The 43,759-nt window shown below is 55.2% G+C and carries 29 protein-coding genes, 1 tRNA gene, 2 rRNA genes and 1 pseudogene (2 of these 33 running past the window's edge); 18 read left to right on the top strand and 15 right to left on the bottom strand.

What is annotated here, in order from left to right; genetic code table 11:
• The 3 genes from T8A63_RS16385 to T8A63_RS16375 all read left to right on the top strand — a co-directional run.
• Positions 1 to 2,531, top strand: a 23S ribosomal RNA gene (locus T8A63_RS16385); it begins 373 nt to the left of the window's first position.
• Between the two features lie 145 nt (positions 2,532 to 2,676).
• A 5S ribosomal RNA gene (gene rrf, locus T8A63_RS16380) occupies positions 2,677 to 2,791 on the top strand.
• Between the two features lie 262 nt (positions 2,792 to 3,053).
• Positions 3,054 to 3,130 (top strand) — tRNA-Met (locus T8A63_RS16375).
• Here the strand turns inward: T8A63_RS16375 and T8A63_RS16370 are convergent.
• The 4 genes from T8A63_RS16370 to T8A63_RS16355 form a co-directional block, all read right to left on the bottom strand.
• Positions 3,087 to 4,781 carry a recombinase family protein gene (locus T8A63_RS16370; protein WP_322345761.1) on the bottom strand — a complete coding sequence of 565 codons (1,695 nt, stop codon included), beginning with the start codon at positions 4,779 to 4,781 and terminating at the stop codon, positions 3,087 to 3,089. The two genes, T8A63_RS16375 and T8A63_RS16370, sit on opposite strands and share 44 nt — an antisense overlap.
• Positions 4,782 to 5,531: 750 nt before the next feature.
• On the bottom strand, positions 5,532 to 7,646 hold the full coding sequence (locus T8A63_RS16365) for an AAA family ATPase (protein ID WP_322344446.1): 2,115 nt from the start codon (positions 7,644 to 7,646) through the stop codon (positions 5,532 to 5,534).
• A gap of 83 nt (positions 7,647 to 7,729) precedes the next feature.
• Positions 7,730 to 8,677: a GIY-YIG nuclease family protein gene (locus tag T8A63_RS16360; RefSeq protein WP_322344445.1), complete on the bottom strand. Its 948-nt coding sequence runs from the start codon at positions 8,675 to 8,677 to the stop codon at positions 7,730 to 7,732.
• Between the two features lie 132 nt (positions 8,678 to 8,809).
• Positions 8,810 to 9,328, bottom strand: coding sequence for a hypothetical protein (locus T8A63_RS16355; RefSeq protein WP_322344444.1), 519 nt, complete (start codon positions 9,326 to 9,328; stop codon positions 8,810 to 8,812).
• A 113-nt stretch (positions 9,329 to 9,441) separates the two neighbouring features.
• Between T8A63_RS16355 and T8A63_RS16350 the strand changes: the two genes are divergently transcribed.
• Positions 9,442 to 9,612, top strand: coding sequence for a ribbon-helix-helix protein, CopG family (locus T8A63_RS16350; protein ID WP_322344443.1), 171 nt, complete (start codon positions 9,442 to 9,444; stop codon positions 9,610 to 9,612).
• A 586-nt stretch (positions 9,613 to 10,198) separates the two neighbouring features.
• Here T8A63_RS16350 and T8A63_RS16345 read toward each other — a convergent pair.
• A complete protein-coding gene (locus tag T8A63_RS16345; RefSeq protein ID WP_322345759.1) occupies positions 10,199 to 10,495 on the bottom strand; it encodes a transposase in 297 nt (98 codons plus the stop codon).
• 135 nt (positions 10,496 to 10,630) lie between these two features.
• Positions 10,631 to 10,963 (bottom strand): DUF6880 family protein, encoded by a 333-nt coding sequence (locus T8A63_RS16340; RefSeq protein ID WP_322344442.1) that lies wholly within the window; start codon positions 10,961 to 10,963, stop codon positions 10,631 to 10,633.
• 1,063 nt (positions 10,964 to 12,026) lie between these two features.
• Between T8A63_RS16340 and T8A63_RS16335 the strand changes: the two genes are divergently transcribed.
• The 8 genes and pseudogenes from T8A63_RS16335 to T8A63_RS16300 all read left to right on the top strand — a co-directional run.
• Positions 12,027 to 12,590: a hypothetical protein gene (locus T8A63_RS16335; protein ID WP_322344441.1), complete on the top strand. Its 564-nt coding sequence runs from the start codon at positions 12,027 to 12,029 to the stop codon at positions 12,588 to 12,590.
• Positions 12,587 to 14,209 (top strand): Eco57I restriction-modification methylase domain-containing protein, encoded by a 1,623-nt coding sequence (locus T8A63_RS16330; protein WP_322344440.1) that lies wholly within the window; start codon positions 12,587 to 12,589, stop codon positions 14,207 to 14,209. Before T8A63_RS16335 ends, T8A63_RS16330 begins: the two co-directional genes overlap by 4 nt.
• Positions 14,202 to 16,742, top strand: a complete 2,541-nt coding sequence (locus T8A63_RS16325) for a DEAD/DEAH box helicase family protein (protein WP_322344439.1) — start codon at positions 14,202 to 14,204, stop codon at positions 16,740 to 16,742. Before T8A63_RS16330 ends, T8A63_RS16325 begins: the two co-directional genes overlap by 8 nt.
• A gap of 60 nt (positions 16,743 to 16,802) precedes the next feature.
• The gene (locus T8A63_RS16320) at positions 16,803 to 20,465 is read left to right on the top strand and encodes an AAA family ATPase (protein ID WP_322344438.1); all 3,663 of its coding nucleotides are present in this window, start codon (positions 16,803 to 16,805) and stop codon (positions 20,463 to 20,465) included.
• A 330-nt stretch (positions 20,466 to 20,795) separates the two neighbouring features.
• A complete protein-coding gene (locus T8A63_RS16315; protein WP_322344437.1) occupies positions 20,796 to 21,203 on the top strand; it encodes a transposase in 408 nt (135 codons plus the stop codon).
• Positions 21,197 to 21,550, top strand: a complete 354-nt coding sequence (gene tnpB, locus T8A63_RS16310) for an IS66 family insertion sequence element accessory protein TnpB (RefSeq protein ID WP_322344436.1) — start codon at positions 21,197 to 21,199, stop codon at positions 21,548 to 21,550. The genes T8A63_RS16315 and tnpB overlap by 7 nt, the downstream gene beginning before the upstream one ends.
• A 55-nt stretch (positions 21,551 to 21,605) precedes the next feature.
• Positions 21,606 to 23,198 (top strand): IS66 family transposase, encoded by a 1,593-nt coding sequence (tnpC, locus tag T8A63_RS16305; protein WP_322344435.1) that lies wholly within the window; start codon positions 21,606 to 21,608, stop codon positions 23,196 to 23,198.
• Between the two features lie 41 nt (positions 23,199 to 23,239).
• Positions 23,240 to 24,709, top strand: a pseudogene (locus T8A63_RS16300) (NERD domain-containing protein kinase family protein); the annotation flags it as partial.
• Between the two features lie 138 nt (positions 24,710 to 24,847).
• Here the strand turns inward: T8A63_RS16300 and T8A63_RS16295 are convergent.
• Positions 24,848 to 25,891 carry an IS5 family transposase gene (locus T8A63_RS16295; RefSeq protein ID WP_174857890.1) on the bottom strand — a complete coding sequence of 348 codons (1,044 nt, stop codon included), beginning with the start codon at positions 25,889 to 25,891 and terminating at the stop codon, positions 24,848 to 24,850.
• A gap of 439 nt (positions 25,892 to 26,330) precedes the next feature.
• Positions 26,331 to 27,374, bottom strand: coding sequence for an IS5 family transposase (locus T8A63_RS16290; RefSeq protein WP_174857890.1), 1,044 nt, complete (start codon positions 27,372 to 27,374; stop codon positions 26,331 to 26,333).
• Between the two features lie 278 nt (positions 27,375 to 27,652).
• Between T8A63_RS16290 and T8A63_RS16285 the strand changes: the two genes are divergently transcribed.
• The gene (locus T8A63_RS16285; RefSeq protein WP_322344434.1) at positions 27,653 to 28,159 is read left to right on the top strand and encodes a hypothetical protein; all 507 of its coding nucleotides are present in this window, start codon (positions 27,653 to 27,655) and stop codon (positions 28,157 to 28,159) included.
• Between the two features lie 12 nt (positions 28,160 to 28,171).
• On the opposite strand, the gene T8A63_RS16280 is transcribed toward T8A63_RS16285, so the two are convergent.
• Positions 28,172 to 29,263, bottom strand: a complete 1,092-nt coding sequence (locus tag T8A63_RS16280; protein ID WP_067931132.1) for an IS630 family transposase — start codon at positions 29,261 to 29,263, stop codon at positions 28,172 to 28,174.
• A 104-nt stretch (positions 29,264 to 29,367) separates the two neighbouring features.
• Here T8A63_RS16280 and T8A63_RS16275 point away from each other — a divergent pair, with 104 nt between their 5' ends.
• Positions 29,368 to 30,015, top strand: a complete 648-nt coding sequence (locus tag T8A63_RS16275; RefSeq protein ID WP_322344433.1) for an AAA domain-containing protein — start codon at positions 29,368 to 29,370, stop codon at positions 30,013 to 30,015.
• A 12-nt stretch (positions 30,016 to 30,027) separates the two neighbouring features.
• Here T8A63_RS16275 and T8A63_RS16270 read toward each other — a convergent pair whose 3' ends face one another.
• Positions 30,028 to 31,119, bottom strand: a complete 1,092-nt coding sequence (locus tag T8A63_RS16270; protein ID WP_067931132.1) for an IS630 family transposase — start codon at positions 31,117 to 31,119, stop codon at positions 30,028 to 30,030.
• A 95-nt stretch (positions 31,120 to 31,214) separates the two neighbouring features.
• Here T8A63_RS16270 and T8A63_RS16265 point away from each other — a divergent pair, with 95 nt between their 5' ends.
• On the top strand, positions 31,215 to 32,594 hold the full coding sequence (locus tag T8A63_RS16265) for a DEAD/DEAH box helicase (protein ID WP_322344432.1): 1,380 nt from the start codon (positions 31,215 to 31,217) through the stop codon (positions 32,592 to 32,594).
• A 227-nt stretch (positions 32,595 to 32,821) separates the two neighbouring features.
• Here the strand turns inward: T8A63_RS16265 and T8A63_RS16260 are convergent, their stop codons facing one another.
• Positions 32,822 to 34,177, bottom strand: coding sequence for an IS1380-like element IS1247 family transposase (locus T8A63_RS16260; RefSeq protein ID WP_006473457.1), 1,356 nt, complete (start codon positions 34,175 to 34,177; stop codon positions 32,822 to 32,824).
• Between the two features lie 156 nt (positions 34,178 to 34,333).
• On the opposite strand from T8A63_RS16260, the gene T8A63_RS16255 reads away from it, so the two are divergent.
• Positions 34,334 to 35,353: a hypothetical protein gene (locus tag T8A63_RS16255; RefSeq protein ID WP_322344431.1), complete on the top strand. Its 1,020-nt coding sequence runs from the start codon at positions 34,334 to 34,336 to the stop codon at positions 35,351 to 35,353.
• A gap of 12 nt (positions 35,354 to 35,365) precedes the next feature.
• Here T8A63_RS16255 and T8A63_RS16250 read toward each other — a convergent pair whose 3' ends face one another.
• The 4 genes from T8A63_RS16250 to T8A63_RS16235 all read right to left on the bottom strand — a co-directional run bounded on the left by T8A63_RS16250 (position 35,366) and on the right by T8A63_RS16235 (position 41,467).
• A complete protein-coding gene (locus tag T8A63_RS16250; RefSeq protein ID WP_067931132.1) occupies positions 35,366 to 36,457 on the bottom strand; it encodes an IS630 family transposase in 1,092 nt (363 codons plus the stop codon).
• A gap of 975 nt (positions 36,458 to 37,432) precedes the next feature.
• A complete protein-coding gene (locus tag T8A63_RS16245; RefSeq protein WP_322344430.1) occupies positions 37,433 to 38,272 on the bottom strand; it encodes an IS110 family transposase in 840 nt (279 codons plus the stop codon).
• Positions 38,273 to 38,279: 7 nt separating this feature from the next.
• Positions 38,280 to 39,469 (bottom strand): IS3 family transposase gene (locus T8A63_RS16240; RefSeq protein WP_322344429.1). Its coding sequence is split into 2 segments (ribosomal slippage): positions 38,280 to 39,217 and positions 39,217 to 39,469, totalling 1,191 coding nucleotides; the frame shifts between segments, so codons are not numbered across the junction.
• A gap of 285 nt (positions 39,470 to 39,754) precedes the next feature.
• Entirely contained in the window at positions 39,755 to 41,467 is a 1,713-nt protein-coding gene (locus T8A63_RS16235) for a bifunctional sulfate adenylyltransferase/adenylylsulfate kinase (protein WP_322344428.1), read from the bottom strand.
• A gap of 643 nt (positions 41,468 to 42,110) precedes the next feature.
• Between T8A63_RS16235 and urtA the strand changes: the two genes are divergently transcribed.
• Positions 42,111 to 43,397, top strand: coding sequence for an urea ABC transporter substrate-binding protein (gene urtA, locus T8A63_RS16230; protein WP_067624380.1), 1,287 nt, complete (start codon positions 42,111 to 42,113; stop codon positions 43,395 to 43,397).
• A gap of 78 nt (positions 43,398 to 43,475) precedes the next feature.
• A protein-coding gene (gene urtB, locus T8A63_RS16225; protein ID WP_322344427.1) for an urea ABC transporter permease subunit UrtB crosses the window boundary here: on the top strand, positions 43,476 to 43,759 show its start. The gene runs 1,645 nt beyond the window's last position; the window shows 284 of its 1,929 coding nt (coding positions 1-284); its start codon is at positions 43,476 to 43,478; its stop codon lies beyond the right edge, outside the window.

The following is a 43,759-nucleotide window of genomic DNA, read 5'->3' as shown; positions in this document are numbered from 1 at the left end:
ACCAGCCGAGCCATGAGTGTGGTTAGAATGCGTTGGAATGCGCAACCAAAGTGGGTGATAGTCCCGTATAAGAAGCATGATTGGACGTATTAAGTAGGGCGGAACACGTGAAATTCTGTCTGAAGATCGGAGGACCACCTTCGAAGGCTAAGTACTCCTTACTGACCGATAGTGAACCAGTACCGTGAGGGAAAGGTGAAAAGCACCCCGACGAGGGGAGTGAAACAGTACCTGAAACCGAACGCCTACAAACAGTTGGAGGGACCTTGCGTCCTGACAGCGTACCTTTTGTATAATGGGTCATCGACTTGGTCTCACGAGCAAGCTTAAGCCGTTAGGTGTAGGCGTAGCGAAAGCGAGTCTTAATAGGGCGTTGAGTTCGTGGGATCAGACCCGAAACCGAGTGATCTAGGCATGGCCAGGTTGAAGATAAGGTAACACTTATTGGAGGACCGAACCCACATCTGTTGAAAAAGATCGGGATGAGCTGTGCCTAGGGGTGAAAGGCCAATCAAACTCGGAGATAGCTGGTTCTCTGCGAAATCTATTTAGGTAGAGCGTCGACCGAATACCCTCGGGGGTAGAGCACTGGATGGGTAATGGGGCCCCACAGGCTTACTGATCCTAACCAAACTCCGAATACCGAGGAGTACTAGTCGGCAGACACACGGCGAATGCTAACGTCCGTCGTGAAGAGGGAAACAACCCTAACCTCCAGCTAAGGCCCCTAATTCATGGCTAAGTGGGAAAGCAGGTGAGACGACCAAAACAACCAGGAGGTTGGCTTAGAAGCAGCCATCCTTTAAAGATAGCGTAACAGCTCACTGGTCTAAATAAGTTGTCTTGCGGCGAAGATGTAACGGGGCTCAAGCCATGAGCCGAAGCTGAGGATGCATTTATTGCATGGTAGCAGAGCGTAGTGTGACATAGTTCCATGTGTCCTTATCGTCCCTCGGGACGGATTGGACACAAGGAGCTTTCTGTGAAGCTGGCGCGTGAGCGATCCGGTGGAGAGATCACTAGTGAGAATGATGACATGAGTAGCGACAAAGAGTGTGAGAGACACTCTCGCCGAAAGTCCAAGGGTTCCTGCTTAAAGCTAATCTGAGCAGGGTAAGCCGACCCCTAAGGCGAGGCCGAAAGGCGTAGTCGATGGGAACCAGGTTAATATTCCTGGGCCAGATGGAAGTGACGGATCTCGAGGGTAGTTCATCCTTATCGGATTGAATGGGCTGCTTAGAGGTCCCTGGAAATAGCTCCATCGCTAGATCGTACCCTAAACCGACACAGGTGGACAGGTAGAGAATACCAAGGCGCTTGAGAGAACTATGTTGAAGGAACTCGGCAAAATACCTCCGTAAGTTCGCGAGAAGGAGGCCCGGTTCCTAGGCAACTAGGGGCTGGGGGCACAAACCAGGGGGTGGCGACTGTTTATTAAAAACACAGGGCTCTGCGAAGTCGCAAGACGACGTATAGGGTCTGACGCCTGCCCGGTGCCTGAAGGTTAAAAGGAGGGGTGAGAGCTCTGAATTGAAGCCCAGGTAAACGGCGGCCGTAACTATAACGGTCCTAAGGTAGCGAAATTCCTTGTCGGGTAAGTTCCGACCTGCACGAATGGCGTAACGACTTCCCCGCTGTCTCCAACATAGACTCAGCGAAATTGAATTACCGGTCAAGATGCCGGTTACCCGCGGTTAGACGGAAAGACCCCGTGCACCTTTACTACAGCTTCACACTGGCATTAGGCCGAACATGTGCAGGATAGGTGGTGGGCTTTGAAACCGAGACGCCAGTCTCGGTGGAGCCTCCCTTGAGATACCACCCTTGTTCTGCTTGATGTCTAACCGCGGACCGTTATCCGGTTCCGGGACCCTGTGTGGCGGGTAGTTTGACTGGGGCGGTCGCCTCCTAAATCGTAACGGAGGCGCGCGAAGGTTGGCTCAGAGCGGTCGGAAATCGCTCGTTGAGTGCAATGGCAGAAGCCAGCCTGACTGCGAGACTGACAAGTCGAGCAGAGTCGAAAGACGGCCATAGTGATCCGGTGGTCCCAAGTGGGAGGGCCATCGCTCAACGGATAAAAGGTACGCCGGGGATAACAGGCTGATACTGCCCAAGAGTCCATATCGACGGCAGTGTTTGGCACCTCGATGTCGGCTCATCTCATCCTGGGGCTGGAGCAGGTCCCAAGGGTACGGCTGTTCGCCGTTTAAAGAGGTACGTGAGCTGGGTTTAGAACGTCGTGAGACAGTTCGGTCCCTATCTTCCGTGGGTGTAGGATACTTGAGAGGAGTTGCCCCTAGTACGAGAGGACCGGGGTGAACGATCCACTGGTGGACCAGTTGTTATGCCAATAGCAGTGCTGGGTAGCTATGATCGGACAGGATAACCGCTGAAGGCATCTAAGCGGGAAGCCCCCCTCAAAACAAGGTATCCCTGAGAGCCGAGGTAGACCACCTCGTCGATAGGCCAGAGATGTAAGCGTGGTAACACGTTCAGTTGACTGGTACTAATTGCTCGATAGGCTTGATTTGATCCAGTAGAAGCAAGACTTCAACTTATCAATCAAAAGCATACACATACAATCAGTGGTACATGACTTGGACAAACAACGCTCAGCGCTGCAGTGGTGACCCCGTCGCTCTGCTGCGCAGAGCGCTTTTTCAGGAATTTATTTGGTTTGGTGATCATAGCGCGAGCAAAACACCTGGTCCCATCCCGAACCCAGCCGTTAAGTGCCGTAGCGCCGATGGTACTGCGTCTTAAGACGTGGGAGAGTAGGTCATCGCCAAACCTAATAAGTTCCTGATAAAAACAGTATCTCTCCACGATGAGAAAAATAACAAAACCGCCGTAGCTATAAAGCTGCGGCGGTTTTGTGTTTGGGGGGGGGGCGAATGGAGCGTTATCGGCACGTCTCTGTGCCCCCAAACTCACGCGCGAACTTCGGCGAAGCGAAAGTTAAGGGCGCTGCGTAAAATCTCAAGAAAAATCTAAATTCTATGTACGAATGCCCTTGCAGCCCTCGCACTATAAGTCTAAACGAAGGGCATTGGCGCGGGATGGAGCAGCCCGGTAGCTCGTCAGGCTCATAACCTGAAGGTCGTAGGTTCAAATCCTACTCCCGCAACCATAAATACTATACTTTGCATAACCTCCTGTTCACAGGAGGTTTTTTGCTGTCCGCACTTACCGGAAACTCCAAGACCCATCGACAAAATGCCCGCGAGAGCGCCGTGAACCTGTATTTGTGGCGCCATCCGCTTGCCGCCTGTCGGCACCGGCGTCACCACGATCTTTTCGATCAGGCTCCGAATCTCTTCCCTTGCTTCGCTGTTAGTATCGGGTTCGGCCAAACGCTTGATCAGCGCTTTGATGCGATCGTGGTAGGTGTCAGCCATCTTCGGGTGAATGCGCAGAGTCGCATCCGACACAGGAACCGCAGCTAGATCTGTTTCCAATTGCTTTTGGCATGCCTCAAGTTGCCCCATGCGGTCCTTGATCCGATCGGCCGGGGTGCCAGCCAGAATGGCGTTGACGAGAACATCCTGGTCTTTGATCACCTTGGCCAGCTCTTTTTCCTTTACGGCCCTATCGTCTGTTCTTGTGGCCGCAAGGCGGTTGCGTTCTGCGATATATTCTTCAGCGAAGGCCTTTACCAAAGCGGGGTCCATCAGGTGCGCCGACAGAGCCGTCAAGATTTGGTTTTCCATGTCTTTGCGCCCGATCGTGGTGCGATTGATGCAGACCGAAGTGCCTTTGTTGCGCGACGTGCTGCACCCGAACCGATCCAATGAGACGGTCGAAAATCCGCCACCGCAGCATCCGCATTTGATCAACCCACTGAACAGAAACCGTGGCTTGCGGCGCTCCCAGGCCTTCGCTTTGGTCTGTTTGATCGCCCGGCTTTGCTGTCTCTCTTTGACCGCGTCCCAGAGATCCTGCGGCACGATGCGCAGGTCGGGAACATCTGCATATTCAAACTCCGCTTCCGCATTCGGACGTGCCTGGCGTTTGCCTGTCTGGGGGTCTTTGACAAACTCTTGCCGATTCCAGATACGGCGACCGACATAAAGTTCGTTGTTCAGAATACCGATTCCACGCTTTGGATTGCCGTGGATCGTGGGTTTATCCCAAGCAGGCCCCCGCGGCCCCGGGATGGCTTCACGGTTTAGCATGTCAGCGATCTTGTTGGGTGACATGCCATCGACATAGGCTTGGAATATGCGGACAACAACAGCCGCTTGATCGGCGTTGATTGCCAGGCCGCCTCTGTTGAGCTCACCATCCTCTCGAAGGCTGCGCACGACATCATAGCCATAGGCTTTGCCGCCCGCAGATTTTCCCTTTTGGATACGCCCGCTCAGACCCCGGCGAGTCTTAGAGGCCAAATCCTTGAGGAAGAGCGCGTTCATTGTCCCTTTCAGCCCGATGTGCATTTCATTGACGGTTCCTTCGGACACTGTCTCGATCCCTACACCGACAAAAGCGAGATTTTGATAGAGATGCGCGATGTCAGCCTGATTGCGAGACAACCGATCAAGTGCTTCAGACAGAACAATATCAAACCGGCGGTCCGAAGCATCGCGCTGTAACCGCTGGATACCAGGCCGCAACATGCTGGCTCCTGATGTTGCATGGTCTTCGTAAGTGCCGACAATATCCCAGTCTTCGCGTGCGGCGCGGGTGCGGCACAGGCTGATCTGGTCATCGATCGAAGTTGCGTTCTGGAGGTCTGAGGAAAATCGGGCGTAAATGGCAACGCGGAGCTGTAGGTTCTTCATCTTATTTCTCCCTGGTGTTTGGCTTGTCATTTATCTGGTTGGCGATTTCAGCTTCATGATCCAGGCGCGCGGAATCTCGGGCCATCGCACGAACCAAAGCCAGAATTTGGCTATTGGCCTGATGGCCGGCCTGTATCGACCCCACAGCGGGATCCGAAGAAACAGCGTCGACGGGCGATGCTATAGGCACCTCCCTGTCGTTCGCATGTCTTTTCCGGTCCCGCGCCATTGGCCGAGTTCTCCCGTCCGCTCTGGCGAGCTGCCAGGAGGACTATATTGATGTGTCCAATGCCGGAAATCGGTCCGGCTTTCTGATCAATAATATAAAGCATCGGTGGGCCTCGTGGTTGGGGCAAAAAGGGCGGGGTGTCGCTTTTTTGGGGATAAACAGGGGGTTGGGAAAAATATTTCAAAAACAATGATGTAAAGTTGAAACAGAAAAATAACTATAAAAATACCAAAGCTAAAAAACCGAAAAATCCGTATTTTCTCTTCCTTTCAAAAACGAAAAAACAAAACAGATATTCCTCCTGCCTTCAAGAACCGGAAAACAACTTTCCTTCGAAACAATAAAAAACTGGAAAATGAAAAAAACAAAAACGAACATCTCAAAAATAATCAAAGCTGAGCATTTCCCTATATCGATCACCATTCTTTCTCTGATCGGTAGTCCTATTTTTACCGTGGAAGTGCGTGTTTGAAGATTGATATGCCCACCCGACCATGGGCGGTGTGGGCAAAGGCTTAAGCTTATTCGAGGTTCGAACGTTCGGAGCATGCATCTTGGCTGGCGCATCTATCCGCGGTGGCCGTCGTGGTCCTCGTAATCTCGCGCAGCCAGTGACGGATGTCTCCGGCACGTAGAGAACGCCGTTTGACAAGATCCCGTGCCAGCGCCTCCAGAACATCGCGATGCTTTGCCAGCAGGACGCCTGCACGCTGTTCGGCGCGGGTCAGGCGTTGGCGCACGCGGTCGCGGATGGCTGGTGTTTGCAGATACACGGCCTCGGGCCTAGCGTGCCAGACAAGCCCTTCGTGCCCAAGGCCCAACGTCGTCTCGAGATGGATTGCAGCACGGGTTGCCAGGGCCAGATCGGACGCTTCCTGCCCGCCCGCACCAGCCGAGACCTCCCCAAGAACCAGCTTTTCAGCGGCACGGCCTGCAAGTGAATAGATGATCTCGGCCTCGATGTCCGACAGCAGGCTTTCATGGGGCATGTTGCGGCGCTGGACCTCGCCACTTTCATTGGTGATGGTGATGCTCTCGATTTCCCCCAGCCCGAGGGCGGCCCCCGCTACGGTGTGACCGGCCTCGTGCAGGGCAATCCGCCACAGGATCCTGTCGTCGGCACCCGACGTCTCGATGCCCATCTGTTGGTGAATCATTTGGACGTTCAGCATTTTCCGGGCGTGCCGCGCGTCCGATCGTGCAGCGCGGATGGCAGCATCGATGTCGGCTGCGCTTTGTCCTACAGCGAGATGTGAAAGCGCCTGCAGCTCGCCATCCGCAATGTCCTTGCGCAAGTGGTGACGCAGAATGCCGAGGATCGCCGCGGCATCCGGCAGCGGCACATGGATTTTGATATCCATCCGACCGGCGCGGATCACGGCCGGGTCCATCCGTCCGGGACGATTGCAGGTGCCGATCACCACCACGCCTTCGTCTTTTGCGATGGCGTCCATTTCGCCAAGGAAGGCGTTGATGACCTGTGTCCTGTAGTTTGAGGCATGGCGATCACCGTCGGAGCGCGACCCAACGGCATCGATCTCGTCGATGATTAGAACGCTTGGCGCAAATTGACGGGCCTCTGCAAAGCTGTGCTTCATCGCCCCAAGCATCTCGCCAAGGTGTCCTTTGGCTTGCCAGTCGGCAAAGCTCGCATTGATGAACGTGATCCCCGCGCTGTTGGCCATGGCCCGAGCGAGGTAGGTTTTGCCGGTGCCGGGCGGACCGTAGAGCAGCAGAGAGCGGCTGATTTCGTGCCATCCGGTCTTGCCGTCTTTCCACGACAGCAGGTCCTCCACGATCCGCCGCGCGGCGGTAAGGGCAGGCGCCTCGCCCTCGAAATCCTCCAAGCGCGGGCCGGATAATTTTGCATCTGTGCGGATCATTGCATCCAAACGCTGAACCGCTTGCATCGGCGTTGGTGCCCGCAGTGCTGCGCAGATATCAAGCGTGACGAGGTGGGCAAGGTCGACGTCTTTCGGCAGTGTGGCCAGCAGCGCGTCGGGATCCGGGATCTGGACGCAGAGATGCCCCGCCAACATGTAAGTCATGAGGATATCGCGCGATATTGCCGCGAAAGGCAGGGTCTGCAGGCCCGTCGCCACAAGATGGCGCGGCAGCGAGACCCCGTTAGCTTGCAAGATCAACACGGGTTCGATGCGATCAATGCGCTCTGCGATAGCAACCTCAAAGCGATCCTGTGCGTTCTTTGCAATTTTGCCGTCCATGATGTCGGGCGCGACGAGTGTCCAGTCCGCATGCGGAAAGGACAGTTTCAATACGTCCTTCACGGCGTTCAGATCGGAAGGTGCGATATCGCTGATCACGGTAAGTGCCCCGCAGTGGCGACTTTCTTCAAACGCGTTGGAGCCTCCGAAGGTGGCCGCGAGCCGGATCGCTGTCAGAAGCTGGCGCGCGGGAACGTAACGGGAGGGAAGAGCAGAGCTTTCTGCCTGGGCTTCGTTTTCGTCGCCGTCGTCGAAACGGGCGAACAGTTCGTCAAGTTCCGAAACGGGCTCCATTTTCTGCTCGGTATCGGAACCGTGAGGCGCTGGCACGCCGTTGTGACGGCGCAGATTTGTAATGGCCCTGTGGGCGAAGTTGGTCCAATCGGGCCGGGTATGTGTTGTATTGGGCATAGCTGCGCCCTCCCTGTGAAACGGGTGTTTGAATGCTCCCAGGCACATGGCCCGGAATTTGATTTGTCAGTGTGCAGTCGGTGTTATGATGCGCGGCGACCGAGCTCCGCTTCGATGTCGCCCAAGCGCGCAAGAATGGTCGGAGTCAGCGATCCGTCATAGATCTCCGAGACCACGCGGATCTGGCCGCGGTAGCAGGCGGTATCGACGATGCAGTCGGGATGCGTCTGTTTCAGTTCGGAGTGCAACCGTTTCTCCAAACGGATTGCCTCCTGGCCTGTGGGCACCGGAACAGTGCGCAGAATTGCACACGGCATCTCGCGATCCGCTTTGAGCTGGTGGTGCAACCGGCTCCACGGATTGCGGGAAAAGCCTGCTTTGACAAGTTCGCGGCCGTTCTCGAGGGTGAAGCCCATTGCGTAGAGAAAGCTCGGCGCCGCCGGCCAATTCGTGCCGCAGGCGCCGCAGGAAATCCGCTGTGACTGCACGTTTGCGCGCGCGAAGCGCTGCTCGTGTCCGCATTCCACATGCCTGTAGAGGCGGTAGTTCGGATCGCCTTCGGGGTCGGGACCGATAATATCCCAGCCAAGAACTTGCGCTTCAGCAACCTCGGCCGCTGCATGGCAGCGCTCACAGCGCAGGCCAGTTTTGCCTACCGCGGTGCGTTTGACGAGCGCGAATTGGCGGCAGATCTCGTGACCGCACGACATGCGGTAGATGCCGTAGTGGCGATTAGACGGGTCACGTTTGATAAACTCCAGCCCCGCGGCCTGCGCGTCTGCCCGCCAGACAATCTCGACACAGTTGACGCAAAGTGGCTGCGCACTCATCAGCGTGAAGAGGCGGACCTTGTTGACATGGCCGCAGCGTTTGCACTGGAGAGCTAGATGCAACCGATCGACGACGCGGGCGACGATGTTGAATCCTTTTTGCTGCGCCGTGCGGATCCAGTCGGGCTTGATTGCGCCAGTGTGAATCGGAAACGGAAAATCATTGATAGTCATTGTGTTGGATGTGTTTAGCTTGTTCATTGGAAAGTCCTCCGAATAGACTGAAATTTGTTAGGCGAAATGGGGAAGGGTCACCCGAAACAATCGGGTGAGTTCACCAGTGATGCTTTTTGATGGGGGCAGGGTCCGACCGCGTGCGGTCGGACCGAATGCTTATGCGAACCGAGGCACTTCGAGTGTCTCGTCGACATAGATTGTAGCTTCACTGTCATAGGTCAGCAGGTTCGCCATCGTGTCGATGTGTGCCCGTGCTGTTCTCAGCATGACATTACGATGCCGGATGGCCAGGCTGGTGCCATCGCAATAGAACAGGTGCTCGAAGCGGGGCAGAAGCCTGTAAAACTGCATAAATGTCTGCGGCTCTTCGGAACCGATCATTGCATCGATCAACATCGACATCCGCTTTAGCGGCTTGTCGTCGGAGCAGGTCAGATCGATTGACGCAATGGTCGAAAGATGTGTGGTGACATCCGTGAACGCATGCTCGGCATCGGTCAGCCAGGAGCGGAAAGCCGGATCCCAGATGTCGACATCCTCGATCTCGCGCTCGGCTTCGATATGGCGCGCAAGCGCCGGAAGCAGAGCGGCGAACTCAGTGGCAAGCGGTGTCGGATAATGTGAATGATCAGCTTTATGCGCCAAAAAAGGCGTGATAAGTGTTTGGTCAGTCATGATGATCTCCTGAGGATCTGATTGATTAGGATGGAGGCGAGGGTTGCACCCCTTGCCTTCATTCGCACAATATGACATCATAAAGTCAACAAGTCAAGCAAGGAAATGATGTTATGCAAAAAAAAATGGGACGGCCAAAACTTGACACCGAAGCGGTGACGCTTCGACTGCCGCGCGAGATGATCGACGCTATTGATGATCGACGACGTGTTGAGCCGGATCTTCCAACACGGCCCGAGATGATCCGGCGCCTTCTGGCCGAAATCCTGGAACCGAAAGCCTGAATACAGAAGACGCGCTTCGTTGTGTGAGGATAATGAAGTTCTGGTCTGGAATTAGGAATACTGCTTAGCGCGATGGTCTTTGTTCTTCTGATTTTTCAAGACTTGCGTTGTCGTTTTAAGATTTCCGTATGTGATAAAGTTTTTCGAATTGGGTTTTCGATAACCGTTGACCGATGCCAAACAGGGCATCACTCCAAAATGATATGCATATAAATTAATGAAAATCGCGGGTGTGTGAATAATGTTTTTCGCATATTCTGTCTGGGTCCAGACTTCGATAACGGGATCGTCCCAGTCAAACGTTTTTGCGCAATCAAACTGATCCGTCAAGGCGGCCCTCTGGTTGTTTTGGATTGTCTCTGCGTTTCGCATGCTTTTAATTGTGGTTCTTGGGTACATGCTTCGGTTCGTGGTCAGCGCTTGGGCTGCCAACATGATGCTGGTTCGATGTAATTCCGATGTGCCCATCCCATAGGCGTGCTTGACTGATGTCAGCGGCGGTCCAGATCACGGCATCACCGCAACCACGTCCCTGCGAGACCTCTAAGCCTGCGGTCAAGCAGACAACGGTCGAAGTGTTGCGCAGTCAGGTAGCTCTCGGTGCAGCATCCGGCATGAAGTCAGTGCCATCGACCCAAAGGCGATGCAGAACGTCGGCGGTGCGAAACTCTCGAGCAACCATAGCACTCTTGCGGCCTCGGCGCAGCGCAACCTGAGCCCCCCAAGTTCGAAGCCATGTCGAGCGTCCGCGGTTCATCATGACGTTAGCAGCTTGGCACAACGCTCGCCTGAGGCTGACATCACCAACCTTTGTAAAGCCGCCAGACACATCTCGTTCGCCGGACTGGTTGCGTGAAGGGGTCAGACCGACCCAGGGACCGATCCTCTTCGAAGACCGAGAACGTGTCGGATCATCAACGGCGGCGCGGAACGTTCATGCCACGACTGCACCGATCCCCGGCATCGTCATCAGGCGACAGCAAACCGGATCGTCCTGACCGAGCTGACGCACCTTTTTTCAAGCCCCGCAAGCTCTTGTCGCAAAGATGCTTTGGCGCGCAGCATTGCTGTTGTTGCGGTTTCTAACATCGGCCGGGGCAAGCTCCTTGATGATGCTGTCGCACAGACCTTTCAAGTCCTGGCGAAAAACGCGGGCCTTATCCCAATCGATAAAGCTGCGGGCGCGGTCCAGTCCTGCCAACCTGCGGTCGATCACCCTGGCAATCGCCATCGAACCGGACTCGCTCGCGAGTGCCGCATTCACCCGGCGCTTGAAGCCGGCATTGCCTTGCGTCTCGTCCAGAACCAACGCGGCCTGTTTTTTTGGCACCAAGTTCAGCGAGGCATTCAATCGACAGGGAACGTTTGCGTGCCATCGGAATTCCTGAGCTGGAAACTATGTCTCATTTGATGGCGTGTTGGATCCGCAGTGGCAATAGGCTCGCATCTGGTGGCTGATGGCCTCCTAGTGAAACGGGTTACTGCACTTGGGTCGAGCCTATAACCCAACCGCCTCGTGTTGCAGGATGACAGTTGTGGCCGCAAACCACAGGTTTCTGAACTGTTCCATTCACGTTTCATTTGGACTTTATTGTGAATGATTTTCGTCAAAAACGGGACCGGTTTCAAAGTTTATGTTCCGATAGAATGGCCTTTTTTTGATCAAAATGGAGACTCTGTTACATGCTAGTAAGTTTTCTAGAGTGGCTATTCTTTTAAAAAAATTAGATATTCTCGCTATACTTTTCCACTTGAGTTTTGTCTGAGTTTGGCGTTTGATGAAAGTTATACTCTTCCAAATTTTCAAATATTTCGTCGTCTGTATCGACATAGCCCTGCGGCTTATTGATCTGCCTTCAAGATTTTCTGTTGCTCCAATTTCCCCTTAGCTTCCCGAATTTTTCCAGAAATTCGCTGAGCTGAGCACTTTTGTTGGTTAACCCTATATTGTCGTAGCGCTGGCCGGAAAAGTTCCGTTTTACGGATAGTTGGCGATGTGAAAGATGTCTGAGGCACTAGTAGCAATTACCGAAATTCGGCAATTAACTCTACTGAAATTGCATTTTCGTTATAATACATAAAGTATACCACTTTCCTCCAATTTTCTAACGGTGACCTAGAATTTAAGCGGTTTGATGTGAATTTAACGTTATTTGAACAAGGGCCGCCGTCAATCAAACAAGCGCAGAATCTTCCATGCGCGTCCAATCGAGGTGCCCTGATTTCCTGAGATATGTCATACGCGATGTCGATTCCTGCTCTCGAACGGCACCGGATCTCACCTGAAATTCTTCAAAGATCCGCTTGGCCACCCTCTCAGCTTCTGCGATTGTTCCCCCATGAGCCTGATCAAATCAAAAAAACGCGTTGTCGACCATGGGGAGGTGTTTACTCCAGCATGGATGGTGGACGCCATGCTGGACCTGGTTGAGGGCGAAGCGGAGCGGATTGACGCGAGATTTCTGGAGCCCGCCTGCGGGAGCGGCAACTTTGTGGTCCGTGTGCTTCAACGGAAACTCGCCGGCGTTGAGCAAAAGTTCGGGAAATCGGAGTTCGACAAGCGCCAATATGCCCTGCTGTCGGTGATGTGCGTTTACGGGATCGAGCTGTTGGAGGATAATGTCGAGGAGTGTCAGGCCAACATGCTGGCGGTCTTTGCGGAGTATTTGAACCTCGCCCCCGACGATGACGCCACCCGCGCCGCCGCCTATGTGCTGTCCGAGAACATCCTTCAGGGCGATGCGCTGACGATTCAGACCACGGGCGGGCGGCCGATCACATTTGCGGAGTGGGGCTATCTGGGCAAGGGCAAATTCCAGAGGCGGGATTTCCGGCTGGATGTGCTGACGGGGTCGTCGGCTTTCAGCGCCGAGGACTCGCTGTTTGCGAAGCTCGGGACGCACGAGATTTTCACGCCGGTCAAAACATACCCCGCGATGACGATCCGCGATCTGGCCACGGCAGGAGCGGCTAAATGAGCGAAGCGGAGTTTGCCTTGCGCGGGCGCAACCCTGATGTGCTGTCCTGCATCGCGAACTTGTCGAATGACGAGGTGTTCACGCCGCCTGAATTTGCGAACCGGATGCTGGACACCCTGGCAAACGCCTGGGCGCGGGACAATGGCGGGGCGAACCTTTGGGCCAATCCCGAGACCCGCTTCCTCGATCCCTGCACCAAATCCGGCATCTTCCTGCGCGAGATTACGCGGCGGCTGACCGCAGGGCTGGCCGAGCAGATCCCCGATCTGCAAGCCCGCGTGGACCACATCCTGACGCGGCAGGTTTATGGGATCGGGATCACGGAGCTGACGGCGATGTTGGCGCGGCGCAGCGTCTATTGCTCGCGCCATGCTAACGGTGAACATTCGGTCACGAAAGGGTTCAACACCGAAGCGGGCCACATTTGGTTCGAGCGTGTCGAGCACAGCTGGGACAACGGCAAATGCAAATTCTGCCGCGCCAGTCAGGACACGCTGGATCGTGGGGAGGACAGTGAATCCCACGCCTATGCCTTTATACACAACGACGACATAAAGGCCCGGATGGCCGAGCTGTTTGGAGACGACATGCAATTTGATGTAATCATCGGGAACCCGCCGTATCAGTTGGATGATGGGGGGCATGGCACAAGCGCCGCACCGATCTACCACAAGTTTGTGGAGCAGGCGAAGGCGCTTGATCCGCGCTACTTGAGCATGGTGATCCCGTCCCGTTGGTTTGCGGGTGGCAAGGGGTTGGACGAGTTCCGTCAATCCATGCTGTCCGATGATCGTGTCCGGTCGATTGATGATTATCTGAGTGCGGCGGATGTGTTTCCGGGGGTCGGCCTGAAAGGTGGCGTGTGCTATTTCCTGTGGAACCGTGACAGCCGTGGCCCATGCCGCGTAAAGACGAATTTCAAGGACTGGCCCGTGTCAGAGGCAGAGCGGCCTTTGCTCGAACAGGGAAATGATATTTTCATTCGCTTTAACGAGGGCGTCTCAATCCTGAAAAAGGTGATCGCGCATGAAGTTGGGGAGACTGATGCTCTAGCAATCCCTCCTGCCAAGCGTTTCGACAGCCTTGTGAGTTCGCGTAAACCATTTGGATTCTCGACGACATTCAAAGGGAAGCAGAGGAAGACGGCAGGTGACTTACTAGTCCATCATAATGGTGGTGTTGGTTATGTGGCACGAGAAAAGGTTGAGAGCGGCAAGCACTTTATCGACAGTTGGAAGCTGTTCGCTGGTTACGCGGCTCCTGGGACGGGGAACAAAGACACGTATCCGCACAGAATTATCAGCACTCCCTTTGTGGCTGGCCCCGAAACCGTTTCATCAGAAACTTATCTCTGTATGGGGCCATTCGACAGCAAAGAGCAGGCGGAAAGCGCGTTAAGTTATCTCGCCTGTCGCTTCACCCGTTTCCTGATCCTCCTGCATAAGTCTTCTCAGCACGTTACCCGCAAGGTTTATACCTTCGTGCCGAAGCAGGACTGGTCCCGCACATGGACCGATCAGGACCTGTATGAAAAATACGGGCTGACGGACGCCGAGATCGCTTTTGTCGAAAAGATCGTGCGCCCAATGCCTGTGGGTGAAGCATCCGCTGATGAATAAGCCCATCGAAGACATCCTGCCGCCTAAACCCGAGGCGCGCCCGCGCATCTATGCCTATACGATTGAGGATGCCGCCCATGAGGGTTTGCTGAAAGTCGGCCAAACCGCGCGCGGCGTGAAAACCCGCGTGGAGCAACAGCTCAAAACCGCCGCGATCAAGAACTACCGCATCGTGCTGGATGAGCGCGCCGAGCGTGAGGATGGCACGACATTTTCCGATCACGAGGTCCGCGCAGCGCTGGTCAAAAAGGGCTTTGAGAATACCGAACTGGAGTGGATGCGCTGCACCACCGCTGATGTGCAAACCGTCCTGACTGAGCTGCGCACGGGACAAAAGCGCGGTGGCATGCACTACCAGACGTTTGCGATGCGCGATGAACAGGCGGCGGCGGTCCGGCAGACCCACGCCTATTACCTCTCCCGCTGGAGCGAGGACGAGACCGCCGTGCCACGCTTTCTCTGGAACGCCAAGATGCGCTTTGGCAAGACCTTCACCAGCTATCAGCTGGCCAAAGAATTGGGCGCTAAACGGGTGCTGGTCGTGACGTTCAAGCCGGCGGTCGAGGATGCATGGCAGAACGATCTTGAAAGCCATGTGGATTTTGACGGCTGGCAATACCTCTCCAAAGCTTCCGGCGGCGACCCGACTCAGATCGACAGGGACAAGCCCGTTGTCTATTTCGGATCGTTTCAGGACCTTCTGGGCCACGGCCCGCATGGCACGATCAAGCCCAAGAACGAATGGATCCACAAGGAAAACTGGGACCTCGTCGTGTTTGACGAATACCATTTTGGCGCATGGCGCGACACGGCCAAGGAGCTGTTCGAGGGCGAGGATGAAGCTGTCTCCAAAACGGCGGCCAAGACGGAATATGGTGCAGGTCTGGAGGTGGTGAACGAAGATATCGGCGTTTTGTCGAATGCCGAGGCTGAATTCCTGCCGATTAAAACGCGCGCCTATCTCTACCTTTCCGGCACGCCGTTCAAGGCGCTGTCCACAGGGGAGTTCATCGAGGAGCAGATTTTCAACTGGACCTACACGGACGAACAACGCGCCAAGGCGCAGTTTGCCGCCGCCCACCCCGATGCGTGGAACCCCTACGGCGCATTGCCGCAAATGCGTCTGCTGACCTACCAGATGCCGGACGAGCTTCTGGCAATTGCCAGTTCGGGCGAGTTCGATGAATTCGATTTGAACGAATTTTTCGCCGCTGAGGGGAAGGGTGAGGACGCCGCGTTCAAGCACAAGCATGCGGTCCAGCAATGGTTGGATATTATTCGCGGCCGATATGCGGTCACGGCGGTCGATGCGCTCAAATCAGGAACAAGACCACCCTTTCCCTATTCTGATGTGCGCCTTCTTCCCTATCTACAACACGCCTTCTGGTTTCTGCCCAACGTCGCCGCCTGTCATGCGATGGCGCATCTACTGGCCGAGCGGCAAAACACCTTCTGGCATGAATATAAGATCGTTGTTGCCGCAGGCACCTCCGCCGGAATCGGGCTCGACGCCCTCCCGCCGGTACGCAAGGCCATCGGCGGCGGGTTCGAGAGCAAGAGCATTGTCCTGTCCTGCGGCAAACTGACGACAGGCGTGACCGTGCCGCAATGGTCCTCTATCCTGATGCTGCGGAACCTGAAATCGCCCGAGACGTATTTTCAGGCGGCGTTTCGGGTGCAATCCCCGTGGACGCTCAAGAACCCCGAAGGCGATGAGCCGAACCGCGAAGATATCCTGAAACCGGCCTGTTTTGTTTTCGACTTCGCCCCAACGCGCGCCCTGCGCCAACTGTCGGAATACGCCATCGGCCTGTCCCCGAACGAGGCCAATCCCGAGAACGCAGTCAGGGATCTGGTATCCTTTCTGCCCGTGCTGGCCTTCGACGGCGCCAACATGACCCAGATCGACGCGGGCGGCATTTTGGATATCGCCATGGCAGGCACATCCGCGACTCTTCTGGCCCGAAAATGGGAAAGCGCGCTGCTGGTCAACGTCGACAATGACACCCTGCGCAAGATTATGAACAACCCCGAAGCCTTGGCCGCCGTTGAGCGCATCGAAGGCTGGCGCGCCCTTGGTGACAACGTGATCGAGACGATCATCAACAAGAGCGAGAAGGTCAAGGAGCTTAAGGGTAAGGCCGCAGCCTCTGGCCTGACGGCGAAAGAAAAGAAAGAGCTGTCAGCCGAAGAACGTGACTACAAATCGAAACGTAAACTAGTTCAAGAAAAGCTGGTCAAATTCGCAACCCGGATTCCAGCATTCATGTATCTGACTGACTTTCGTGAAAACACATTGCAGAACGTCATTACAAAGTTGGAACCCAAATTATTTCTAAGCGTAACTGGTTTGACGGTGGCTGATTTTCATCTTCTGGTTAGATTGAAGGTCTTTAACACGGAGCACATGAATCAGGCGGTATTTGCGTTCCGCAGATATGAGGATGCGTCGCTGTCATACACTGGGATTTCAGCACATCGGGGACTGGCGCGCTACGGGCTTTATAACACGGTAGTCGAAAGCCCTGTTTGAGAAGCCACCCTAGAACGAGACATACAATGGAAGAAGCGAATTGACCTTATGACCACTCACATGACCTCACGTATTGCTTGGCACGATGATGGCTGGAACGGCGCAATTTGTAAGAAACCGGGGGAAAATGCCTACTGCATCGGTTGCAAGAGTTATCCTGGCGATCTGATAGCCTTAACACGTGATTTGCCTAAAGAAAAAGAACTAGCAGGCCTGAGTGGAAATGAACTCGGAGACTATGTTCCCCCCTGCAACTATAGCTACAATGCTTTCGGCGCGGACAATGCACCGGCGGCCTCGGACCCACCCGACTTTTTCCGAGACGGTGCTGATCGCAGGACTTGGAGTCTTCCTCCAGCGACCGTTTGCGCATGGTTTTTTGACGCTATGTATGACGAGAGCATAAGAACCGATGGCAAGTTGGACAATACGAAGCGCCGGGCTGAAGTGGAACGCTACTTTGATGATGTTGCCAAGGACATAGGCGCGAACCTCTTATTCGCTTACGCAAATCGATCTAATCCGATCTCCACTGAGGACCATCAGTGTTTTGTAATTGTGGGTGTTTCTGAGATAGTCGGCATCGGCGATATGATGACATACGACAACGTGACGCCATATATTGAAGAGAACTACGCTGGAGGAATGATCTGGGGGCGAGAAGTATCAACTTCATACCCGGAAACCGGATTGCGCCTGCCATACCATCTCTATCGTGACCAACCGGAAAAATTGGCTCTACTTGCGATGGTTCCTGAGGACGAGCGCGTCTTCAAAATGGGATCGCGTCACGTAGATGACGACACTGCCATCGGCCTACTTGAACAATTCTTGGACCGGGTTCGACTCCTTAAAGAATGGGGCGATGATAGCGAGGACTGGCAAGCGCGAGAAGACTGGCTACAAAAAACGATCGGACGACTATGGAAAGCTCGCGGCTTATATCCAGGTCTTATGGCGGTCCTTGATGCATTAGGTGCCTCGGATCTTATCACGGATACGAAAAATATCGCTTTGCGTTTGGGCGTCAGTGCCGCCCATAACGCAGTTTTTTCTTTACTAGACGGTGAGAATCCACTTGGAATGGGGGAATTCCTATCAGATCGGAAAGTTCGAAACCTTCAGAATAGGTGGGCACGGCATCCCGAGGGTATCCGTGTTTTAGCAAAGGGGGCACTATCACGGCTCTCTCTGCCCGCCGAAACAATTGAGAAAATTCTCTTACACCGGAACAAGCACGGTCTTCCACACGACGTGGGCGGAATTATCGAGAACCCTTATATCCTGTCAGAGGCCTTCATTGGTGATGATCCAGCGGATCGTATCCCCTGGTCTGCAGTGGACCGTGCTATGCTACCATCTCCTGACCTTGGACCTCGGGGTGCAGAAGAGCTCGAGATTGATGACGAACGGCGGCTGCGTGCCCTTATGGTGGATTGCCTGCTTCGTGAAGGTGTTCATAGCTTTCTTCCGGTAAGCGAATTGGTTAAGCGAGCAAATTTTCGGCTTGCTCGACTTCCGGACTGGAAGCGACATCAATTGAACGAGCATTTTTTTGATGTGGGGGCGGATTACCTCGATGAGGCACTTACCCTCCGTGCTGACGAGAATGAGGCCGTCGTCTACCTAAGCAGTGTTTATCAAGATGAGCGTGCGGTCGAAAAAGCTCTCGCTGGCCTTGCCGACCGTGAAGAGATGACGCTTCGACGAGCGATCTCTTCGGACACTTGGCGCCGCTGGCTCTACCGTGAGGACAGTTCACTCGCCCGCAAGGCAACAGAAAAATATGGGTCTGCTGTAAAAGAGCAGGAAGAGATTGCTGCACGTCTACTGAGGCAGCCCCTTTCTGTACTCGCGGGAACAGCGGGAACAGGTAAAACAAGCGTAATCCAGGCAATTGTGCGAGCGGTCAAATCTACGGACGGCGACGGTACCTCTATCCGAATTCTGACACCAACAGGAAAGGCAGGTGATCGGGTACGGGAACTCCTACGGGAAGCAAAGGTTCCTGCGCAGGTCGATACTATTCATTCAGCTTTAGCTTCCAATGGGTGGCTTGCAGACAATCTGACCTTTCATCGGCGAGGCGGGAAGAAGCTTGATGTTGGAACGCTTATTGTTGACGAGACATCAATGCTTGACTTGGAGCTTGCTGCGGCTTTCGCGCGAATGGTTGACTGGGATACCGTGCAACGGCTCGTGCTCGTCGGTGACGAGGGCCAACTCCCACCTGTCGGCAGGGGTCGAGTTTTCGCAGATGTCATTCGTTGGCTCGAAGGCGAGCGCCCCGAGGCAATTGGTCGTTTGCAACTAAATCTTCGCCAGTTACTTAATCAGATTGAAGGGCGTGGAACGGCAGTGCTTGAGGTTGCTGGTATGTTCCGCGCAAATCCTGCCTGGCACAAAATGTCGGCTGAACAGGATGGTCCAGACGACACCGGGGCGACCACATTGGCGCAGAAGGATATGCTTGAGCGACTACATGCAGGAGGCGAAATCGATAAAGACCTCGCAGTAGAGTTTTGGTCCAAGCCTGAAGAGCTTCCCGCGCTTTTGATCAACCGGCTGGAGCAACGGATGGCCTTGAAGACGGGATTGAAAGTTGACGAAGAGAGGCCATATCTTTTGTGGAAAGATGCCTTTTCAAAGGGACCAGCCGCGTTTCAAATCCTGACGCCGCATCGAGGCGGCTCACATGGTGTCGAGAACCTCAATCAAGCGTGCCAGCGTCGAAGAAACGCATCCACGATTGAAAGGCTAGGTGTCGTCGATGGACTGACTTTAGGGGATAAAGTTATTCAGGTTCGAAATCGATCACGGTCCAATCCTCTGTCGGCGTATGATTGGAACCTGCGTAAGGTCCAAGATGTTGAAGTGTTCAATGGTGAAATCGGAATGGTGAAGCCATCCGGGATGGACGCTAAAGATTTGGCTGTGCGTATGAAGAGCGGTCGGGGTAAACGACTAAGTCGGTTTGCCGTAGAATTTGCGCGCAAGCCAGGGTTGGACGTTGGATACGGCAAAGACATCCAACGGTCTGACGGCCGGTGGGGCACGGTAAGTGCCAGCGAGAACCTCGAGTTGGGTTACGCGATTACGGTTCACAAAGCTCAGGGCAGCGAGTTTGACGAGACGATCATAGTTCTGCCGCAGGCAGAAAGCCCGCTTGCCATGGAGTTGGTCTATACTGCCCTAACCCGTGCTACTGGACACTGCACTCTGCTCCTAAAGGACGATATCTCATCGCTACTTAAAGCTCGCCGCAGAGAGAATGCCCAAGTGCCGAGCATCTCATCTTGGCTATTTCAGCGAAACAAGGCTGACCCACTCTTGCGGGACCGATCATGGTATGAAGAGGGGCGCATTCACAAGGCGCTGAGCGGTGATATGGTGCGATCGAAGTCAGAAGTGATCATCGCTAATCTTCTACATGAGAAGGATGTTCGCTTTGCATATGAGAGTCCTTTGGTTGCAAAAGACGGTTCAATGCACCTGCCAGACTTCACGATTACGTCGGGCGGGAAGACAACTTTCTGGGAACACCTTGGAATGCTTGATCAGGCCAATTACGCCGAACGATGGGAACGCAAGCGGCTCTGGTATGACCAATGGTTTCCGGGCCAGCTTGTCACGACGAAGGAAGGCCCGGATCTGAGCGATGATAGCGCCAAGCTTATCTCGAAGCTCGTAGAACGGAAAAATAGTGCGCAATCTAGGCTTTGAGAATTTGCGCTTGCCAAATCAAATAGAAAACCTCTGCATTAGCTTATCGAAATTAGTGATACGTAAAGACGAGATAATATTAGTGAAAAAGTGTAGTCAGCGCTGAGGCTTAAAGAATACTTGGCGCAGCCTAGAAAATAAAGTGTGAGATCCTGAAATGAAACTGTCACCATGCGGGGCCGGACTTCATGTCCGCGAGGTACAATGCGCCGAAGCTTTGAAGGCAGCGCTTCCGGAAAAATGGTGTAAGCGGTGGCCCGGGGGCATGTTGTAGGGTGTGATCTGCGCTGCGAGAACGAACGCATCTTATGACGGGGAGTGCGTTTCGCAATGTGCGCTACAAATTCGTTTCTCAGATCGCTTGGCGTCGAGATTTATGCGTCCGGCCATCGCCGTTGGTCGGATACCGCAAAGGCACAGGCGGTGGCGGAGACGCTTGAGGTCGGTGCAACGGTGAACGCTGTTGCTAAGCGATATGGCATCCTTCCGAACCAACTATCGGCCTGGCGTCGACAGGCCAAGCAAGGAAAGCTGTTGCTACCCGCGCCGGATGCCGACGCGCCGCTCTTCGCTCCACTGGTGGTCTCTGCTGGGCCGGAAGAGGCCACAGAAGCTCTGACTGTTCCGAATGAGGCGATCAGATTGATCTTTGGAGAGATCGCCATCGAGCTGCCGCTGCAGACATCTGCCTCTCGGATTGCAGAGATCGCCCACGCGCTTGATGCTTCTTCATGCTGATACCATCGCAAGGCGTTCGGATATTGGTTGCGACGCGGCCGGTGGACTTCCGTAAAGGACACGATGGATTGGCTTCGATGGTGCAGTCGGCATTGGCCCAAGACCCCTTTACCGGAACAGTCTTTGTATTCCGCGCCAAACGGGCCGACAGGATGAAGATTTTGTTCTGGGACGGCAGCGGGCTCGTGATGACCTACAAGCGACTTGAGGAGAACAGCTTCATTTGGCCCGCCATTCGAGATGGCGTGATCACCTTGAACCGCCCCCAATTCGAGGCGCTTTTTGCAGGGCTGGACTGGCGCCGGGTGCGCTCTTTAGAACCCCGCAGACCGGCTGCGGCAGAGTGACTCGGAGGCGCAAAAGGCCTGCCCATTTGGGCGTAAATCAAGCTATACTCCGGGCATGTCCGACCTGCCGCCCATCGATATATCTGCCATCCCCGAGAGCCAGCGTGAAGCTGTCTTGGCGGTGCTGCGCGAGAACAAATCGCTGAAGCAAGAGACGACCGGGCTACAAACCAAAACATCTGAGCTGGAAGTTTTGGTTAAGCGTCTGGAGCACCTCATTGCCGAGCTCAAGAACGCCACACATGGCAAGCGCTCGGAGAAGTTAAGCGAGGATGAACGGCAGCTGGCTTTTGAAGACCTTGAGGTTGCCGTCGCTGAAGTTGAGACTCAGCAAGCTGAGCAGACGCCCTCAGAGGCACGGCCTCGCAAAGCTGCCCGACGCAACCGTGGCAATCTTCCCGAAGACCTTCCACGGGTTGAGCGGGTGGACGAGCCTCAGAGTTTGAACTGCCCCTGCGGGTGTGGCGAGATGCACCGTATAGGCGAAGACCGCACCGAGCGGCTGGATATCATTCCAGCGCAGCTGCGTGTCATCGTCACCGTTCGCCCCAAATATGCTTGCCGTTCCTGCGCTGAAGGTATCACGCAGGCCCCGGCGCCTGCGCATCTGATCGAAGGCGGGTTGCCGACTGAGGGCGCCATCGCACATGTGCTTGTCAGCAAATTCTCAGACCACTTGCCGTTGTATCGTCAAAGCCAAATCCTTGCCCGCTCCGGCATCGATATCCACCGCAGCACTTTGGCCGATTGGGTCGGCACAGCGGCTTTCCATCTGAGCCCTGTCGTGGACCGCTTGGCTGAGCATCTAAAGAAGTCCGGCAAGCTATTTATGGATGAGACAACGGCCCCCGTTCTGGACCCAGGTCGAGGCCGCACGAAGACAGGATACCTTTGGGCACTGGCGCGCGACGACCGAGGATGGGGTGGAGATGATCCGCCAGGCGTTGTCTTCACTTATGCCCCGGGTCGTGCAGGGCAGAATGCAGAACAGATATTGCGGGGCTTTGACGGCACTCTGCAACTGGACGGCTATGCTGGCTACAACCGGCTCACGCGCCCGTCGCGGAAAGGTGGCGCGCCGATCACTGTCGCGTATTGTTGGGCACACGCACGCCGCAAGCTGAAAGAGGTCTTTGATCGAGACGGCTCAGAGATCGCCGCAGAAGGGCTGCGTCGGATCGCAGAGTTCTACCGCATTGAAGGCGAGATCCGTGGGATGGGTCCGGGTCAGCGCCTCTCGGCACGTCAGGCCCGCACGGCACCATTGATGGCAGAGTTCGGCGAGTGGCTTCAGAGCCAACGGCGCCGGATCTCCTCGAAGTCCCGTCTCGGCGAGAAGTTGACCTATATCCATCGGCAGTGGAGCGGGCTGCAGACCTTCCTGCACGACGGCCGGGTTGAGATCGACTCCAATGCAGTCGAGAACCTGATCCGAACAATTGCATTGACCCGAAAGAACGCGCTTTTTGCCGGTCACGACGAAGGTGGCCACGCCTGGGGCCGCATCGCATCTCTCATAGCGACTGCGAAGGTCAATGATGTCGAACCGTTCGCATATCTCAAGGCCACCCTCGAAGCGATTGCAGCAGGCCATCCGGCCAATCGCATCGACGACCTACTTCCGTGGAATTTCCAGCCGTCAAGCTGATCTCAAGTGCCGCATAGCCGCCGCTTACAAAATGGTATGCTTATTCAAATTTGGAATTAGTTCTGGGAAGAGGAATAACCAGAGAAGTTGATCTCGTGATTGTTGCTGACCACTACATTTTTGTGATCGATGTAAAGGATTGGTATGGAACGGTCGAGTCTAGAGAAGGTAATTGGTTTCAAAATGGAAAAGACCGCGGCGGATCACCTGTTAAGAAAATAGCTGAGATCCAAAGGAAGGTATTTGAAAAGCTGCAGGGCCACTTGAAAAGCAGGAAAGATACCCGAGAACTATCCGTTCCGAGAGTGATCGGCTTGGTTCTGATGGCTGGGAGGTCTGATTGCTCCGGCATATCTGATCTTGAGAAAGACAACGTGCTAGATTTAGAACTGTTCATCAGAATCGCTAATAGTCCTAATAAGCTGCGCGATAACTTTGGAAATGTGCCTTTTGATCACGTTAAAGACTCCTTTTCTGGTCGGCAATGGAAGCAAATTTTAACTCGATTCTTCAACGTAAAGTCCTCTCCCTTTTTTCAACCGGGACAACGAAGGTTTCAGGGCCTGCTCGCTCAGAACGCCCCTACCTTCGTACACCCCAATGGAATTTATTCAGAATTCGATGCTTACGAAGAGAAAATACCTCTCAACACTTCAACTTTGAGACTGTGGGATTTCGCCAAGTGTGAAAACTCTCGATTTCAGACTGAAGAGGGAAGGTCCGAGATAGCCGGGCGCGAAAAGAGCGTATTCCACTGGTTGCGGGATCGAAACAGTTTCACAGAAAAGTATCTACTAACACCAGCAGCTCACGATGTCGATAGCACCGTCGACTATTGGGAAGCTTATGAACGAAGGCAAAAACAAAAAAGGCTTTCAGATTTTGTTCTAACCGAAGCTGAACGATTGAGTGCTGAAGAGCGGTTGGAAATGTCTCGACAGCTGCTGGCTGCCGTGGCGTCACTTCACGAAAGCGGAGCCGCGCATTTAGACCTCGGCCCCCATAGTATTTGGATGGAAGTACCGACTACGGTTCGATTATCCCATTTGATGGCGGCACATACTCCTGAGGGTCGTTCATTGGGCATAGACCGCTATCAGTTTCTCTCAAGTGTCACTTTGCCGGAAATTATCTTGGACGTACATTCTTCTCCACAACGGCGAGATGTATTTTTGGTTGGTGTAGCAGTCCATTCAGTTTTATTTGGACACGCTCCCGAAGGTAATCCACCTGATTGGAACTCAAACGTAGATTTAGATAATTGCCATGCAAATCTACATGGATGGTTTAGTGCAGTTCTCGAGCATGATCCTAACAATAGAATTCGCACGTGCAGCGATGCCCTTTCTTTGTTTAACAAAGCAACAGCGACCTCGCCATCTAGCACGAAGATAATCGAAAAAATCGAGATCGAACACTCGCCAATAAAATCACAAATGCAAGCTGCTCGAATGTTTCCTCTGATTGAGGACTTCATATGGGCACCTCGATTTTTGAACAATTTTTGGTAGTTTGGCGGCGCGGGCGGCCTGAAGCAGGATCGTGGCTTTCGTCTGGCAATTGGCAGAGCCTCGCAACCGCTGTATTGCGGCCTTCAAGCCTTGTTTGTCATGCTTTGACGCGTGATCGGTTCTTGGATCGCCCGGTATTCACGCCGGACACGGGTTGATGCGGCGCAGTTGAACGAGGCGTCGCATGTTATATGCGAGGTTCTTCATCCCGATCCTAGCCTTGGCTCGCACCAGACCAATGCTACGCACAAGGGTGCCACCCATGTCGTTGGTCTGTGCGCCGAATACATGTTCCACCCGGACCCGAACGGTGGATTTGGTCCGATTGCTGCCCTTGGCCTGATCTGTGAGAGGTTTGCCGCGTTTCCCCTTACGGTGGATGTGACTTTTCAGCTTCCGCGCGCGCAATTTCGCCTCCGTCTCCTCGGACCGATAGGCCGCATCCGCCCACACACCGGAGCCGGTATTGCCTCGCATCAGCAGGTGATCCACCGCTTGACTGTCATGCAGCGCGGCATCGCTGACGTGATAGCGCCGGACCAGCTTGTGCTTTCGGTCGACGTTCACATGGTTCTTGTAGCCGTAATGGCTCTTGCCGTGCTTTTTCGTCCAGCGCGCGTCCACGTCCTTCTGGCTGCGCTTGGCGGGCTTGTTTTCCCAATGCTCGGGGTTCTCGCCCTTCTTGATTGACGCGTTCTCGTCGCGCGTGTTGTGATTGCGCGGCACCGCCACAATAGAGGCATCAAGAATTTGCCCACCCCGAGCGATATACCCCTGCCGCGCCAAATACCCGTCAAATTGACGAAACAGCTCTTCCACCTTGCCCGCCTGCGCCAGCGCATCGCGATACAGCCACACCGTCTTTGCATCCGGCACCCGGTCCGCAAGGCTAAGTCCCAGAAACCTCATAAAGGACAGCCGGTCACGGACCTGATATTCGATCTGATCGTCCGACAGGTTGTAGAGTGCGCTCAGCACCAGCGTCTTGAACATCAGCACAGTGTCCATCGGCTTGCGGCCTGCGCGCGACTTGCGCTCCGCATCAGGCTTGCGCCAAACCTCATCCAAAATAGAACGAAACTCCTCCCACGGCACGACCGCATCGATCTCAACCAATGGGTCCTTCTTCGCGTCAAGGCTCGCATAGCGGTCGGAAAGATCAAAGAAACCCATCTGCGTCATTGCCGTCTCCCCTGTGCCGGTTCGTCCCATCAAAGATAACGCAGCACCGGGGTTGGGGCAATTTTTAGAGGTGCCCATATGTGAAACAAACGCTTTGGAAGCTTGGATCACAGAGCATGCAGGAAGAAAGCTTCTTGTCAAAATGTGGAAACAAGCAGCAATTGGCGACTTAGGAAAGAACTCTCCGAAAATACTGTCATTCTTGGAGCAAGCCAAAAATATGATTGCCGACCAGCCAAAAGGAATAGCCCCTATTCGGCATTACTCATGGGCACCTCGATTTTTGAACAATTTTTGGTAGTTTGGCGGCGCGGGCGGCCTGAAGCAGGATCGTGGCTTTCGTCTGGCAATTGGCAGAGCCTCGCAACCGCTGTATTGCGGCCTTCAAGCCTTGTTTGTCATGCTTTGACGCGTGATCGGTTCTTGGATCGCCCGGTATTCACGCCGGACACGGGTTGATGCGGCGCAGTTGAACGAGGCGTCGCATGTTATATGCGAGGTTCTTCATCCCGATCCTAGCCTTGGCTCGCACCAGACCAATGCTACGCACAAGGGTGCCACCCATGTCGTTGGTCTGTGCGCCGAATACATGTTCCACCCGGACCCGAACGGTGGATTTGGTCCGATTGCTGCCCTTGGCCTGATCTGTGAGAGGTTTGCCGCGTTTCCCCTTACGGTGGATGTGACTTTTCAGCTTCCGCGCGCGCAATTTCGCCTCCGTCTCCTCGGACCGATAGGCCGCATCCGCCCACACACCGGAGCCGGTATTGCCTCGCATCAGCAGGTGATCCACCGCTTGACTGTCATGCAGCGCGGCATCGCTGACGTGATAGCGCCGGACCAGCTTGTGCTTTCGGTCGACGTTCACATGGTTCTTGTAGCCGTAATGGCTCTTGCCGTGCTTTTTCGTCCAGCGCGCGTCCACGTCCTTCTGGCTGCGCTTGGCGGGCTTGTTTTCCCAATGCTCGGGGTTCTCGCCCTTCTTGATTGACGCGTTCTCGTCGCGCGTGTTGTGATTGCGCGGCACCGCCACAATAGAGGCATCAAGAATTTGCCCACCCCGAGCGATATACCCCTGCCGCGCCAAATACCCGTCAAATTGACGAAACAGCTCTTCCACCTTGCCCGCCTGCGCCAGCGCATCGCGATACAGCCACACCGTCTTTGCATCCGGCACCCGGTCCGCAAGGCTAAGTCCCAGAAACCTCATAAAGGACAGCCGGTCACGGACCTGATATTCGATCTGATCGTCCGACAGGTTGTAGAGTGCGCTCAGCACCAGCGTCTTGAACATCAGCACAGTGTCCATCGGCTTGCGGCCTGCGCGCGACTTGCGCTCCGCATCAGGCTTGCGCCAAACCTCATCCAAAATAGAACGAAACTCCTCCCACGGCACGACCGCATCGATCTCAACCAATGGGTCCTTCTTCGCGTCAAGGCTCGCATAGCGGTCGGAAAGATCAAAGAAACCCATCTGCGTCATTGCCGTCTCCCCTGTGCCGGTTCGTCCCATCAAAGATAACGCAGCACCGGGGTTGGGGCAATTTTTAGAGGTGCCCTCAAGAGAAAATAATTGATCAAATTAATGAGATAGAAAATCCTGTAAGCCCTGCCGATGAAGTGCAGAGGCTGGATATTTCGATCCGGAATGCTGGGACTGGTCCAATCGAGCCTGATGAAGGCCATTTCTTCTTCCGGCACCGTGTATCGAGAAACCGAGACATTGAGTTCATACACCTGCGTGGGGCCAACGAAGAGTTAATGATTGCCTTGTCACCAGATTGGGAAGTTCAATGGGCCAAGAGGCAAAAGGTTTCACAGGAAAACCTGATAAGAAACGAGAAAAGTGAATTTTTCCGTTGTGAGTTGCATGTTAGCGTCCAGGAAAACACGCGGGACAGCTTTGGTTCACTGAGCAATCTCATCGAACGCTACGATCTGCGAAACCTACTTAGAAACGTGACGACACCGAGCGCCGTAGAGACGGACGATGAACTAGTTAGGTCGACAGACGATGAGACGGACGCTCTTGTAGAAAAAGCCGCGGCAGAAAAGGTATCAGTAGGTGAAGGCCTATCGCCATCGACAGATGTCGATGTGCCGGAGCTTTGGAAAAAGCTCATTGACGTAGAGAGCCAACTTTCCATTGAGGGGGATACGACAGCCGATAGTTGGTTCGATGAGCGCCTTAAAATGACAGCCGTCCCTTTTAGTTTAGACTTGGGCCAGATTGAGTTTGATCGTGAAGACACTGTACTAGTGCTCTGAGTCTGACACTTCCTACCTGTTTCCGCGAGTTTCATCGAGCTTGTCCAGCGCGCGACGTTCCCGGGTGAGGATATCCTCTGCGGTTTTGGTCCATTTGAAGGGCCTTGGCTTCTCGTTGTGGTGGGCCAGATAGTCGTAGATCGCGGCCTCAAGATCATCGACGCTGGAATAGCTGCCGCGCCGGATGCGCCTTGATGTGATCTCGGCAAAGAAGCGCTCCACCAGGTTCAGCCATGACGCGCTGGTGGGCGTGAAGTGCAGCTTGAAGCGCGGATGCTTTTCGAGCCAGGCCTTTACCTCAGGCGTCTTGTGGGTGGCGTAGTTGTCGAGCACCAGATGCACATCGCGCCGCGTGGGCACAGCCTTGTCGATCTGTCGGAGGAATTTCAGGAACTCCTGCGCACGATGGCGTGGCATGCAATCGCCAATGACGGTGCCTGATTTCACATCCAGCGCAGCAAACAGCGTGGTCGTGCCATGGCGTTTGTAATCGTGCGTTACGGTCGCGGCACGGCCCTTCTTGAGCGGCAGTCCGGGCTGGGTGCGATCCAGCGCCTGGATCTGGGATTTCTCATCGACGCAGAGCACCACGGCACGGTCTGGCGGGTCGAGGTAGAGCCCGACGATATCGGTGACCTTCTCCTCGAACTTTGGGTCGTTCGAGACCTTGAACCCCTTCGTGAGATGCGGCTTCAAGCCAGCTTCTGCCCAGATGCGGCCGACGCTCGACGGCGAGATGCCCATGGCTTCGGCCATTAGCGCGCGGCTCCAGTGCGTTGCATTGGGCGGGGTTTCCTGCACCGTCTTGGCGATCACCTTCAGCCTTGTTTCCACGGGCAAAGGCGGCACCCGCGAGGGTCGCGTCTTGTCACGCTTGAGACCGGCCACGCCCTCATCGAGATACCGCTGCTGCCAGCGCCAGACCGTGGGTTTCGACGTGCCCGCGCGTCGCATAATCTCGAACGTGCCATGACCGTCCGCTGTGGCCAGGACGATCTCGGCCCGCCAGACAAGCTTGCGCGCAGTGTTGCGGTTGCTGATCAGGGCTTGAAGCTCAGTACGGTCGGCGGGGCCAAGGTAAAGGCAGATGTCATGGCGTCTCATGCCTCAAATATGGCACATCACGTTGCCGATGGGAATCTCCTGTCAGGTGGAGAACACTAGTTGAAAAAGAAACCAAAGCTGGAAGGTGGGCGAAGATAGGGCAGTTGGATGTACGGCAGTCCAGAAGAGATTGTGTTTACGTTGATTCCTTTTGGGAAAAGGCCAGCTTGAGGATTGAAGCCGGAACACGCTTGCGGTTTGAAAGCTTCTTCACGTCGGAAAGCTTGAAGCGTCGCAAAGATGCCGTTGATAAAGTACTACAAGGCAGCGGACGTACGGCCGACTTGGTCTCCGCTTTTGATCCCCAGAGAAACTCTATACCAACCAACTTTTCATGGGTCCCAGATAATGACCTGATTGCGTCCTATCAATTGAACGAGGAACAAGAACTGGCATTGAGGGGTGTGATTTCAAAGAGGCCATTGAGCCTTGTCCAAGGCCCCCCTGGAACTGGCAAGACGCGGTTTATTGCCGCCCTTGCTCATTATGCCCTTACTCATGGGCTAGCGCGAAGCGTCTTGTTAAGTAGCCAATCCCATGAAGCCGTTAACACTGCTATTGAAGGTGTAATAAAGCATTTTGCCAATGAGGGGGAGAAGCCAAGTGTCTTCCGGGTGGGTGCAAATACAGTGGACGCCACGGGCGAACTTCAACAGTATTTCGCACGAAATTTGGAGCAATCTCTCAAAGATCGGTTTTCGGCTTCCTTTAAAGACCGAATTCGTATCGCTGGAAAATCGCTAGTGCTCTGAGTCTGACACTTCCTACCTGTTTCCGCGAGTTTCATCGAGCTTGTCCAGCGCGCGACGTTCCCGGGTGAGGATATCCTCTGCGGTTTTGGTCCATTTGAAGGGCCTTGGCTTCTCGTTGTGGTGGGCCAGATAGTCGTAGATCGCGGCCTCAAGATCATCGACGCTGGAATAGCTGCCGCGCCGGATGCGCCTTGATGTGATCTCGGCAAAGAAGCGCTCCACCAGGTTCAGCCATGACGCGCTGGTGGGCGTGAAGTGCAGCTTGAAGCGCGGATGCTTTTCGAGCCAGGCCTTTACCTCAGGCGTCTTGTGGGTGGCGTAGTTGTCGAGCACCAGATGCACATCGCGCCGCGTGGGCACAGCCTTGTCGATCTGTCGGAGGAATTTCAGGAACTCCTGCGCACGATGGCGTGGCATGCAATCGCCAATGACGGTGCCTGATTTCACATCCAGCGCAGCAAACAGCGTGGTCGTGCCATGGCGTTTGTAATCGTGCGTTACGGTCGCGGCACGGCCCTTCTTGAGCGGCAGTCCGGGCTGGGTGCGATCCAGCGCCTGGATCTGGGATTTCTCATCGACGCAGAGCACCACGGCACGGTCTGGCGGGTCGAGGTAGAGCCCGACGATATCGGTGACCTTCTCCTCGAACTTTGGGTCGTTCGAGACCTTGAACCCCTTCGTGAGATGCGGCTTCAAGCCAGCTTCTGCCCAGATGCGGCCGACGCTCGACGGCGAGATGCCCATGGCTTCGGCCATTAGCGCGCGGCTCCAGTGCGTTGCATTGGGCGGGGTTTCCTGCACCGTCTTGGCGATCACCTTCAGCCTTGTTTCCACGGGCAAAGGCGGCACCCGCGAGGGTCGCGTCTTGTCACGCTTGAGACCGGCCACGCCCTCATCGAGATACCGCTGCTGCCAGCGCCAGACCGTGGGTTTCGACGTGCCCGCGCGTCGCATAATCTCGAACGTGCCATGACCGTCCGCTGTGGCCAGGACGATCTCGGCCCGCCAGACAAGCTTGCGCGCAGTGTTGCGGTTGCTGATCAGGGCTTGAAGCTCAGTACGGTCGGCGGGGCCAAGGTAAAGGCAGATGTCATGGCGTCTCATGCCTCAAATATGGCACATCACGTTGCCGATGGGAATCTCCTGTCAGGTGGAGAACACTAGGAGTTCCTGAAGATATCTCGGACAAAATTTGCGTGGTGGAAACCACAATCAACGATATGGTGAGTTCGATTGAACGATTATCAATGGCTTCACGTGATCCCAACGACTCAAATAAGCGGAAGCATAATTTGTTGATGTCTCTGGAGCAACAGATCGCATCGGTTATTCCAGAAGGAGAAGTTAGCACAGACGATAACGAAATGTTGGAAGTTCCAAACGCTGTCGTTTCTCAAATCATTAAGTTAGACTGCAGACCTATTGGTCTCGGGGACGACAAAATTGAAAAGCTACGCGAAATCATACGCCTTGCGAAGGATTTTATTGGAGCTAGCTCGTCTGTGTCTAGAAGTTTTGAACCCTTCTTTGCAGGCACGCGCCAGATAGTCGCGGGAACTTGCGTAGGGCTAGGTCGTCGCTCTTTGGGGCTAACCACTACGCCTTTTGACCTTGTTATTGTTGACGAGGCAGCGCGGTGTACAGCTAGCGAACTGCTCGTGCCGCTTCAAGCCTCGCGATGGACAGTCATGGTCGGTGACCACGCTCAGCTTCAACCTCACCACGAGCCAGCCGTCGTCGAAAGGGTTTCTAGAGAACTTAAGCTGAAGCGAAGCGATATACTGGTATCAGATTTCGAGCGGGTGTTTTGTTCACCATATGCCGAAACTGGTGGATTCAGTTTGCAGCGCCAATACAGAATGTTACCGGCAATCAATCAAATTGTTTCTAAGACTTTCTATCCTGGATTAAACCTTTCGGCCGGACGCCACGAACCAGTGCTCCCACCAAGTGTGCTTGAAAAGATCTTGGAGAATGAAGTCGCTTGGGTAGAGACGGATAGCTTGGGGAAGGCGGGATATGAAACCAGCCCAAAGGGAAGCTCCAGTAAAGTCAATGAAGCTGAAGCTGATGCCATCGTAGGACTCATCGAAAAGTGGGTTGCTGACGATACCGTTGCCAGATGGCTCGAAAGTCAAACCGATTATGAAGCGGGAATTGGGGTAATTTGCATGTACGCAGCACAGCGCGACCTCCTAAAGCGAAAATTGAATATGTCGTGTGCCAGTAGGTATTTGAATAAAGGTCTAAAGGTGGGGACCGTAGACAGCTACCAAGGTAAGGAGAACCCAATCGTCATACTCTCATTGGTTCGAAACAACAAAAACGGTTTAGTTGTGAACGGAGAACGATCTATACGGGAAGGGTTCTTGATTGCCCCAAACAGAATTAATGTTGCATTTAGTCGCGCGATGGATCGATTGTTTATCGTAGGAAATAGGAATGCGTGGCGCCCCGGGACTCCAATTGCAAGCGCCGCATCAGAGTTTTCAGAGCTGGCCTCGCAAGGCCGAGCAACAGTGATCAGCGCAGATACCTTAATTGACCGAAGCATCGGGAATGTAGAGCAAGAGGGTTGAGTATGACCTGCATTCCCCAGGTGGCGTGTCGTTTGAGGTGAAGATCGCCTGTATCCGATCGCTAGACAAGGATTTTCTGCCGCAAGCGGCACCTGCGGTCGCGCAGACTGCTGGATCTGGACGGATCAGACCGCGAAGCCGCTGTTTCCTTGCCCAGGGGCGGCGTTTTTCAGCGCAGCGGACAGATCTGTCCAGCCGCTTTCGTTCAGTTTGAGCGTGGATCGCGATCATGCGCATAGCGGTGGCGCTCGCAATCGGCGGATAGCGGCGAGGATGGCGCGTACCATCGTGCCGGTGACAGCGACCTCGGCCAGCTGGAAGGTGATGGTGCGGGCGTGACGGACCACACGTGCCCCGATCTTGATCAGCTTCAGTTGCAGGCTGGTCAACGACCAGTCGGCCATGGCTTCGGGCAGCTCGATGCAGCGCAAGAAGGTGGCCAGGTTGTACGCCAGGGCGTGCAGTTGCAGCCGCACCTCATTGTCGCGGAACTTCCGGCACGACAGCCGCGTCCAGCGAAAGGCGTATTTGCCCTCTTTGATGTGCTGCTCGGCGGTGCCGCGCTGGTTGTAGAACCGCACCACCCAGTCCGGCTCCATCGGCAGGTTGGTGACGATGAAGCCGACACGCGGGAACAGTTCGCCCGGATGCCATTCGATCTTGGCGATCACCCGGCGTTCCTTGTCCCAGGACGCCGCCTGATACTCGAATTCCTCGAAGAACCGCTTGACCTTGGTCAGTGACGGCCGCCCGACAGGGCGCGTTAGCCGATGCGCGATCTTGTCCTTGAGGACCGCGTTTGCGGGCAGCCGGATGGCGTAGAAGAACCGCGCTTCTTCCAATCGCTCATAGATCGCCGGGATCGCGTAGGCAGCATCGGCCCGGAAGAACCTGCCACCAAGGTCGCGCTCCGCGTAGCGCGCAATGACGGGGTCGAGAACATCACGCCAGCCATCGGCGCTGTGGACGTTGCCATGGCGCAGGGCGCAGCGTTCCAGCATCCCGAACTGGTTGAACAGAAAGTTGGGGTGATAGCAGCTACAGTCGAAATGGCCATTCCAGGCGGACCCTTCCTGGTCGCCATGGGTCGGGCTGACCGAGCTGTCCATGTCCAGAACGATGTACTTCAGCCCGTTACGGTCATGGAACCGGTCGATCCATTGCCCGTTCAGGTCGGCCAGCGCGGCACGGTTCCCGGCCAGAGCCAGCGTCTCGGTCTCGAACCGTCCCATCTGCGATGCCGAGGCCGCTTGTGCATCGACCGCTCTGCCGCCGACAACTTGGCGCATGACCGGATCGCAGGCGAGACGGTTGGCGTCGTTGACATCCTCGTATCCGGCCAGCCGCCCAAAGACTGATTGCCGGAACAGGCCGTCGAGCCGATGGACCGTGTTCTTGCCAGAGCGAGTATCGCGCAGCGCCGCTGACGCCAAATCGGACAACCCGAGCGCGTCATCAAGCTCGCGCATCACCAGAAGGCCGCCGTCGGAACTGAGCTGCGTGCCGCGAAATTCCAGCCGCACGCGAGGGTCGAAATCCACCCGATCTGCCCGTTGCAAGCCCGCACCCTCTGGGTGATCCATGAAACGCGCCCCTCGCAGCCTTCAACACCATGTTTTATATAGGAAATATAATGGTCAGGACAGCGAAATCAGCGCCTTACTTGGGAAATGTGGGGTATGAAACGGTCCAAGAGAAAGATACTTTCCGTAAGCCAAAACCCTTACCAAGAAAAACACTTGACGGGAGAAGAAAATGAGGCTGTAGATGAGGATAAGATTGTCGTTGGAACTATTGAATTAGCTTTACCTTGCCGACATTTTTTAGTCGAATACAAGGTCGCCGGTTCTGAGAAATTCTCGCCAACTCTTGAGTTTTTGCTTCGAATTATTCATTCAGCACCGGGTATTGAAAGAGGGCAAGTGTCTGCATTCTTTGGCTACAACGACGACGAGATCGCTTTCGTCGTTAATGAAGCGACAGTTCATGGCTTCGTGAGCGAAGCAGATAGCAGATTAAACCTTACGATTGCCGGACGGGAGCTCTTCGAAAAATCGATCGATGGTCCAAGGCTGTTCTCAGTGCGAAAGAAGATTGACAAGGTATCTTTTGACCTTTTGTCTATTTCTCCTACTAGTCAGAAGAATCTCCGCGTCAAATCGTTACCTGAATTACCGATTTCAAACGAAGCAGCTTCTAAGGGAGTGGCACAAGAGATTCAGGTAAATAGCCTAAGACGATTTTTTGGAGAATTGGGCCTATCTCGTAGTCGTGAAGGTGAAGTACCCGCGACATTATATTCTGTCGACAACGTAAGAGCAGAAAATCGTTTCCAAGAGAGTATCCCGATCTCACTTGTGGCGAGTATATCTTCTCCGAGTATTGTAACGGCAGATTTAAGTGAATGGAGGGCGGACCATGAAATTGCGGACAGACTAGAAATTGAGCGGGAAGTGTCGAAGTTTGTCGACACGTTGAAAACTCTTTCGAGAACTGGCGATGGAGATGAAGCCTATGACATACTCTCAGAGATTTTTCCTGATTACTTAGATCGGTTTTCCACGCGGCGGGGACTTAATGTTGAGCGTTTTTGGCGGGAAGTGGCAGGTCAGGATCCATCGCCAAGGGTCAACCGCAAGACCGTTCCAGTGGTTGGCTCGCTGTTCACGAAAAAGAACTCAAGGGCCATCGGTCAAGTGATCGAATACGGAGCCAGGAACTTTAATCGAACATTAAAGCGTGAGAGGCTAGTGCTCTGAGTCTGACACTTCCTACCTGTTTCCGCGAGTTTCATCGAGCTTGTCCAGCGCGCGACGTTCCCGGGTGAGGATATCCTCTGCGGTTTTGGTCCATTTGAAGGGCCTTGGCTTCTCGTTGTGGTGGGCCAGATAGTCGTAGATCGCGGCCTCAAGATCATCGACGCTGGAATAGCTGCCGCGCCGGATGCGCCTTGATGTGATCTCGGCAAAGAAGCGCTCCACCAGGTTCAGCCATGACGCGCTGGTGGGCGTGAAGTGCAGCTTGAAGCGCGGATGCTTTTCGAGCCAGGCCTTTACCTCAGGCGTCTTGTGGGTGGCGTAGTTGTCGAGCACCAGATGCACATCGCGCCGCGTGGGCACAGCCTTGTCGATCTGTCGGAGGAATTTCAGGAACTCCTGCGCACGATGGCGTGGCATGCAATCGCCAATGACGGTGCCTGATTTCACATCCAGCGCAGCAAACAGCGTGGTCGTGCCATGGCGTTTGTAATCGTGCGTTACGGTCGCGGCACGGCCCTTCTTGAGCGGCAGTCCGGGCTGGGTGCGATCCAGCGCCTGGATCTGGGATTTCTCATCGACGCAGAGCACCACGGCACGGTCTGGCGGGTCGAGGTAGAGCCCGACGATATCGGTGACCTTCTCCTCGAACTTTGGGTCGTTCGAGACCTTGAACCCCTTCGTGAGATGCGGCTTCAAGCCAGCTTCTGCCCAGATGCGGCCGACGCTCGACGGCGAGATGCCCATGGCTTCGGCCATTAGCGCGCGGCTCCAGTGCGTTGCATTGGGCGGGGTTTCCTGCACCGTCTTGGCGATCACCTTCAGCCTTGTTTCCACGGGCAAAGGCGGCACCCGCGAGGGTCGCGTCTTGTCACGCTTGAGACCGGCCACGCCCTCATCGAGATACCGCTGCTGCCAGCGCCAGACCGTGGGTTTCGACGTGCCCGCGCGTCGCATAATCTCGAACGTGCCATGACCGTCCGCTGTGGCCAGGACGATCTCGGCCCGCCAGACAAGCTTGCGCGCAGTGTTGCGGTTGCTGATCAGGGCTTGAAGCTCAGTACGGTCGGCGGGGCCAAGGTAAAGGCAGATGTCATGGCGTCTCATGCCTCAAATATGGCACATCACGTTGCCGATGGGAATCTCCTGTCAGGTGGAGAACACTAGACTATTTTTGGGCTGGACCGCAAATTCCGACTTGGGCAGCAACTTCCGTCGCTCTAAGCACTAATGATTTTATTAAAACCAAAATAGCCGACTCGTCAGGAGGTGCAGTTAATATTCGAGATATCGCAAACTTGTGTCTCTTTCCGGGGAGTCATCCCCTCCATCTTCGCCATGTATTTGACTTTGCTATTGATATTAGGGTTCAGAGTCTTCCAAGAGAGCTTGAGATATTATTTATCCCCGGCATCTTAGTGGCTGTGTCTGTTCACGCACCGATAATGCTAAACTTGGGCTTTCCAACTCCCCTTGGGGCTATGTCTTTCGACATGGACACGTTGGAAAGAACACATAATTTTCTGAGCCGGCGACTTTGTAATGAGGGCGACAACAGAATCCAAAAATTTCTTAAAGATGCAGAGATGGGGTCTGATCTTGTAAGTGAAGGAATAGACCCAGAATAGACTCGTTTGAGCACGACGTTTTACCTGCCGAAGATATGCCTGTCGAAGCATTGCGTAAGTTGGGTCAAGAAACTGATCTACGCCGCTTGATCACAACTTGGCTAAGGGGTCGAGATCGTGGCATATTTGATTTTCCCTAGGAGGCTGTGTTTATCGAAGAAAAAAGGCCGGACATTCGTTTAGTCCGCAGCTAATGGCCGCTTCTCTAATTCGGTGTCTGGGTCAAGTTCGTTTTCCTACTTTTGAATGATCAAGGATCGTTTGTCCGGGTCACGCTTCTCTTCGCAGTCTGGTTTGGCGTTCGAAATGGCGCCGCTGCATGCATGTGTCAGATTGAAAGTGGAGAGCCCCGCTTTCCGGCGCGCTTCAAGTTGCGCAGCGGACATTTTCGGCTTCGTCCACGAACCTCGTCCGGATTGGACGATCCCGTCAGGTTAGGTGGTAGGCTACTTGTTCATGCCGTGCCTCCAACTTGTTCCTGACGGAATTCACTGCCGTCGATCCACATACGGTGGAGTAGAACAGCAAGTTTGCGGGCGACGGCAACAACTGCGCATCGGCGACCTTTGGTGCGCATCAATCGCATGCCCCATGATTTAATCTGTGACCCTGCCATCGTTCGCATCAGCAATGCGTTGGCAGCAGCATTAAGAGTTGCACGAACATCTCGATCTCCTGCCTTTGAAATTCGGCCAGGATTGTCGTGCTCCCCTGACTGAAAGCGCGTTGGCGTCAGGCCAAAGTGCGCAGCAACTGTACGCGAACGCTTGAAGCGGTTTGGATCATCAACGGCCGCCTTGAATGTCAGTGCTGCAATTGGCCCAACACCTGGAACGGTCATCATGCGCATGCAAACCTCGTCTTGAGACGCTGCACGTTTCACGCGCCGATTCAGCTTGAGGTAGTGTTGGAACAAAGCCGCCCGCGCGTCGAGCAATGGAATGATCGAATGCGCAAGGACGTCGTCCAACTCGATCATCGGCCGTACCAAGCCATCAAAAGATCCGTGTTTCACTGTTCGGGGCAATCGTACGCCGAAGATTTTCAGCAGACCGCGAACCTCGTTGGCCAGATCCATTGTCTTCTGGAGCAAAGCTTTTCGCGTGCTCAATAGCGCCCTCAGCCCGTGGGCTTCTCGGCCCTTCATATGGACCGGACTGAACCAGCCTGTTCGTAGGATTTGGGCAATGCCCTTTGCATCTGTCTTGTCGGTTTTGTTTCGCATCGGAGATAAGGCGGCACTTACTTGCCGAGCTTCCATGCATACGACTTCGAAGCCTTTTTGACCTGCCACGGAACTCTCATCCAGCTGTGACTTGAGCCCGATTGATGTTTACGCCGATTGGCGCAGGTTGAGCAATCGCCCGACACGCGGAGCTTTCATCTCGCGTATCGGGGCGGGCGATTGCGGTGGTCAGGGTCCGCGCGTAGTCGGCCGGGGTCTGGTAATTCAAGGCCGAATGCGGGCGTTCGGTGTTGTAGTCGGTGGCCCATGCGGGGATCACGACGCGGGCATGTGCCAGGTTGCGGAACATGGTCTCGTTAAGTAGCTCGTCGCGCATCCGCCCGTTAAAGCTTTCGACGAAGCCGTTCTGCATGGGCTTGCCCGGCGCGATGTAGTGCCATTCGATCCGATGCTCGGAACACCAGCGCAGGATCGCGTTACTGGTTAGTTCGGTCCCATTATCGCTGACAATCATGCCAGGCTTTCCGCGCCGCTCGATCAATGCCGTCAGCTCGCGTGCCACACGCCGTCCCGAAATCGAGGTATCCGGGATTGCCGCTAAGCACTCCCGGGTGACATCGTCGACCACGTTGAGCACCCGGAAGCGCTGGCCGCTGGCGAATTGGTCGTGGACGAAATCCAATGACCAACGTGCGTTCGGCCGTGCTTCGACCAAGATTGGCACCCGTGTCCCGACAGCCTTGCGTCGGGCCTTTCGCTTGCGCACCGCCAGCCCTTCCTCGCGGTAAAGCCGATAGATCCGGTTGATCCCCGAGGGCTCGCCCTCGCGGCGCAGCAGCACGAAGAGCCGCCGATAACCGAACCGTCGACGCTCATTGGCCAGATCCCGCAACCGACCGCGTAGAACCGTGTCCGGCGCACGCTTAGCCTGGTAGCGGACCATCTTGCGGTCCGCCCCGGCAATCCGGCACGCCCGCCGTTCCGATAGCCCGAGAAGGGCCTTCAGATGCGCGACCGCCTCGCGCTTCACGGCAGGCGTCACCACTTTTTTGAAACCAGTTCCTTCATTGCAGCCAGATCGAGCATCTGCTCGGCCAGCAGCTTCTTCAGCTTGGCGTTCTCATCATCAAGCGTCTTCAGCCGCTTGGCCTCAGACACCGTCATGCCGCCGAATTTGGCCTTCCAGTTATAAAAGGTGCCTTCCGACATGCCGTGCTTGCGGCACAAGTCCGCGCATTTTGCGCCTGCTTCGTGCTCGCCAAGGATGCCGATGATCTGTTCGTCCGTGAATCTCGTTCGCTTCATTGTCCGTCCTCAAGTTGGGCCGGACTCTAATCGACGGTGGAGGAAAAATCCCGTGGCAGGTCAATTGCGATTCGCCGGGTAGCCATTGGAATGAAGCTTCCGTACGTCCCTCGCTTTGATTGGGCCAAGACCGCAGAGAAGATCCTTACCCGGGACCGGCACGAGCTGGACCGACACAATGAAGATCACGGATACAGGTAGAGAATTTCAGACTTAGAGCGACTGTCCGAAACGCAAAACGCAACCCCGAGGGTTGCGTTTTCGGTTGAACTGAAACGGGGGAGGTTAATCCGCGATCAGCCCCATGTTCTCAAGCTTCAGCAGCACCTGATGGGCACAGTTGTCGACCTCAACATTCTCGGTCTCCAGCACCAGTTCGGCGTTCTGCGGTACGTCATAGGGGTCGGAAATGCCTGTGAACTCCTTGATCTTGCCTTCGCGCGCCAGCTTGTAGAGCCCCTTGCGGTCGCGGCGCTCGCATTCCTCAATCGAGGTCGCGACATGGACCTCAACGAAGGCGCCGAAGTTCTCCACATCCTCACGCACCGCGCGGCGGGTGGTGGCATAGGGCGCGATGGGCGCGCAGATGGCGATGCCGCCGTTCTTGGTGATCTCGCTTGCAACATAGCCGATGCGGCGGATGTTCAGGTCGCGGTGCTCTTTCGAGAAGCCCAGTTCCGAGCTGAGGTTTTTCCGCACGATATCGCCATCTAGGAGCGTCACAGGGCGACCGCCCATCTCCATCAGCTTGACCATCAGCGCGTTGGCGATGGTGGATTTGCCCGAGCCGGAGAAACCGGTGAAGAAGACGGTAAAGCCCTGCTTCGAGCGCGGCGGCGAGGTGCGGCGCAGTTCCTTGACGACCTCGGGGAAGGAGAACCACTCAGGGATTTCCAGCCCTTCGCGCAGGCGGCGGCGCAGCTCGGTGCCCGAGATGTTCAGGATGGTGACGCTGTCTTTGTCCTCGATTTCATCCATGGCCTCATATTGAGCGCGTTCCTGCACCCAGACCATATGTTTGAAATCGACCATTTCGATGCCCATTTCCTCTTGATGCGCGCGGAAGAGGTCCTGCGCGTCATAGGGGCCATAGAAATCTTCACCGGCGGAGTTCTTGCCGGGGCCAGCGTGGTCGCGACCCACGATGAAATGTGTGCAGCCGTGGTTCTTGCGGATCAGCCCGTGCCAGACGGCCTCACGCGGGCCAGCCATGCGCATGGCGAGGTTCAAAAGGCTCATCGAGGTGGTGGCGGCAGGGTATTTGTCGAGCACCGCCTCATAGCAGCGCACGCGGGTGAAGTGATCGACATCGCCCGGTTTAGTCATGCCGACGACCGGATGGATCAGCAGGTTGGCCTGCGCCTCACGGGCGGCACGGAAGGTGAGTTCCTGGTGCGCGCGGTGCAGCGGGTTGCGGGTTTGGAAGGCCACCACGCGGCGCCAGCCCAGCTTGCGGAAATAGGCGCGCAGCTCGTTAGGCGTGTCGCGACGGGCACGGAAATCATAGTGCACGGGCTGCTGGATGCCGGTCACCGGACCGCCGAGATAGACGTTGCCCGCTTGGTTGTGCAGATAGTTCACCGCCGGATGCGCGTCGTCATCCGCGCCAAAGACCTTCTCGGCCTCCCGTGCCTTGTTTGGGGTCCAACGGTCGGTGATGGTCATGGTCGCAAGGATCACGCCCTCTTGGTCGCGCAGGGCGATGTCCTGACCCAGTTCCAGCTTTTCGGCGAAGGCTTCGCTGACGTCGAGGTTGATCGGCATGGGCCAGAGGCTGCCATCGGCCAGCCGCATGTTCTCGACCACGCCGTCATAGTCTTCCTCGGACAGGAAACCTTTGAGCGGGTTGAAACCGCCGTTCATCAAAAGCTCCAGATCGCAGATCTGACGCGGGGTGAGATCAAGGCTCACCAAATTGCCGGCTTCGATCTTGAGTTTCTGCGAAGACTCGTAAGAGACATAGAGTTCGGGGATCGGCGCAAGGTTGCTGGGCATCATAACTATCACTTTTTCTAAACTTGGCAGGTGCTTTGAATGGGGCCGCCATAGCTGCAATGCGCGTGATATGTCTATAGATTTAGTGCTCTGAGCCTGAAACTTCCTACCTGTTGCCCATTCAAATTCACGAAAGTTAGGGTGACGAGGTCACAATTTTTCCACCTCACGCCATCGCCCAAATCGCGCTCCCGCAACTGGACTATCCAATAGATTTAGTCCTCTGACGCCCTGCAGGGCGTACTCTCACTTGCGTTGGAATGGGCAATTCCTCCCGCCCATCGTGGTCTACCCCTCACGCCTTCCCGCACCAACGTCACACGGGCCGTCCCCATCCGACATTCCGCTTCTACCGCAAAACAGCGCGCGCCCCATACGCGAGTTGCCCAAAATTTCACAGTTCGGCTGCCAACTGCCCAATCATACAGCACCCTTTCTGCGGTGCAGAAATTTCCCCGCGGTCGGGGCTTGCTGGCTCGGTCCTCTGAACTGAGGCTGTAGAGGCTCCGCTACGGGGCGTCGCGAACGGAGAAGTCCGGCAAGGGGGCCATCCGTGCGTAACTATAATAAACGCTGTGTGGAAATGCATTTGGCCTTTGGCATGCTTGCGTCTCCGCTCTTCCGCACACCAAACGGGGATACCGAAATGAGACTTTCCACCAAACGCACACTTACTGCGACCGCTGCCCTATTGATCGCAGGTTCAGCCGCCAGCGCGGAATGCGAGGACCCGATCAAGGTTGGCGTGCTGCACTCTCTGTCCGGCACGATGGCCATTTCCGAGACGACGTTGAAAGACACGATGGAGCTTTTGATCACGCAACAAAACGCTGCGGGCGGTCTGTTGGATTGCGAAATCGAAGCCGTTGTCGTGGATCCCGCCTCGGATTGGCCTTTGTTCGCCGAAAAGGCGCGCGAGCTTCTGACCGTGTCCGAGGTGGATGTCATCTTCGGCTCCTGGACATCTGTTTCGCGCAAATCCGCATTGCCTGTTCTGGAAGAGTTGAACGGCCTGATGTTCTACCCGGTTCAGTATGAGGGCGAGGAAAGCTCGCGCAACGTGTTCTATACCGGCGCGGCCCCGAATCAGCAGGCGATCCCTGCGACCGATTATTTCCTGGAGGAACTGGGCGTCGAGAAATTTGCTCTGCTCGGCACAGACTATGTCTATCCCAGAACCACCAACAATATCCTTGAACAGTACCTTTTGGACAAGGGCATCCCCAAGGAAAACATCTTCGTTAACTATACACCCTTCGGGCATTCGGACTGGTCCACCATTGTGGCGGATGTGGTCGAACTGGGGGCGGATGGCTCTCAGGTGGGCGTGATCTCGACCATCAACGGCGACGCGAATATCGGCTTTTACAAGGAGTTGGCGGCTGCCGGTATCTCGGCTGATGACATCCCGGTCGTGGCATTTTCGGTCGGGGAAGAAGAGCTTTCGGGCCTCGATACCGCTGACCTTGTCGGCCACCTCGCGGCGTGGAACTACTTTCAATCCGCAGAATCCGATGCGAACGACGAATGGGTCGCCGCTTGGAAAGAGGCGATGGGCGAAGACCGCGTGACCAATGACCCGATGGAAGCCCATTATATCGGCTTCAACATGTGGGTGAATGCGGTCACCGAGGCGGGCACCACGGATGTGGATGCGGTGCGTGCGGCGATGTATGGGCAGGAATTCCCGAACCTCACCGGCGGGACGGCTGTCATGCTGCCCAATCACCACCTCGCCAAGCCTGTCTTGATTGGTGAAATCACCTCTGACGGCCAGTTCGACATCATCAGCCAGACCGAAGAGGTGCCCGGCGATGCATGGACGGACTTCCTGCCTGAATCGGCTGTTCTGGTCTCCGATTGGAAAGAACTTGAGTGCGGCATGTACAATACCGAAACCAAAACCTGCGTTCAGTTGACCTCGAACTACTAACGCCAACCGTCGGGCGCGTCCTCAACCGCGCCCGACGCTCTTTCTGAACACTCTTTCCGTCCGAAAGCCCCATATCTCATGGTTCGAATACTGCTCAGCCTGATGTGCTTGCTGACATCCGTCAGTCTTGCATCCGCTCAGGAACTTCAGTCTGTCTTGCAGACCCACGCCGAAGAGGTGGCCAAGCCATCGCGCAAATCGGTCGGCGTTTTGCTGGACGATCTGGTGGCATCGGGCCTGCCGCAGGTTCCTGTTTTTCTGGAGCAATGGGCCGAGCGGAGCGTCTGGCAAGACGATGCAACTGGCCTGTTCTACTTTGCGAAGGAAGCCGGCGATACACTCACGCTGCGCGACGTTGATAC

It is taken from the genome of Sulfitobacter sp. OXR-159, from assembly GCF_034377145.1.
In the GTDB taxonomy this organism is placed as follows: domain Bacteria; phylum Pseudomonadota; class Alphaproteobacteria; order Rhodobacterales; family Rhodobacteraceae; genus Sulfitobacter.
The sequence above is the reverse complement of the archived record's forward strand: the minus strand, read 5'-3'. Positions and strand labels throughout refer to the sequence as shown.

Bases quoted from the DNA above. Each gene is read 5' to 3' on its own strand.
- T8A63_RS16370 (WP_322345761.1), bottom strand. From the start codon at position 4,781: ATGAAGAACCTACAGCTCCGCGTTGCCATTTACGCCCGATTTTCCTCA.
- T8A63_RS16365 (WP_322344446.1), bottom strand. From the start codon at position 7,646: ATGCCCAATACAACACATACCCGGCCCGATTGGACCAACTTCGCCCAC.
- T8A63_RS16360 (WP_322344445.1), bottom strand. From the start codon at position 8,677: ATGAACAAGCTAAACACATCCAACACAATGACTATCAATGATTTTCCG.
- T8A63_RS16355 (WP_322344444.1), bottom strand. From the start codon at position 9,328: ATGACTGACCAAACACTTATCACGCCTTTTTTGGCGCATAAAGCTGAT.
- T8A63_RS16350 (WP_322344443.1), top strand. From the start codon at position 9,442: ATGCAAAAAAAAATGGGACGGCCAAAACTTGACACCGAAGCGGTGACG.
- T8A63_RS16335 (WP_322344441.1), top strand. From the start codon at position 12,027: ATGCTGGACCTGGTTGAGGGCGAAGCGGAGCGGATTGACGCGAGATTT.
- T8A63_RS16330 (WP_322344440.1), top strand. From the start codon at position 12,587: ATGAGCGAAGCGGAGTTTGCCTTGCGCGGGCGCAACCCTGATGTGCTG.
- T8A63_RS16325 (WP_322344439.1), top strand. From the start codon at position 14,202: ATGAATAAGCCCATCGAAGACATCCTGCCGCCTAAACCCGAGGCGCGC.
- T8A63_RS16320 (WP_322344438.1), top strand. From the start codon at position 16,803: ATGACCTCACGTATTGCTTGGCACGATGATGGCTGGAACGGCGCAATT.
- T8A63_RS16315 (WP_322344437.1), top strand. From the start codon at position 20,796: ATGTGCGCTACAAATTCGTTTCTCAGATCGCTTGGCGTCGAGATTTAT.
- tnpB (WP_322344436.1), top strand. From the start codon at position 21,197: ATGCTGATACCATCGCAAGGCGTTCGGATATTGGTTGCGACGCGGCCG.
- tnpC (WP_322344435.1), top strand. From the start codon at position 21,606: ATGTCCGACCTGCCGCCCATCGATATATCTGCCATCCCCGAGAGCCAG.
- T8A63_RS16295 (WP_174857890.1), bottom strand. From the start codon at position 25,891: ATGACGCAGATGGGTTTCTTTGATCTTTCCGACCGCTATGCGAGCCTT.
- T8A63_RS16290 (WP_174857890.1), bottom strand. From the start codon at position 27,374: ATGACGCAGATGGGTTTCTTTGATCTTTCCGACCGCTATGCGAGCCTT.
- T8A63_RS16285 (WP_322344434.1), top strand. From the start codon at position 27,653: ATGATTGCCTTGTCACCAGATTGGGAAGTTCAATGGGCCAAGAGGCAA.
- T8A63_RS16280 (WP_067931132.1), bottom strand. From the start codon at position 29,263: ATGAGACGCCATGACATCTGCCTTTACCTTGGCCCCGCCGACCGTACT.
- T8A63_RS16270 (WP_067931132.1), bottom strand. From the start codon at position 31,119: ATGAGACGCCATGACATCTGCCTTTACCTTGGCCCCGCCGACCGTACT.
- T8A63_RS16260 (WP_006473457.1), bottom strand. From the start codon at position 34,177: ATGGATCACCCAGAGGGTGCGGGCTTGCAACGGGCAGATCGGGTGGAT.
- T8A63_RS16250 (WP_067931132.1), bottom strand. From the start codon at position 36,457: ATGAGACGCCATGACATCTGCCTTTACCTTGGCCCCGCCGACCGTACT.
- T8A63_RS16235 (WP_322344428.1), bottom strand. From the start codon at position 41,467: ATGATGCCCAGCAACCTTGCGCCGATCCCCGAACTCTATGTCTCTTAC.
- urtA (WP_067624380.1), top strand. From the start codon at position 42,111: ATGAGACTTTCCACCAAACGCACACTTACTGCGACCGCTGCCCTATTG.